Source organism: Dokdonia sp., from assembly GCF_039945015.1.
Taxonomy (GTDB): domain Bacteria; phylum Bacteroidota; class Bacteroidia; order Flavobacteriales; family Flavobacteriaceae; genus Dokdonia.
The window spans coordinates 402802-460472 of sequence record NZ_JBDUXP010000030.1; the positions used below are offsets into that span (position 1 = coordinate 402802).

Below are 57671 nucleotides of genomic sequence, written 5' to 3' on the forward strand. Positions count from 1 at the left end.
ACTCTTTAAACAGCTTACCTCTAGCATTTTCGAGGTAATTTGTCATAATAATAGCTAAAGGAATAAGAAAGAAATACCACTCTGCTCCTGTTTTATCATATGTTATTAAAACAAGACATATTGCTAGAATAGCCATAAAAAAAACAAGTAAGTACAAAGGACGTTGCGCCATAGCAACTTTTTTTGAATCTTGCAGATATCTAAAAATAGTCCACAAAAAGAGTGTAGAAAAAACAGCTATAGGAAGTAACACTTCAAAAGAAGAATACTTTGAAAAATCAAAAGAAAAATCATCTACAATATCTAATATAAATGATTGATCCCCTCCTATATAAATGACATAACACGTACTTAATATCGCTACACAGGTTACAGATAGTAATGGTATAAACCAATATCGTACCGTACTTCCTCCATAAAAGAGAAGTCCTGCAAGTAATACAATAAAAAAAGTACTTGTCCAGAAATAAGTTATTGTTGCAAGACATAACCAAAGTCCCGCATCAAATAATTTCCGTTCCATATGTAATCCAGATCTAAAACTTAAAATACGTCTCATAGCTAGCATAATAAACACTCCACTTATAAGGACTTCTGCATTTTTCAATGCTTCAGGTAATGCAGATGCAAATGCTGCAAACAGTAGTATTCTGTAGGAACTAGGCTTGGTGAGATCGTTTTTTTGAGAAATAAAATTCAGAATAAACATGGTCATAACAAACAACAACCACAATCCTATAGTTTGCATTAAAACAGACCAAGAAAACCCTTCAGAAAAACGAGAATTATTAGCTACAAAAAAGTTTATTGTCATATATCCTAACACAATAACAGTGTGTATTGGTTTTGATGTGCTAAAAAAGCTTGTGAGCATAGGTGGTTTTTTCTATTTTTGCGCTATCGTAGAATAAATATATCTACGTATAGCTAAGATACCATTATTGTAAACATACGAACTTATGAGTTTGAAAGGATTTTTTGAAGGAATACAAGCATTTGCAGAAGAAACGTTATTTGCACCGTTTAACGCACTGGCAGAAACAGAACTTACTAACTGGTGGGGAGCAAATGGCATCAACTGGATATTTATGCTTATTTGTTGTGCTGCCATTATATACTGGATGCGTCAACTTATGGATCATAATGCCGAAGGAGAAGAGCGTCGCGATGCAATTTCTCACGGTTTCTTAGGAAAAGATAGCGAGTTAGATCATAAATTATAGGTCAAAACCTATATCTGTACGATAATACATCCTATCAAAATGTAGTTTTTCTATATTTTGATAGGATTTTTTTATGGCATCTTTAAAATTATTGTCAAAAGAAGTTACTGCAATCACACGTCCTCCATTTGTAACAATATCTCCGTCTTTAGTTACTGTTCCTGCATGAAATACAATAGAATCCTCAACAGTATCTATTCCTGAAATCACTTTTCCTTTATCATATGCTTCCGGATATCCTCCAGAAACAAGCATAACTGTTGTAGCCGATCTTTCATCTATTTCTAAGGTTTCATTTGATAATGTCCCTTCCGAAGTTGCTTTAAACAACTGTACAAGATCACTCTTAATACGAGGCAAAACAACTTCTGTCTCTGGGTCGCCCATACGGACATTATACTCTATCACTTTAGGGTCATCCCCCACTTTAATCAACCCTATAAAGACAAATCCTTTATATTCTATATTTTCTTTTACAAGACCATCAATCGTTGGTTTTACAATACGCTCTTCTATTTTTTGCATAAGAACAGCATCTACAAAAGGTACTGGACTTATTGCACCCATACCTCCCGTATTTAATCCGGTATCTCCTTCACCTATACGCTTATAATCTTTTGCCGTTGGAAGGACTTTATAATTCTTACCATCTGTAAGAACAAAAACACTCAATTCTATACCGTCTAAAAACTCTTCGATGACAACTGTAGTACTCGCATCTCCAAACTTTCCATCGAGCATCTTTGCCAGTTCTTCTTTTGCTTCATTAAGATCTTGTATAATAAGTACTCCTTTTCCTGCTGCGAGTCCATCTGCTTTTAATACATACGGTGCCTGAAGTGTTTCAAGAAATGCTTGCCCTTCTGCAAGAGTCGCAGCTGTAAAGCTTTCATAAGCAGCTGTTGGAATTCCATGTGCTATCATAAACTCTTTGGCACGTTCTTTACTCCCTTCTAATTCGGCTCCTACTTTTGATGGGCCAATCACAGCTACGTTCTTTAATTGAGCATCTGCTTTAAAAAAGTCATACACTCCTTGTACTAGCGGATCTTCTGGTCCCACAACAACCATCTCAATAGCTTCTTTAATAACCAGTGTTTTAATAGCCTCAAAATCTGTGACTCCTAATGCAACATTTGTAGCTATTTGTGCAGTTCCTGCATTTCCAGGAGCTACAAATAAGGTGTCACAAAGTGGGCTTTGCGCTATCTTATATGCAAATGTATGTTCTCTTCCGCCAGATCCTAAGATTAAAATATTCATCGAGTGTTGTTTTTTATCAGAGTGCAAAAATAATTGTTTGTATTTTGGTTGACTAATATTCGGCTAGTGAATTTATTTGATTGGACATTAAAGGTTAAAGGGTTTAATATCGCTTTCGCGAAAGCGCAATTATCCCGTATCCAGTCCATCCCTGAAGATCAATACTTTGATTATATCGAAGAGAAAAAACAAGTGATTGTTTCCTATCATAAACAATACAATGCTTTTTATAAGAAATGCACAGAAAATCTTACTTCTGATCAATGGGAAGATCTACCTATACTCACAAAAGCAGATTTACAACAACCATTACAGGATCGTCTCTCCGAGGGATATTCTCGTAAAAATGTATATGTAAATAAAACCTCAGGATCGTCTGGTCATCCATTTATTTTTGCAAAAGACAAAGAATCTCATGCGTTATCCTGGGCTAGTTTTCAAGACAGGTATCAATGGTTTGATTTAGATATAAATACTTCAAAACAAGCACGATTTTATGGGATTCCGCTTGATTTTGTGGGCTATCGTAAAGAACGACTTAAAGATTGGTTAGGCAATAGGTATCGTTTTCCGATTTTTGATTTAAGCGAACCACAACTTAAAAAAATACACCATAAATTTACCACAACTGCTTTTGAATACCTCAACGGGTACACCAGTAGTATTGTACTGTTTGCCAAATATCTGAAACGGCACCAAATCCTACTTAAGGATATTTGTCCAACTCTTAAAGCTTGTATCGTTACTAGCGAAATGCTTTTTGAAAGTGATAAACAACTCATGGAAACTCAGTTTGGGATTCCAGTCATTAATGAATATGGCGCTTCAGAATTAGGACTTATAGCGTTTCAAAATACGCAAGATCAATTTCAGGTAGATAGTGAGTTATTATATGTTGAGATCCTCGATGAGGATAATAAAGCGGTGCCTCATGGGCAATCGGGTCGTGTGGTGATCACATCGCTTTACAACAAAGCACATCCTTTTATACGCTATGATATTGGGGATATGGGTACGCTTTCGCGAAAGAGTACTCCCCAAAAACCCATCCTAGAAAAACTCATAGGTCGTACCAACGATATTGCTCGTCTCCCTAGCGGAAAAGTAGTCCCTGGACTTACTTTTTATTATGTGACCAAAAGTGTCATTGAAGAAGATGGAAATGTGCAAGAATTTGTGATTGAACAAACGGCTATAGACACTTTTAAAGTCATTTATACGGCAACCCGTGAACTTACAGACTCAGAAGAGAATAAGATTAAACAAGGGACATATACCTACTTAGAAGCAGGGCTTACGGTTCTATTTGAAAAAGTAGCTATTATGGATCGAAGCAAACGTGGTAAGCTGAAGCAGTTTGTGTCTAAAATAGAGTCAACTTTATAAATTGATTTATTTTTCTTTTATCGGATTCTTAAACTCTTCTTTTAATTCAATAGGTATATCTGTAAATTCAATTGCTTTTAATTCCGTTTTTAAACTCCAAAGCGTTTCCGTCATAAATACATCTAAGTCATCTGGAATTTCCATGTTACTATCCTGAAATTGTTTTATCAAAATGGTTAGATAATCGGCAATAGATGTTTTTCCATTAGCGTCAAGAAACATTTCTTGAGGCCAATATTCCATGGTCGTTATTTTTATTGTTCCATTCTCATCTTTTTCAATTAAAGAGATTTGTTCAGAATTCAACCAACTCCATTTTTTTGATCTTGAAAAATATGTGTCTTTATGAGGATAAGATTTTATAAAATCGAATTCAGGTATTGTTTTTCTTTTATTAAATAATTTATTTAATATTCCCATTCGTTTTTATGTGTCTAAAATTATTTATATCAAATTAATAAGGCTATTTAAATTTTCTCAATCCACCGTGGTCTTACAAAAAAGTACTCGTAAAAGAATCGTAATAAATAGCATGTAGAAGTGATCCAAGAATACCCCAGATATTCTTTATAAAATCGGAAGTTATATTTTATAAGATTGATTTTATTTGAACTCATGGAATCTTCTCGTATTCTATAATATGCTAAGTCTTCTTGAAGCCCTAAGGCGGGTCTATTACCTTTTTTAATGGCTTCTAACCAAACAGCCCAGTCTTGTCGTTTGCGTATGTTAGGAGCTATTATTTTACCTATTTCGGAAGTTTTGTAGATGCCTGTAAGGTTTCCAACATAATTATTGGTGTGTTGTTTTTTATAGGTAAGCTTTGGCAATGCTTTTATACGTCTACCTATAGGCGTTCCTTCTTCGTTTATATGCACATAACTTGTATAGGAAACGGCTACCTTATTTTCTTGCATAAAGCGAAGTTGTTTTTCTAACTTTTCTGGATGCCAAAGATCATCAGAATCTAGAAAAGCAATATAATCTCCTTGAGCGAGCTCTGTTGCTTTATTGCGGGATTGTGCTGCACCGCTATTTCGCGAAAGCGTAACCACCTTTATACGGGTATCCTTTTTTGCGAGTTCTTCTACAATTTGTAATGAGGTGTCTGTAGAGCAATCGTTTACAATAATATGCTCCCAATGAAGATATGTTTGATCTTGAATACTCTTTATGGTATGGGTAATGTAGGCTTCTGCATTATACAGCGGAGTGATAATAGAGACAAGTGCTTGATTTTTAGTAAGCTTTTTCATCTCCTTTTAATGCCTTTACGACGGTTTGAATAATGATTTTTATGTCTAAAAGTAATGACCAATTTTCTACATAAAAAATATCAAACTTCACACGATTTATAATATCATTGTCTGATTCTACTTCTCCTCTATATCCACTTACTTGAGCAAGTCCTGTGATCCCTGGTTTTATAAAATGACGCACCATAAATTTATCGATACGCTCGGCATACATATGTGTGTGACTTACCATATGAGGTCTAGGTCCTACAACAGACATGTCTCCTTTAAGTACATTTATAAATTGTGGTAACTCATCTATGCTTGTATGACGTATAGCGCGACCTAAACGGGTGATACGATCATCGTTTCTACTTACTTGATGTAAGTCTGCACGAGGATTGGGCTGCATAGATCTAAATTTATAGCAGTAAAATTCTTTATAGTCAAGTCCGTTACGTTTTTGTTTAAAAAAGACGGGACCTTTTGAGTCTAATTTGATCAATATTGCCATAATAGGCGTAAGCCAAGAAAGTAACCCTACAAGAACTAAAATTGACATTACAATATCAAATGTGCGTTTTATAAATTGATTAATAGGGGTATCTATAGGAATTGTACGAAGTGATAATATGGGTGTAATTCCTAAGTATTGATAATTTAGTTTTTTTGTGAAGATCTCTTTATTATCTGGGATAAATTTGAGGATCTTAAGATTATTGTCTGCAAATTCTGAAATTTCTCGTATTTGTTCATTTGTAAATTCTGAAATAGAACAATAAATTTCATCAATACTATTCTCTACTACAAATGCAAAACAAGATTCTAATGATTGCGATCCAGATGGTTGTATATCAAATTTATTAATAAATTGATATCCATATGGTTTGTTTGATTTGAAAAAGTTTTCGAGTTGTTGTGTTTTTGAGTTTACTCCTAAAATAACAATTCTTCTAAAGTTACCTCCGAGTACCGTTCTATATTTTTTAAGAAGATAAAACACGCCTAGCTTTACAATAGTAATTCCTATAAAAACGTATATGATATAGTATATAATCCCTGAAGGATTGCTATTTATTTCGTGGAAGAATCCAAAAAAAGCAAAAACGAGTAATGTAAAAAGAATAGATTGAATTCCTAATAGCGAAAAAATTCTAATAAGAGGTGTATATCTATATACTTCATAAAAGCGAGATTTAATTGCTGTAAGCATCCAAGTAAAGGCTATAAATCCAATAAAGAGAAATAAGTGTTCGTCCATCACTAGACACACCTTGGCAAGCACTATAATGATCAAAAGATCAATGCTATATATACTAGGCCTAATAAAGCCCGAATATCTCCCTTTTTTGTAGGCCATGGGTTATTTTAATATATGCTTTGAAAAATCTTTATGTTCACTTTTTCGTAATTGTTCATCTGTAAGTCCCTTAAAATAGTCGTATGTTCTTCGCATTCCTTCACTACGAGATATTTTTGCTTCCCATCCTAAAACATTTTTGGCAAGACTAATATCGGGTTGACGTTGCATAGGGTCATCTACAGGTAATTCTTGGTATATTATTTTTTGATCTGTCCCTGTAAGTTTTATAATTTCTTCTGCAAAATCTTTTATGGTAATCTCATCTGGATTCCCAATATTAACAGGAAGTACATAATCACTCATTAGCAATTTATAAATCCCTTCTATCTGATCATCTACATAACAGAAAGAACGCGTTTGTGAACCATCGCCAAAAATAGTTAGGTCTTCTCCTCGTAATGCTTGTCCCATAAAAGCAGGAATCACTCTACCATCATTAAGTCTCATTCTCGGTCCATAAGTATTAAAAATGCGTACGATACGAGTTTCTAATCCATGAAAGCGATGATACGCCATGGTAATAGATTCTTGAAAACGTTTTGCTTCGTCATAGACTCCTCGAGGTCCTATGGTATTAACATTACCATAATACTCTTCTGTTTGAGGATGTACTAATGGATCTCCATATACTTCTGAGGTAGATGCAATAAGGATGCGTGCATTTTTTTCTTTGGCTAACCCTAAAAGATTATGGGTTCCTAAAGATCCAACTTTAAGTGTTTGAATTGGGATTTTAAGATAATCTATAGGGCTCGCTGGTGAAGCAAAATGTAATATATAGTCAAGCTTTCCCGGTACGTGTACAAATTTTGTCACGTCATGGTTATAAAACTCAAATTCTTCGAGTTTAAATAGGTGTTCGATATTTGCGAGATCTCCTGTAATTAGGTTATCAATTCCTATTACATGGAATCCTTCTTTTATAAAACGATCACATAAATGAGATCCTAAAAATCCTGCAGCACCTGTTATTAAAACTCGTTTACGCATATTAAGCTTCTTTTCTACCTATAGATATATATGTAAACCCTTCTTTCTCCATATCTTCTACATCATAAAGATTACGTCCATCAAATATCACAGATGTATTAAGGTTGTTTTTGAGTTTTACAAAATCCGGAGTTCTAAAAATACTCCATTCTGTACTTATAACCAATGCGTCTGCATTTTCGGTAGCTTCATACATGGTTGCGGCAAACTCAATTCGATCTTTATATTTTGCTTTTACATTATCCATTGCTTCTGGATCAAAAGCTTTTATTTTTGCTCCCCTTAAGAGCAATTCATTGATCATATATAAGGATGGAGCTTCTCTAATATCATCTGTTTCAGGTTTAAAAGCAAGTCCCCACATAGCTATTGTTTTACCTTTTAAATCATTATTAAAATGAGCTTCTATTTTAGGAATTAATTTTACCTTCTGATGATCATTTACATCAATAACGGCATCTAGTATCTGAAACTCATATCCAGATTCTTTTCCTGATTTATGAAGTGCTTTTACATCTTTAGGAAAACAAGAGCCCCCATATCCTATACCAGGAAATAAAAAACGTTTCCCTATACGGGAATCTGTTCCCATCCCTCGACGTACTTTATCTACATCTGCACCTACGAGTTCACAATAATTTGCAATCTCATTCATAAACGTAATCTTAGTAGCCAGAAAAGAATTTGCAGCATACTTTGTAAGCTCTGCCGATTTTTCATCCATAATGATGATAGGGTTTCCAGATCTTACAAATGGCTTATAGAGTTTTTCCATAAGTTTTGTTGCTCTTTCTGAAGAAGATCCTACAACAATACGTTCTGGTTTTAAAAAATCATCTACAGCAAAACCTTCTCTCAAAAATTCTGGATTTGAAACTACATCAAAATCAATAGTTGTTTTTGCAGCGATTGTTGCATGTACTTTTTCTGCAGTTCCTACAGGAACTGTACTTTTATCAACAATAACTTTATAACTCTTCATCTGCTCCCCTATATCCTTAGCTACGCCAAGAACATATGATAAATCTGCAGATCCGTCTTCGTCTTCTGGTGTTGGTAATGCTAAAAATATAATCTCTCCATGATCAAGTCCCTCTTGAAGTACTGTTGTAAAAGAGAGTCTTTTTGCATTAATATTACGTTCAAATAATACATCTAAATGAGGTTCATAAATAGGCACCTCACCATCTTTCATGCGTTGTACTTTTTTTTCATCTATATCTACACAAACAACTTCATTGCCTGTTTCGGCAAGACACGTTCCTGTTACTAAACCAACATAGCCTGTCCCTACTACGGTTATCTTCATATCTCAACTTAGTTAAAGCGCAAAAATAGGGAAGTATTTACAGTCTTTTATGACTATCTGGTTATAATTGCGAGAGTTGTTCTAAAAAGGTGGTTAAAATCTTGTCTTTTGCAAAATTTGAGACTACATAATCTCTTGCTTTTACACCCATTTTTTCTGCAAGATTAGAATTGTTGACCAATGTTTCTAATTGTTCCATAACAACCTCTATTCCTTTTTCAGAGCTGTAATAGCCTCCTTCAGAAATAGTCATTGCTTGTGCTACTTCAGATTGTGCGTGCCCTGTAATAATAGAAGGTTTTGCGCTTGCCATCATCCCTAGTATCTTAGAAGGCATCACTGTGTCTACTACTTCAGGTTTTTGAAAAAGAATATGTACATCTGTACTGCATAAAAGATCTGATAGGTCTTCATAAGGAACAGGCGGGTACAATGTAATCCCTGTGTATGATTTTATTTCTTGTTCAAGCCAACCTCTTTTTGCTCCATCTCCTACTATAATAATTTCAAAACGATCAAAGTCTATTGCATTTACAATCTTCATAAAAAAGTCCCAGTCCTGTTTGTCTCCTATATTTCCAGAATAGAGAATTTTATATTTTTCAGTTATTAAATATGGGTGCGCTTTCGCGAAAGCGGGATCAATTTGCTTTTCATCTATCCAATTAGGTAAAAAATACGTAGGGGCTGTCGTTTTTTTCTGCAACTTCTCAAGCATCATGTGACTTATCGTACTTACCCTATCTGCTCTTGAAAACAATGATTTTTCAAGTTGCATTAAGCATCTATAGATTAATCCTCCTTTTTGCTCACCACTTTTGGTAAGTCCTGATTGGAATGCAGCATCAAATTCAAAATCTTGTATGTGAATCCATGACTTTGCTTTAAATCTTTTTTTCTGAATATATCCTAATAATGTAGCACTAGTAAAAGGGACTATAGAAATGACAATATCACATTTTTTAATTTTCCATAAATTCCAAAAAGAACCCCAGGTAAAAGAAAGTATGTGTATAATTCTTTTTAAAAAAGTAGGATTTGCCGGCACATATTGCTTGTACCGATATAAGTTTATCGTTCCTAATTCTTCTTTAAAGTATGAAGATTTATCTTGATATTCTGGAGCAATTTTCCATTGTGGATAATATGGGAAGGCTGTAATTACATCAAGTTGTACATCATGTGCTTCTAAGTATTGCGCCAATTGGGTTGAGTATAATCCAATAGCCGTACTTTCTGGAAAAAAATTGAGTCCAACAAGTGTAATATGTGTATGCTTTTTCAAAAAAAATAATTAAGATGCAAAGTAAAGCGTTTTTTTATGAAATTATATACGATCTCGTATAGGTTTTGCAGGATTACCTATACATATTTTCTGTGAAGGTAAATTTTTAAAAACACTACTCCTTGCTCCTACAACAGTTCCTTCTCCTATAGAAACTCCAGGGGCAACATAAGTATCTGTTGCGAGCCAGCATTTTTCTCCAATTGTAATTTTTTCTGCATAAATTCTAAAATCCGGAGATTCATAATCATGTGTGCCAGTACAAATGTATCCTCTTTGAGAAATAACAGCATGGGCGCCTATTTCTATCTCTCCTAATGTATATAAAACAACATCATCGCCTACCCAACTATAATCTCCTATGGTCAATTTCCAAGGATATGTGATTTTTGCAGAAGGTCTTATAATAACATGTTTACCTATCGTTGCTCCAAAAGACCTCAACAAAAAGCGCCTCCATCCATATAAAAATTGTGGGGACCACGAGAAAAGTGTGGCTTGTACAATCCACCACAACTGTACTGTTATTTTAGATTTTCCTCTAAAATCCTTAGGTGTTTGATATTGATCTAAGTTTTGATACTTCATCTTATTTTATCCAGCCCTTTTCTTTAATCACTTTTGCAACAAATTTTCCAGTGGCTTCGTAGCCCAAGGTATTAAAATGTACGTTATCTTTTAGGAAACTTCTCGGAATACAATCTTTTTTTATGTCTTCAAGATCTTGAGGTGTTGGTGTTATATCCATATCATAAATGGCTTTATGTACCATATAGCTACGCACATCAACAAAATGTTCTCCAAATGTTTCTTCAAGTACCGTGTTTAATCTCATAATATTGGTGTGCGCATTTCCTCCTTTATATTCTCTATCTGCAATCCCATTACAAATAGATAAAATGAGGTAGTGTTTTTTTGCATTTTCTCCCAGGTGATCAACCATTGCTTGGATATTATCTCTAGTTTGAAAGACATGATCTCCTGCCTTTTTATCATTCCTTCCCGCCCAAATGATCGTCCACGTATTATTATTTTTAAGAGCATCATTAAATTTAAAAACAACAGTGTCTTGAACTTTTATATTTTCATGTATGTTTTGAGCCGTAAACCTATAGCCTGTTGTTTTCTTTTTATCTTCTTTTTTAGATAGACGCTCTATTGTTCCATTAATATCGTCTATTCTACCTTCTCTAAATTGCTTTGTTTGGAAGTTTATAGGTTCTGTATTATAATAAGTGACTTCTGAAGGTTTTGAAGCTTGAATCTCTTGATCTTTAAAAACTAATTGCATAGGAACTCCTCCTTGCAAAAGAGCAATGTTACTAGATTTGAGTCCGCCTACTCCAAAATTTTCATGAGGAATATTTAACTCATCTGTTACAACTTCTAAAATAGACTTCTTGCCGCCTGACCCTTTCATCATACTATCCCCCCAGCCTACAATTTTTGTGGTATTTTCTGATGATTCACAACTAATCAATGAGAAAACAAAAAGGAATACAATGCTATATCTTAGTAGGCTCATACGTCTGTTTTATAGAATTTCTAAAAGTCTTTCTTTAAATTGTAATCTTGTGAAATTTTCTTTAAAATACGTTTTATTAGATTGACTTATTTGAGAAACTTCATCTTTGTTCTGAGTGTAATATGATAAAGATTCATATAAATCTTGAGGATTTTTTTTCTCAAAGAATAGTCCATGTTTCTTATGGGTTATAATATCAGGAATCCCCGCATGTTTTGTGGTTAAAATCACATTTCCTGTTGCCATAGCTTCTAGAATAGAAATAGGTTGCCCTTCCATTTTATAATAGGTAGGCAAGACAAATATAGTCCCCCAATTTAAAAGGTCTCTTTTTGCATCTCCTTTGACAATACCTACATACGTTGTATGATCAAGTTTTGAAAAACGTTTTTCTATTTCTTCTCGTTGATTATAATCTATAGCTCCTGCAATCTTAGCTTCATATGGGATGTTATTCTCTTCTAATAATACAAATGCATCTAGAAGGTCAAAAATGCCTTTTTCTTCCATTAAATTACTTAAATAGATGATTTGAAGCTTTTCAAAAGACTTTTCAGTAGTTGTACTAGTCAAGTAATCTTCTGCAAAATTAGGAAGCACTTTAATTTTATCTTCAGAAATAAATGGCGTCATATTCTGTTTAAGAGATTCAGATAAAACAATACCTTTTGTTGTTTTAGATAATAAGAATCGAAACACTTTTTTCTTAATTCCTTTAAGTATCTTATATTCATTACCCAAATGATTACCATGGACATGGACAATCACTTCTCTCCGTAATACTGTACTTAACAAAATAAACGCAGTATATTTTATAACTCCAAAAAATGTCTGCCCTGGTGTTATATAAATGATTTTATGAAATAGGATTTTATACGCTTTTGGATAAAATGACAGATTAAAAAAAAGCTTATGGAACGAGAACTTTCCTATAGCTTCATCAAATCTTGAATAGGATGTGTTAATCACATCAATGGTATATTCTGATTGTTCTTTTATGATATCATACACCACCTTATTTGCTAAAGAGACTCCTGTTGTAGGTTCAGGAAGAGGACCAATAATAAGTATAGATTTAGTTTTCTTCACTTGTATATAAACTTTTAAGGCTGAAAAAATTCAAAAAGAATGCAAAAAATATGATGCCAGCTTCTCGTTCTAAAATGTTTTCTGTAAACATAACAATCGCATAAAAAACAAGGAGTAAGATTAATAATTGATTGTTAAATCGTATTGCATAAACAAGATTCATCCCTGTTGTACACAAAAATATAATAAGAGATATAACTCCTCCTATCAAAAGCAAACTAAAATATTGATTATGGGCATTGTATTTTCTTTCTGCTAAAAGTAGGTTCCCATCTTGCGTATACTTTTCTTGTAAAACGTCATTATAATCACCTATTCCATATCCTGTTAATGGTGATGCTACAATAAGTTTCTGAGCAGTATCATATATAGTATATCTAATATTTGTTGAGGTAATTTCACCTTTATCTAAATTTTCTATTTTGAGTAACTCTACAAACCTGTCTCTTGTTTTTGGAATAACAATTGTCAAGAATATCAATGTAGTAATTGCTATTAGATAAGGTTTAAGTAATTTTTGTTTTCGTTGAAAAACTACAAATAAAGAAAACACAATGATAAGCGCAATAAGTGGTCCTTTTTTAGCGTATAGTAATAGGAATAATACCAAGGTAATATCTATTCCTAAAATTGTAGCTATTTTAACTTTAGATCGTAACTCACGCAATATGTAAAAGGAAAATAGGATAGCAATACTACAATGCATTGATAAATAAATAGGGTGTATATTAAACTTCCCCATCTTTACTCTAAGTATTGTTCCAAAATGCTCCATCATTTCTGGAAAAGAATAATGCATCCCAAAAAACCACAGAAAAGAAATTACATTAAATAAAAATACGCCTATTACATAAATCCATAAATAGGTGGTCAAATTTTTAAATATCTCCTTACTTTCTGCTTTTGTAAGCATAGCAAACACAAAAGGGAATACAATAAGAGATGCCATTTGTAATAGCTTACGTTGCCCATATTCCTGATTATCACTATAAAAATAAGTAACCGCAATAGCTACATAGAGTAATCCATTTGTGATAAAAAAACGTTTATCAAAATGCCATTTTCTTTGCAAGGAATTTATAAGTACTGCAACTCCAAATAAAAGAATTGCAATCGCTTTCATATTTGATGGTAACACCACCAAAGCAAAAAGAATCCCAAGAGCAATCTTAACGATGGTTAGTCTTTTAAAGCTTTTGATTGTTTCCATATATATTGTTTATGTATAAAGAACTTTAAAAGTCCTCCTATAAGTTTAGGAATTATAACAACTCCTATAAGCGCCCCTACATAATAAGTATATCCATTTGTAAAGTCTCCTCTCAATAAAAAAATCAAGTGTATCGCTAAATAAAAAGCCATAATTTTCTTTAAATAATCATCACTTTTTAACCACGCTATCGCTCTTACCAAAACAATTGCTAGAACTACGGCTGCTATGATTACCCCAAAAAAACCAAAATTTATATACCCCTCTGAAACTAATGGATTTGATAAATTACTATAAGTAAAATCATAATTATCTATGAGATGATCTCCAACGAGTTCTCCCGTAGAAATTGGTTTGTCATTCCATAAACCTCTAGGAACAAAAAACAAAAAGGCACTTAATAACTGATTTCCTGATGAAAACCCATATTCTTTTACATAATCCATTGTTGCCATAATATTAGAAAAGGCATCATAATTTAATGTATTAAAAGCAGACGCAATCCCTCCTCCTTTCATATGATCAAAAACAATCATTGGGTTTTCTACTATTTCACCAAAAGAAGCCTCAGAGTGTGTAAGTATTGCAGATAAAGGGAAAGCAACAATCATGGTAAAGAAAAGGAAAAACAGCGTTTTTATATTGCTATAAAATAATTTAGGAATTACTAGAAATATTAAACTTATGTATAAAGGTCCTAAAGCGTTTCGTTTTTCGACAAGCGGGTTTTTAAACCAAAAAAGAATAAGTCCCAAAAACAAAAATATGGCACATATTGTAACAAGGTTTACTGCTTTTTTTTGTCCATTTTTAAAATATTGAAAACACAATATCAATCCTGCAAAAGGAACTAAAAAGAAAACCTTCTTCCATACTAAAAAGGTGATTACAGGAAAAGCAGATTTTCTCCAGGCTGGGCGACCTAACTCATCAAACACAAATGTATAACTGGCCAAAAACACAAGCAATGTAAGAATTGCAAGACTTACTATTAATACTGGTGTAAACTGTTTAGAATTTTCTTTTAACTCAGGGATTTTTCCTATCCTTTTATTTTTCTTAAAAAAAATATAGCTTAAAAAGAAGATCGTATTAAAAGTTGCAATTAAAATGTTTGTGTAAATCGCAAGATCTTTATCATAAGGAAATTTATTTACAAACAAAGGATTCGTTCCTTCAAACGAATTAATCTGAACCATCGGAGCCACTATAAAAAACAAAAGAGTAAATACAATAAACGCCGATATAAACGGAGAATATGTGCGTTCTACAAACACATGATATATAATAATTCCCGAAAGAATTAATGCATTTACTAGAAAAGAAAACCACACATCTACAGACCCGTCAAACGTCACAAATAACGTTACGGTTATAAAAGTATATACAAAAAGTAGTATAACCTTTAGTCCCATGGTGTATTCTTATTTATAGTCTTTAAAAGATCTTATTTATCTTTATTTTGAGTGTTGTTTTTACGCTTTCGCGAAAGCTTACTCTTTTAACTTACCAATAAACAAATGTCTATTGATAGCAACTTCTTCATCTAGTATATGGTCAAACTTTTCTGAAAAGGCTTCTCTAAACCAATCTAGTGTATAATACTCTGGAAACGCTGGAATGTTGTCCATATCTCCAAAATAAAGACCTAACGGCATAAACTCGACAATAATATATTTATTTGTGAGAGATGCAAGCACTTTAAAGATATGGTCCAGGCTCACATCTTGTGTAAGAATTAAATGATGTGTTACCGCTAGAGCCATTACAACATCTGCATGAATTCTTTGGTCAATTTTAAGTGTATTACTTCTATTATTTGGCCTTACAAAATCATATACTAGAGGTAGTACATTTTCTCTATTTTCATTATTCTGAAAAATACGGTCTAATGCATTTTTATCATAATCTGTAGCAATGATCTTCTCTATTTGTGTGCTTTCTAACACATAATTTGCAAACTTCCCTTGGTTAGAAGCAAGCTCTATTAAAGAAGATGCATCATTTAATTTTGTTTTAATAAGTTCTGTAATACGTAAAAAACGGGCATCACTTGATGGGTTTTTATCATTATGATAATCTTTCCAATATGAATCTATTCTGCTTTTGTTTACGCTTTTAATATTTTTGCGTGCTTTACTTGTTGTAAACTTATTTTGATACGCTTTTTTAAATTTAAGGAGCTTATTAATGTGCTTGTGTCCTCCATATTTATCTATAACCCTGCTGTATCTAGCTACCGAAAGACGCCTTGTATTATTATGCGCTTTAAAAAGTAAGTCTGAAATCTTTTTTCCAAAAAAGCTTGCATATTTATGCCTTAGCTGAAAAAGGTCTTGATCACTAAAAAACCCATTGTATAAAAAGATGCTGTTTGACAGATCAGAAAATCCTTTATTATACAAATACAAAGGCATATAAAATGAATTATAAAAGTTAAGATATCCCGACCAACTTTTGCCATTTTTAGGGTCTTTTTTCAATAAACTCCCAAAATCCACATACTTAGGTCTAGCCATATCATACACTACGTTAAATGCATGTACATCAAAAAGCTCATATCCATATTTATTTGCAATATCATTTGCATCTAGAACGACATTTGCAGCCCTATGAAGCATCGTAAATGACCACTCATATGGATAGTTCCAATACTGGATACGTTCGTGCTCTATAACGAGCTCATAACCTTCAATTTTTGTGTTAGAAATCCATGTCTTTACAAAAAGTTGTTTTTCTACAAGTTCTTGCATCATTCCGCTATCAAACATCTCCTTAACCTGAACAACATAATCACTATGGATGCCCCTTAGTACTCTATCTTCATAAAAGTATAGGGTACACACTTTATCTATAGAAAACTCAATAGTAGCTAAGTCTTTTGCTTTTAATTCTTCACTCATAATGGATGTATCCACGTGTTTAATTTAAAGATATTTAAAAACGCTCTGGTTTGTAAATAAAAATTTATTCTTGTTTTTGTAAATAATGCATTTACAAAGTATCCTGAAATAGCATATGATATTAATGTTGCATAAGCAGCACCAACAAGTCCATACCATTCTATAAAAAATATGTTCAATGATATATTAACTATCGCTCCTATAACAAGTCGTATACTAGAAAACTTTTCTAAATTTTCGTTTAAATAAAATCCCCAAGAAGCATTACTTAAGAACACAAAAACGATAGACCAGATATATAGTACTAATATATGACTACTCTCTGTATATTCTTCTCCAAATAAAAGAGGAACGAAATAGCTTGCAAAAATCGTATAAAGAATAGAAACAACCACGGCTATTTTGATTAAAACATCATACAATTGCTGTAATCTTTTCAAAAAAAGAGATCTATCTTTTTTTCTAGTACTCACTAATGATGGAAAAACAGATTGTGTGATAGCCACCGTAACAAAAATCCATATACTAGTTAATTTTACAGCCACACTATACAAACCCACAGAACGTTCATCAAGTATCTCATCAATCATCACTTGATCGATCTTCATATATAAAGCAGCAGCTACTGATCCAATAATTAAAAACCAACTTTTTTTCAGTAAGCTTTTAGCAACAGACCATTTAAAACGCCATTTTAAAAATGATTGTTTATGGTGTATATAAGAAATAATATACCCCAATGATATTATTATCCATTCTAACACTAGAGCATATGCAAAATATATAAGTGGCGCTTCAGAAAGAATGAGAATCACTTTTACAATACTTAAGACACCAACTGCAATGACATTGCTTATTACCGTATACTTACTAAGAACCTTACTCTGGAAGTAAAAATCAACGCCTCGTATACTCTGAAAAAATATAGTTAGCGCAATCACCATCACCATGGTGTTTTTAATCTCTGTATTATCCAAAAGGCGGGTTACAAAGACAATTCCTGCAAACATAACAACAAACCCTATAAGTCTTAATACAAATGTTGTTCCTAGAAGTACGTCTCTTTTTGATGAGTCTTTTACTAGTTCTCTAACTACAATTTGATCTAGACCTAAGGCTGCAAAAGCAGCAAATAGATACACAAAAGACTCTGCATAACTAAAGACACCAAAATCGTCAGGCCCTAAATAACGAGCAATCCATATTCCTATAAAAAAAGCATCAATAATACGCAATCCTTTTTCTGCAAGAAGCCATACTGTATTTGTAAAGTATCTACCTACACCTTGATTAGAAAAAAGTTGTTTGCTTTTGAACATCTATTGTTTTTCTAGATACCAAGCATAGAGTTTTCCTATACCTTCTTCTAATTGAACTTTATGTTTCCACCCCAAGCTATGTAACTTAGATACATTGGTGAGTTTGCGTAACGTACCATCAGGTTTTGAAGTATTAAATGTAAGCTCTCCTGTAAAGCCCACAATCTTCTGGATCATTTGTGCCAGTTCTTTAATAGAAATATCTTCTCCTGTTCCTATATTAATATGTGTATTTCTAACATCTCCTTCAGGTTTTACGTCACCAAAGTTTGTGTTTTCCATAATAAAGACGCACGCATTTGCCATGTCTTTACTCCATAAAAATTCCCTACGAGGAGCTCCTGTTCCCCAGATCTCTACAGATGTTCCAGATACTCCATATTTCTCTAATGTTTCTTCCGCTTTCGCGAAAGCGGAAACACCAAGATTTTTTATCACCTCATCTTGATTCCCTTCAGAAAGTAGTTTTGCAAGATGCATTTTACGAATTAATGCAGGTAAAACATGTGACTTTTCTAGATCAAAATTGTCATTATATCCATACAGATTTGTAGGCATTACCGACAAAAAGTTTGTCCCATATTGAAGATTATAGCTCTCACACATTTTGATCCCTGCTATTTTTGCAATAGCATACGGTTCATTTGTATATTCAAGAGATCCAGTAAGAAGACTATTTTCTGGCATAGGTTGCGGTGCTTCTTTAGGATAAATACACGTACTTCCTAAAAAAAGCAATTTCTTAATACCGCTTTTATAACTCTGATGAATCACATTATTCTGAATCATCAAATTTGTATGTATAAAATCAGCCCTATAGGTATTATTTGCAATAATCCCTCCTACTTTTGCTGCTGCTAGGAAAACATACTCTGGTTGTTCTGTTTCAAAAAAAGCAGTAACTGCTAGTGTATCGGTTAAATCAAGTTCTTTATGAGTACGGTATACAAGATTTGTATATCCTTTGTTTTCTAAATCTTCCCTAATGGCACTACCTACTAATCCTCGATGTCCAGCAATATATATTTTTGCGTCTTTATTCATACGCGAATTATTCAAAGTAGTTTAAGGTTGTATATCCTCCCTCTTTAAGGTAGCTATCTTTCTTCATAAGATTAATATCACTTTTCATCATATCATCTACAAGGTCCTGTAATGTGTGTTCTGGTTTCCAGCCTAATTTATTGTATGCTTTTGTTGCATCTCCTATCAACAAATCTACTTCTGTAGGCCTAAAATACTTCTCATCTACAGCAATAACTTCCTGTCCAACTTTTACAGTATAATCAGGGTTTTCTGATGCGACAACAATTCCTTTTTCATCAACTCCCTCTCCTTTAAACTCAAGAGTAACCCCAATATGTTTAAACGCCATTTTTATAAAATCTCTAACGGTCGTTGTAGTTCCCGTTGCAATCACCCAATCTTCTGCTTCTTCTGCCTGAAGGATTAACCACATCATCTTAACATAATCTTTTGCATGTCCCCAATCACGTTTTGCATCTAGATTCCCTAAATACATTTTTTCTTGAAGACCCAACCCTATACGTGAAGTTGCTCGAGTAATCTTACGTGTTACAAACGTTTCTCCTCGTATGGGAGATTCATGATTAAAAAGAATCCCATTACACGCAAAAATATCATAGGCTTCACGGTAATTTACTGTAGCCCAATAGGCATACATTTTTGCTACTGCGTATGGACTTCTAGGGTAAAAAGGAGTGTTTTCTGTTTGCGGAACTTCTTGTACTTTCCCATACAATTCTGAAGTAGATGCTTGATATATTTTTGTCTTTTTTTCTAGTCCTAATGCTCGTATAGATTCTAAAAGTCTTAAAGCTCCTAAACCATCTACATTTGCAGTATACTCAGGCATTTCAAAAGAAACTTGAACATGACTCATCGCTCCAAGATTATATATCTCATCAGGTTGTACTTCTTGGATAATCCGTAATAAATTTGAGCTATCTGTAAGATCTCCGTAGTGTAAAAAGAAATTACGATGATCTACATGTGGGTCTTGGTATAAGTGATCTATACGATCTGTATTAAACAAAGATGATCTTCTTTTTATACCGTGTACAATGTATCCTTTTTTTAATAAAAACTCACTTAGGTATGCACCGTCTTGTCCTGTAACACCTGTTATTAATGCTATTTTAGTCATATTGTTTTTTTGACAAAGTATCTTTAATTAATCCAATAAATTTTGCGCTTCCACTTCCTTTCTTAAAGACAAGTATGTAAAACGAATTCCTGCTAGAAATAAGAATACAAATACAAATACGACGGGATATATAATTTCTTTTCTCTGTTTAAATGATTCCATTTTTGCAGTCTGCAAATCGCTTATTACAACAACAGCATCCAATGATTCTGCGAGGTCATTTTTAAGCGTTTCTGTTTCAATTGCAAGATCATTCTTAAATGTTAGAATCCCATTTACATTAAGGTTATTTGAGTTATTGAAAAAAGATAATTTTTCATTTGTAATTTGATTAGAAAGATCTGCATTTTTAGTATAATTTTCTATTAGTGCATCTGACTGTTGTATTAATAACTCATTTTGATCAATACGCTCTTGAATGTTTTTTGTGCGTTCTTCTTTTATTTTCTGTATAAATGGTTTTTTATTTATATAATCAGTAATCTTAACAATGTCCTTTTTTGCCTCTTCGTTTCTAAGATCAATAATAAGTCTGTGGTATTTATAGTTTGTATAAAAACGATCTGAAGCAAATAGTTCTGTATCATCATCTACTTCTAATTCTTTAATAATAGTTGTAAGATTTCTATCTGATACTTTTAACTCTCCTATAAGCCCCATAACGTCTACCACAGGCCCTATTTTTACTCCTTTAATAGATGTCCCTTCCGTTGTTAATCCAACAGAATTTATAAAGACACTATCTTTTTCAGAAAGATTATCATCAAATTGTTTAATAGCATTGTATAAATATGCTTGACTATCAAAATTAGACTGTACAACAACGATAGATCTATAAGAGGGGTCGCTTTTTGTAAGATACCCTATAGTTGCTCCTCCAATAATAAGTAATAGGATAATCCACCAGAATTTAAAGACAAAGTCTACAGCCTTAAAGCAAAGCGCTAAAAATTTATAGAATAGGCGCTGAAAAAGCGCAAAAATATCTGTGAGATCCATTTCCTGATCAGCACTAGGCGCTGGTTGTGATGCACTCATGTATTTTTTGTTTTTGGTTTGTTATATCTTAAAAATATGATACAGGATTTTTTCTGTAATCAAATATGTGGGTTTTACTCCTGTTGTTCCTAATCCTCCAGAAGCAAGTGTGCTTCCTGTTTCCAGTGGATTATCAGATGCGTAATATGCATAAAGCACTTCAACATCTTCTTGTATATTTCCTCTTAATTTAGAGGCTGCTTGTATGGCTTTTTGATAATGAGCTCCTTCCATTTCTAAACCAATTACATTCCAAGTACTGTCATGGAAAAATTTTAAAATATCTCGGTTTTGTAATGAAGTTCCTAGTACAGAGACCATAGCTCCTTCAAATACTCTTAATCCTTCACCTTCTAAGTCTTCTTTCTTAAGTGCATTTTTAAATGGGTAATTATCTGCAGTACCCTCAAAAAGGTGTGCAGAAGGAATCATAATATCACCTTTACCTCCATCTAGGATACCTGCTTTTCCCATTATTGAAACAGAACATACATTAAGATATGTTGTACTTTCCTTTTCTTTAAAGGGTTTTAACAACTCTTCCATAGTTTCATAGGCTTGTTCCCCAAAAGCATAGTCCATAACTAAGATGACAGGATCGTCCTTTGGTTGCGTCTTTTGATCACAAAATTCATTTTCTTCTATAGAAAGTTTACACATATCAAAGATTTGCACATTGATATTTGTTCCGCTTTCGTCTGCTAGATAGATCATACCATTTTGTAGTGCAGTTTTCTCAACTTTGGCTCTCAATTTACTGCTACTAGAATCACTTAGGAGTTCATATACATCTAGCTTAGAACTCTTTTTGAGTTCATTTTTTAAAGCTACTGGAGCATACATCGTATTCATCACGCTATGCATATTTGCACTTATGATATGAATAGGGCGATGTATTAGGTCATTTTCTTTAAGTGTTCTCTTGATATTTTGCGCCCAGATTTCTCCGTGTATGTGATGTCCCAATCGTTCTCTTAATACTGGACTAAAGGTCACTGTGCGTTTCTCATCCTGAGTCATTTCTGCAATGGCAAGTTTTCCTAACCAATAAATGATTTCTAGAAAGCGACGTGTATTATTCTTTGTGTTAAATAGTGGTGCGACCTCATTTACTTCTTCAAAAGTTCTTCCTAGAATATTAGCCGTATGTGTGATAGCGACTTCTCTTTCTTTTTGTGTAAACTCCTCTTCCGAAAGGACTGCCTTTTCTAATTTTTCCCAATCTCGAGTAAGATCTCCTCTATCATTAATCAATACGCGATTCATGATCTTGTGGGATTCTATAAAAAGAAAAGTAAGATGTGTAAGAATGTCATAAATTTCAGAACGTCCACGAGTGACCTCTATGTTCATCTGTTCTTCGTCTATTCGATAGCAATTACGTCTACGTTTACGAGGAATGATAGGTTCAAAAAGACTATTCTTATATCCTTCATCACTTGTTAAGTTAATAAAACGACATTCTTCTATTCTTTCTGGAAGCCTATCTATTACATACAATAAGCCATCTAGCTCTACCTTTTCTTCTGCGATAGAACCATAAATTTCAGGTCTTAAAATAAGTAATGCTTCTCGTAGTGTTTCTCCAGAAACTCCCATAGGTTTATAGAAGCCTCGATTAAAGAGATGGCGCATGGTTATGTACATGCGTTCTATGGCGCTGCTACTTTCTTGTGCTCTTGTACGCCCTTGTTTTTTTAATATACTCATATTAAAGCCCAAAGATACTCAAATAATTGGTAATTTGTCTGCAATTTGTCTGTCATTAGAAAGTCTAGGGATTTTATTTTGACCTCCTAGTTTTCCTATAGACTTCATATAGTCATTAAAACCTCCTGAGGTTACTTTAGAAATTTTTAAAGGTTGTAGCACCTTTCCTTCTATAAGGTCAAGGTAATAGCTGTTTTGAGATTGTAAAGAGGCGTCTATTGCTTTCGCGAAAGCGGCCATATCCTCACTCTCATTTTCAAATTCTATAAACCATTCGTGATAAGGCAATCCTTCTTTTGGTGTAATTTGAGGTGCTACTGTAAATTCATTAATGCGTATCTCTGTTCCTTGGATAGCTTCTTGTAGCGCTTGCTCTACTTCCTTACCTATTACGTGTTCTCCAAAGGCAGATATAAAATGCTTGATACGTCCCGAAACCAAAATTCGATAAGGTTTTGTCGAAGTAAATATAACAGTATCTCCTATATTATATCCCCATAATCCAGCGCTTGTAGAAATAATCATCACATAATTTACACCTACCTCAACCTCCTTTATGGTGATGCGTTTAGGGTTGTCATCAAAAAAAGAATCAGCTTTTACAAATTCATAAAAGATACCGCTGTTAAGTTGAAGTAACATTCCTTTTTCATCTTGTTTATCCTGAAATGCAAAAAATCCTTCACTTGCAGGATATAGTTCAATACTATCTACACGACGGCCTATAAGGTTTTCAAACTTGGCGCGATACGGTTCATAGTTTACACCTCCGTAAATGAAAAGGTTAAAATTCTTAAAGAGTTCTCCTACGGGTTTATTTGATTTTTTAATTAGTTTTTCAAAATACATTTGAACCCAAGAAGGTATACCACTTATAATCGTCATGTCCTTGTCTATTGTTTCTTCGACAATAGCATCTACTTTTGTCTCCCAATCATCAATACAGTTGGTTTCCAAACTAGGTAAGCGATTTTTTTGTAGATAATTAGGGACATAGTGTGCTACAATTCCTGAAAGTCTCCCTATTTTAATTCCATTTTTTTCCTCTACTTCAGGGCTTCCTTGTAAAAAGATCATCTTTCCATCTACAAAAGCTGTTTTCCCTGTCTCTGCAATATAGCATAGGATAGCGTTACGAGCTGTATCTGGATGCGTTCGCATGCTATCTTTTGTAAGCGGAATGTATTTTGCACCAGAAGTCGTCCCTGAGGTTTTTGCAAAATAAAGAGGCTTTCCTGGCCATACAATATTTGATTCTCCAGCAACAACACGATCTATATAAGGTCGTAATGCTTCATAATCTCTAATAGGAACTTCCCTAACAAAGTCTTCATAAGAATGAATCGTATCGAAGTGATGATCATTTCCAAAATCAGTATACTGAGCAGCATCTATAAGATACTTAAAGACTTTTTCTTGTGTAACAATAGGGTTTGATGCCCACGCATCTATTTTACGTTTAATACGAGAAGCAAATATTTTTGCAGCAAAGGATTTAATAGACATCTTATTTAAAATCTATATAATTAATTGGATTAATGGGATACCCATTGTTCCATAATTCAAAATGTAAGTGTGGACCTGTTGTTAATTCTCCTGTATTACCCACAGTCGCTATTACTTCACCTGCTTTTACAAGGTCTCCTTGTTCTTTTGATAATGAAGCATTATGCTTATAGACGGTAATTAGGTTGTTCGCATGCTCTATGATAAGCACATGTCCTGTGTCTGCAGTCCAAGAGGCAAAAATAATAGTGCCATCTGCCGCAGCCTTTACGGGTTCATCTTTTTCTGTAACTACATCTACCGCATAGTGTTTTAACTCGCTATCATATCCAGAAGAAATAATACCTTTTACAGGAGGAAACAATGCAAAATCTACAGGTGTACTTGCGCTTTCAAAAAGATTATATTTATCTTGTTGTTCGACGGTTGCGCGAAGTAACGAATCCTCCTTTGAGGGTTGAATCGTAATCTCATTGGGAACACCAGAAGTGTTTTCAATAGAATCTTTATCAAATTCTATTGTTTTTAAGTCTCCTGTTAGCACTTTACGTATAGAAGCATATTGTTGTTCGTTCACATCTATAACGGTCTTTAAAGAGTCTGTTTTCACTAGTAATTGTTGTGCCTGTAATTTTAGTTTTGCACTAGAATATCCCGGTATATATTCTCTTAAGGGTGTAAAGGCAATAAGTAGTGTGGTTAAGGCAATAAGTATAATAGCAGAAATACCTACAAGAATAAATACATTAAGTCTCGTTAGCTTAAATGACAGACGTTCTTCAAAAGTGTCTTCATTTAAGATCACTAGCCTGTATTTATGCAGGAGTTTTTTTGTAATCGCTTTTTTCTCGCCTTTTTTACGTGACATATGCTTGCAAATATACTATCTAAAGTCTTAAACCCATATACTGTATTGGAAAACCTAGAATACTTTATAGTTCCTTGTAAAATAAGTATAAGACGACTTCAAGATATAGCGTTATAATCCCTTTTTTAGTATACACATAACGCGATTCTAATATAGAATACGCGTTAAAAGTTCCTTCATACTACCCCCTCATCATATTTCTTTAGTATCTTTGCTATTCTAAAATTAAAGACATGAATTTTTTAGGAATATTTTTAGGTATGATTGGACCTTGGCAAATAGGTCTTATTGTTTTGGTTGTATTATTACTTTTTGGAGGTAAAAAGATACCAGAAATGATGCGTGGCCTTGGAGGAGGAATTAAGGAATTTAAAAAAGCCTCAAAGGATGAAGATGGTGACTCTAAAATAGAAGAGAAAAACTAATTTTTTAAAACATAACAAAAAACCCGATACAGTTTGTATCGGGTTTTTTGTTTTTAGAATGTATAGCCTATTTAGTAAATCTTAGCTGATTTTAATATTGCTTCAAGTTCAAACATATTATCTCTTTGATCTAATGATGGAGAGAATATAAAGCCTTCCAAAACAATGTATCTATTATTTTTTTCATCTTTAATGGCATAATTTAAGAAGGGTCCTACCATATGTCTACCATCTCTTATATCCCAAGTACCTTTCATTTCCCAAGCAAAATGACCATCAATCTCTGTTTCAAATAAGTATGGAGAATACGATCGTTCCGTTTGAAAACGACCTTTTCCTAATGTAATGTTAGTTCCAGAAACAGAATCTCTCACACGCACAATACGTGCTACAGAAAAAGTGTCTTTATCTATCATATTAAGAGGTACTTCATATACTGTTATATTCATATTGCCTCCTCTTTTTAAGTCTTTACGCATCCAGAAAAAATTCTTTTCTTGCTTTGTATATCGATACGCTGTAGGAAATTGAATCTTAACACCGAAGGTAGATTTAAGAGAATCTGTTTTTTTTAATGCTTTACGAATACGCTTTTGAACAGAAGCAAGTTCCTCGTTTTTAAAAGCTTTGACGATTCTCTCTTCATTCTCTTTTATCACTTTTATAATCGCATCTTCATCTTCACCAGAAATCGTAATGCCTGTTTGCGGTCTTGCCGTTACATTTTTATCTATAGAAATGCCAGAAGGTTCTCCTAATTTAACACTAAGGAATATTCTGTTTTTTGCAATATGCCCTTTAAAAGCATCTACAGGGATTTGATCAATTGTAAATAAAGGTTCTTCCCTAGGTAGTCCATCAACAGGTGCTGCTAGAAATCTACGCAATGTATCTCCTACTCTTCCTTGCCACTGATCTTTATCTATAATAACTTTAATCGTATTTAGATTTCCTAAAGAGCCCTCTAAAGAAGGTTTCTTTTGTGTCTTATCACAAGAGATAAGCATTCCTAAAAAGAAAACTGCTATGAGTAATTTTTTCATGATGTACGTGCTTTTTTAGGAATGTTATTATTTAGAAACAACAAGTTTCATTCCCGGTTTTACATTATCTCCGCTAATATCGTTCCAAACTTTGATATTTTTTACACTTACACCAGGAAATTTACTTGCAATCTTCCATAATGAATCTCCATCTTTTACGGTATATACTTTCTTACCGTTTGTAACTACTGTTTTTGAACTACTTGACGAGCTAGAAGAGGTCACTGGTTTACGAGGATAAACCGTGAGGCGTTGCCCTATTTTTAAATTGTTAGATCGTAGGTTATTCCATTTCTTAATCTGGCTTACTCTCACTCCATATTTATTTGCTATTTTACCTAAATAATCCCCACTTCTTACTCTATATCGTACTTGGGTGCTTGCTGTCGTAAACTTAGGTAATGGCTTTTCTTTCTTGTCTATTTCTGCTTTCGCGAAAGCGTATATCGAATCTTCATTTTGCACAAACTTTCCTATTTTTTCTATAGGAAGTCGTACATAGTATTTTTCGTCTTTTATAACAGGAATAATATCGAGTTTATAAGAAGGGTTTAAGAACTGTACTACTTCTAGAGGTTCTCCAGTAAGTTTGGCTACTTGTTCAAGGGTAATAAGTTCTTTTACATGAATGGTATCTGTTGCAAAATAATTGACAGGTGCTTTCTTAGGTTGATATCCGTGTTCTTCGGCATATTCAAAAAGATACATCGTTGCTATAAAAGCGGGAACATATCCTGCAGTTTCTCTTGGTAAATTTGCTCTTATATTCCAATAGTTTTTATACCCTCCACTACGTCGTATCGCTTTTGACACATTACCAGGTCCAGAATTATAAGAAGCAAGTGCAAGGTCCCAATCTCCAAAAAGCTCATAGAGTTTTGCTAGATATTGACATGCTGCTTCTGTTGCCATAATAGGGTCCATACGTTCATCGACATAAGAATTTACATCAAGCCCATACATTTTTCCTGTACTAAACATAAATTGCCATAGTCCTGTAGCTCCTACTCTAGACTTTGCTCGAGGTCGTAATGCAGACTCTACAATAGCTAGATATTTCATCTCAAGAGGGATATCGTATTTATCAAGTGTTTCTTCAAACATTGGGAAGTAAAACTGACTCACTTCCATAAGACGCTCCATTGTCGGTTTATGGCGTTTTAAATAGCGTTTTATGACACTTTCAAGGGACGTGTTATATTCAACATTAAATGGTGTTCTAGCATTTATAAGTGCGAGTCTCTTTTTTAAAGTATCTGTAGGCAGATCTTTATATAGTACTTCTTTTTTATAATCCTGCCCTTGCACCATATTTGTGATAGAATCAAATAGGTCCATTCGTGCTAACTCATTGCGCCATAGGGAATCCAGTCGTGCAGCAAAAGGCTCATCCTCCAAGTTAAAAACCACAGAATCTTTTATAACAGTTTTAAGTTCTACTTTATCAATCTCGTTTATAAAAGAGGTGGTCGTAATAGAGTCTATAATCGTAACGGTATCTCTTTGTATCGCGACACGTTCTTTATTTTCTTTTTTATAGGATTCATAGGATAGGGTGTCTTGCGCTTTTGCGAAAGCAGAAATAAACAAAAATCCAATAATACTATATATCTGAAGTATTCTCATAGCTTTTACAACGAGGGGATTACAAAATTCGTATGAATTATGTGCTCTTCAAATATAGGCGTTTATTCATAAGTCATGTATATTTTATACTGTAAAGACTGAAAAAAGCCACTCGTTAAAGTAGCTTTTTATTATGTTTTAATATACATTTTGCCTGTATGTATTATAGATATTTAGTTCTTAATTGCAGCAATACCAGGTAATGTTTTTCCTTCTAACATTTCTAGCATCGCTCCTCCTCCTGTAGAGACATAGCTTACTTTATTTTCAAAACCAAATTGCTTAACTGCAGCAACACTATCGCCTCCTCCTACAAGAGAAAAGGCTCCTTTTTTTGTGGCTTCGGCAATACTATTTCCTAAAGCAATGGTTGCTCCAGCAAATGGCTCCATTTCAAAAACACCTAAAGGGCCATTCCATAAAATTGTTTTGACTCTTTGGACAACACCGTCAAAAACAGATTGAGATCCAGGACCTGCGTCCAGACCAGACCATCCTTCAGGAATTGCATCTATAGCAACAATTTGTGTGTTAGCTGTTTCAGAAAAGGCATCGGCAGCAAGCACATCTACAGGAAGGTGTATTTGTACATTTTTCTCCTTGGCTGCTTTTAAAATATCAAGAGCTAGTTGCATTTTATCATCCTCACATATAGAATCTCCTATATTTCCTCCTTGAGCTTTAATAAAAGTATATGCCATTCCTCCACCTATGATCATCTCGTCTACTTTGTCCAGAATATTCTCGATCACTGTAATCTTAGAAGATACTTTGGCACCTCCTAAAATAGCCAAGACTGGTTTCTCACTATTATTTAAGACACGATCTAAACTTTCTATTTCTTTAGAAAGCAGCTTCCCATAACATTTATTTTCTGGAAAAAACTGAGCTACAATAGTTGTAGAGGCATGTGCTCTATGAGCCGTACCAAAGGCATCATTTACATAGATATCTCCTAATTCTGATAACGCTTTCGCGAAAGCGACATCACCTTCTTTCTCCTCATTATGATAGCGTAGGTTTTCTAACAATAAAAGCTGCCCCATTTGAAGGGATTCTGCTGCTTGAATAGCTTCTTCTCCTACACAATTTGCAACATACGTTACCTCTACTCCTATAATCTCAGAAACTTTACGGCAAATATGCTTCATAGAGAATTGATCTTCTTGTCCTTTAGGTCTTCCTAAGTGAGACATAAGAATCGCTGCACCTCCATCTTCTAATATTTTTAAAATGGTTGGCTTTGCAGCTTCAATTCTTGTCGTATCTGTTATTTGAAGTGATTCATCTAACGGGACATTAAAGTCTACGCGAATTAATGCTTTTTTATTTTCAAAATTGAAGTGGTCTACGGTCTTCATTGCTTCGTTATTTTGCAGGCAAATATAGCAGATAGACGCATTATATACGTTACATTTCTTTTATATTTGGCATACTATGCTTTTCGAAAACGTTATCGGTCAAGATTTTATTAAAAAACACCTCACTACAAGTGTAGATGCAGGTCGTATTGCACACGCACAACTCTTTGTAGGTAAAACTGGTGTAGGCACTTTACCTATGGCAATTGCTTATGCACAGTATATTTTATGCGGCAATAGTCAAGGAGAAAACACACAAGGAAATGCTTCTTGTAATCTCAAATTTGAACAACTTGCACATCCAGATCTACATTTTGCCTATCCAGTAGCAACAACAAGTTCTATAAAAAGTCATCCTGTATCTAAACATTTTGCAACAGAATGGCGGTCGTTTATAAAAGAAAATCCATATCAAAATCTTTTTGAATGGCACAAACATCTGGATATAGAAAAAAAGCAAGGGCAAATAGGAGTTGATGAAGCAATTGATATTAATAAATCACTGGCTTTAAAAGCGTATGAAGGCGGTTATAAGGTGATGATTATTTGGATGTCGGAAAAAATGAATACGGCAGCTGCAAATAAACTCTTAAAGCTTATTGAAGAGCCACCTGCAAAAACATTATTTATCCTTATTACAGAAAATGAGGATAAAATCATAGATACCATCAAATCTCGATGTCAAGTATTGCATTTTCCAGCAATAAGTGAAGCACATCTTGCAGATGCATTAATTAAAAGACAACAATGTGACCCTAAAGAAGCTCAAAAAATAGCGCATCAAGCGCAAGGAAATTATAATACAGCTTTACACATTTTACATCAAAATGGAGATGATGTACAATTTGAAAAATGGTTTATTACATGGGTGCGTACTGCCTTCATGGCAAAGGGTAGAAAAGAGTCGGTTATTGAGTTGTTAAATTGGAGTGAAACTATTGCAAAAACGGGTCGCGAAACCCAGAAAAGTTTCTTACAATATTGTGTCCAATTTTTCCGTCAAGCGATGCTTTTAAATTACCAAACAGACGAGCTTGTTTATCTGGAGCCAAAGACCGGTTTTGACCTTCAAAAATTTGCTCCTTTTGTACACGGAAATAACATTACAGACATCGTTTCTGAACTTCAAGATGCCGCATATCATATAGAACGTAATGGGAATGCTCGTATTATTCTATCTGACCTTTCTATAAAACTAACACGATTGCTACATCGCAAATAGACAATAAAATCAATATGTAAGCTTTTATTTTTGATACGTCTAAAAATTAATTAAGAATTACAAAAACACGTTTTATGGACTTTTTACTTACTAATATTACTGAAATCTTAATTTTACTCTTTATACTAATTACTTTTTTACAATCTGGACTAGATAAAGTCTTTGATTGGAAGGGTCAAATTGGGTGGCTAAATGGTCATTTTAAAGACACTTTTTTAGGAAGCATGGTACCTCTCTTAGTGGGTGTTTTAGTGGTCCTAGATTTACTTACATCTGTGTTGGCTATCATAGGCATATATCAGCTTGCAATGCATAACGAATTTACGCTTGCATTATATGCAGCAATTGCTGCTGCAGTTGGCTTATTAATGCTCCTTTTTGGACAGCGCATTGCAAAAGATTATGCTGGAGCTTTTACCATTGTAGGTTATTTTATTGTTGTCATTTTTGGTGTTTGGTTATTGTCTAATCATTAAATGTAATTACTTCTTTTAAAGCTGTATTTAATTATCAATTATGTTACTTAACAATATCATTTAAAGTAAAGAATATAACGACACTTAGTGATCAGTATGTCGTTAACTAAAAACAAAGAACAGCAATGACTTTATGTTAAATATCTAATAATCAGACAATTGACGTAAAATAATTTTTGTTTTAGGAATAAAAAATGCGATGATTTCTCATCGCATTTTTTATCTTTTCTATGTATATAGAAATTATTCTTTTGATCCTTTATATCCAGTATTAAGATCTGTTAAGATTGCTTGTGTGATATCTAATTCATCTTTACCATACAATACACTTCCTGCATCATTACTACCGTAGATGTAGCTATAACCATTTGCCTTACCGTATTCTTTTACCTTATCTTTTACCTTCTTAATTAAACTATCTATTACTACTTGGCTTTCTGCTTGTAATTTTCCTAATCTAGTTTGGCGTTCCTGTTGTAATTGTTGAGCTTCGGCTGCCAGTTCATTATACTTCTCTTCTTGTTTATTTCGAGCCATGGAAGGTCCATTTTTTCTAAATAGATTTTCTTTTATTTGATAGGCTTGGATTTTAATTTCAAGATCGTCAAGAATAGCATCGTTCTCTTTTGTAAAATGTTCTTTTGAGTCTTTAAGCTCATTATATTCTGTCAACAACTTTTCTGTATCTACATAAGCAGTTTTGTCTGCTTGACACGCAACACCTAAAATCGCAACGATTATTAAAATTCCTATTTTCTTCATGAGTTATTATGTTTTGCGGCAAAAATAGAAAGTTTGCTTCGCTTCTTGCAAAAAATTCTAAAAATCTTACTCTATAAAATTTTTTTATAGTAATGGTTGTGAATAATAAATATTTATTATTGAGATTAACTTTACTAGCAGTTTTCTAATAAAGAAATAAAAAACAGGAAGGCATACACCTGTCTTTTACAAGAAAAGTGGCTTAAAACAGCTTATTTTGAGTTTGTAGGCGGTTATTTATGTTTTATTACATAAATCAAAGAGGAATAGGCTCCAGATCGTCTAGCAGATTGATTTGATTTATATCCAGACCAAAATGCTTTAAAATAATTCATGCGACCAGATTTATATTTTTCAGAAAGAAGACTCACATAATAGGCATCAAATTTCATAGGAAGTATCTTAACGACATGCATTTCGTGTTTCTCAAAAAGCTGTTGTATTGATTTTTTAGAAAAATGATATAAATGTCTAGGAACATCATATGCTGCCCAATCCGTTTTATAATGAATGGCATCAAAAGATTCAAAATTTGGAACAGCGATAAAAAGCACTCCTTCTTTGCTTAATTTCTTTTTAAGCCAATGCAATTGGTCATCTAGATCATAAACGTGTTCTAAAACATGCCACATGGTAATAGCATCATAAGAAGTTGTATTCTCTGGCAAATGCTCTGTAAGAGCTATGCTTTTTTGCTGCGCAAGTGTTCTTGCCTTCTCATTAGGTTCTACTCCAGAAATTGTCCATCCCTTTTGAGACGTGTATTCTAAAAAATCTCCTGTTCCAGCTCCAATATCTAAAAGGTGTCCTTTTTGAGGTAGGTAAGCAGTAAGTAGTTTTTGCTTTCGCGAAAGCGTAATTCCTTTTATTACCTGGTACATTTTTTCAAACAAAGAACGTTTGCTATCTGTATGCGAGATATAATCTTCACTTGCATAATAAGATGGTAATTTTTCTTTTGAAGGTTTTGGCGTTGTAAAATACATATGAAGTTGTTCATCATATTCTAAACGAAATGATTCTCCAGAGATAGAGTGATCTTTTACTTCAAATGTGTTTTTCATTGATTTTTACCTAGGTTTTTAACGATCTGTAATGAGATCGTTTTATAAATATTAAGATCAAAAGATTTTAATTAAAATGTTCCACGTGAAACAAAATTTAAATTATCGTCCCATATATACTAACATGACACTTATGTCTGACGGAGAGACACCACTTATACGAGATGCTTGAGATATAGTCACTGGACGTATATCCTCTAATTTTTCTCTCGCCTCATAAGACAATGATTTTAATTTTCTATAATCAAAGTTTTCAGGAATCTTTATATTTTCAAGGCGGCTAAGTTTATCAGCATTTGCTTTTTCCTTTTCTATATAGCCTGCATACTTTACTTTAATCTCAGCTTGTTCTAACACATCTTTTTCAAGATTGTTATCTTCAATATAAGCGGCTACTTTCTTGAATTTTTTAATGTCCTCAAGATTAATCTGAGGACGAGAAAACACCTTAAACATCTTATCAGATTGTTTCATTGGAGATGATCCTCGTTCTTCTAAAATATTATTTACTTCTTCTGGAAGGATGCTTGTGTCTTTAAAAAAGTTAACGAGTTTTTCTGATTCCTCACGCTTTTTTTCCATCACTTGTAATCGTTCATCAGAAGCAAGTCCTAATGTATTTGATAATGGAGTAAGACGTTCGTCTGCATTATCTTGACGCAATAGTGTTCTATATTCGGCACGTGAAGTAAACATACGATATGGTTCTTCTGTTCCTTTTGTAATTAAATCATCTATTAATACCCCAATGTATGCTTCATTACGTTTAAGCATAAAAGGATCTTTTTCCTGCACTTTTAAATGAGCATTCATCCCAGCCATTAATCCTTGAGATGCGGCTTCTTCATATCCTGTAGTTCCATTAATCTGACCAGCAAAATACAAACCACTTACTAATTTTGTTTCTAGTGTATGGGTTAATTGTGTAGGCGGAAAATAATCATATTCTATAGCATATCCTGGTCTAAAAAACTTTACGTTTTCAAATCCAGCAACAGAGCGCAATGCTTTAAATTGAACATCTTCTGGAAGTGAGGTTGAAAATCCATTTACATAGATTTCACATGTATCCCATCCTTCTGGTTCTACAAACAATTGATGTCTGTCTTTATCTGCAAAGCGATTAATTTTATCTTCTATAGATGGACAATATCTAGGTCCTATGGATTGGATTCTTCCATTAAACATAGGAGACCGATCAAAACCTTCTCGTAATAAATCATGCACCTCTGGAGATGTATAACTCATATGACAAGGTCTTTGATGTGTTAATGGGTTTGTTTCTTTAGAGTAACTAAATTTCTCCGGGACATCATCTCCTGGCTGGATAATCATTTTAGAAAAATCTAATGATCTTCCATCTACACGGGGAGGTGTTCCTGTCTTCATTCTTCCTGTATCAAATCCTAACTCGACAAGTTGTTCAGTGATTCCAGTTGCTGCTCTTTCTCCTGCTCTTCCTCCACCAAAATTTTTATCTCCTATATGGATTAATCCATTTAAAAAAGTACCATTTGTAAGCACTACAGATTTCCCTTTTATTTCTATTCCTAAAGAAGTTCTAACACCCATTACGGTGTTTTTTTCTACTATTAAACTACTAACCATTTCTTGATAAAAATCAAGATTCTCTGTTCGCTCCAAACGCAACCTCCACTCTTCTGCAAAACGCATACGATCACTTTGAACTCTTGGACTCCACATAGCGGGTCCTTTAGATTTGTTAAGCATCTTAAACTGAATAGCTGTCTTATCAGAGATAATACCGCTATACCCACCAAGAGCATCTATCTCTCTTACTATTTGTCCTTTTGCTATACCGCCCATGGCAGGATTACAAGACATCTGGGCAATGGTTTGAAGATTCATTGTTACAAGCAACGTTTTGCTTCCCATATTTGCAGCAGCAGCAGCAGCTTCACAACCAGCATGGCCAGCACCAACTACAATTACATCATATACATCTTGAAATAGGCTCATTGTTTCACGTGGAACATTAGTATTTGTTTTAAAAATCGAACATCGATTGTAAAGCAAAAAATTAGCCTGCAAATATACACCCTTTTAAAAGATTGTTTTTGCAAGCTTATCTATAGTTACTCTACTAAGTATTTATTTAAATTGTTTCACGTGGAACATCGATCTCGTAAAAATAAAATCATGCTAGTCTTTAGCGTTGTTGCAAGTAGTGATTTTCTTTACCTCTCATCACCTTGACATCATCATCTGTCTTATCTTTATAACCACAATAATGTAATAACCCGTGTACCATAACGCGATGTAATTCATCAACAAAAGACACATTAAAATCTACTGCATTATCTGCTACTCTCTCTCTAGAAATATATACATCTCCACTTATAATTTCACCTTCGGTGTAATCAAAACTAATAACATCTGTTAGTGTGTCATGATCCAAAAACTCAACATTCATTTTATGAAGATATGCATCATCACAAAAAATATAACTCACCTCACCTAATGTTTTATTTTCATCCTCTATTACTTGAGATAACCACGAAATCACTTGAACCTTATTTTCAATTTCAAAGTCATCTATACTGTTAAATTCAATCATTGTCTTTCTGGAAATAGTCTTGTACTTTCTTCTTATATTCTTCTTTGAGTGGAAGTGTTTTTCTGTTTAAGATCTCTGTAGTATTAAAATATTTTTTTGCTTTTTCTACTGCAGAATTTATAGGGTTTGCATACTCTTTAAGATTTGTATTTGATTCCCTTTTTTCTTCTTCACCTTGTTGGAAAGTAGCTTCTTTAAGTTTTAATAATTCATGCTTTAATTCTGTCATACGCTGAAGCGTTTCATTATTAAATCCTTTGTCTAATAATTGTTGCTCAACATCTTTCATGTCTTTCACAAGTTGATCAGCATTCCCTCCTAATCCACTTTTTCTTATTTCATCTTCTAACTGTTGACGTAATTTTTGTTGTTCTTTATAAATCTCATAGAGTAACCCTTGTTCATATTCATCTCCTTCTCCATTTGGTTCTCCTTCTCCACGTCCATCTTTTCCATTTTTACCTCCTTTACCATCGCCTTCACCTTGACCCTCACCTTGACCTTCTCCTTCTCCTTCTCCTTCACCTTGACCCTCTCCCTCTCCTTTTTCTCCATTCTCACCTTTTCCTTCTTCACCTTCTTTTCCTTTTTCTCCTTCACCTGGTTTACTGCCTTCTTCCATCTTTTTATTAAGTTCTTCTTGGCTCTGAATGATATCTGGCAATTGTTGGCCTCTTCCTTGTCCCTGCCCTTGGCCTTGACCCTGTCCTTGTCCTTGACCCTGTCCTTGACCACTCATTTGATTATTCATTTGGTCTAAAGAAGTACTTAAAAAATCTGCCAATTCATTTGCGCCAGTAACTACATATTGTTGATTACTGACACCTTGTATTATTTGATTGTCCGCAAGGCGCTCTAATGCTTTATTAATATTAAAATCAATATCAGTTAAAGATTCATTAATCGTCTCATCTAATTCTGGTCTGCGCAATGCTAATGCGTACAAACTATCATCTATATGCGTGAAGTTTTGTTTTAATACATTTTGGTGACGTAATTTGGCGGCAAAATTAGGATTCTTATCATCCATCTTTCTAAAGTCCTTCATCACTTCTTCTTCTTCAAAAGAAAACACAAGGAGATTATCAAGAATTTGCCTAAGCATTGCAGCGTCTTCTTCCAAGCCTTGCTCTCCAGATTGTTGCATTCCGGCCTGCATGGCTTGACTCATTTGCTTCATCTTTTCTGCAGCTTTCTTTTGCTTTTTTTGCGCTCCTGATTTGCTTTGTGATTCTCCGCTTTGTTGTTCTTGTTCTTCTTGTTTTTCTAATTCTTCACTTGCCCCTTGTTGCTCTTCTTTGATTTCCTCTTGTTTCTTTTCATCAGAAGGAATATCCATAGGCTTCTTTAATCCTTCATTTTCTTTTTCTAAATCTTTAAGATCTTGATCAAGCTTCTTGAATTCTTCATTTAACTTATCTTGTGCTTCCTTGGTGTTTTCATCTCCTTCTTTCTTACTTAACTCTTCTTGTTTCTTAGCAAGTTTTTCTAAGTCGCGAGCTATCTTTTCTGCTTTTTTCTGAACGTAATAACGCTTGGTAAGCTCTACCATTTGTTCAAGGTTACGCTTATTATTCTTATTTTGTTTTTGAAGTTTTTCAAGCTTTTCAGACAACTCTTCTTTACTTATCTTCTCACGTAATTTTTCTAATTCATCAAGAAGTTTCTCATTTTCCTTAGCCTTCTTCTCTTGGCGTTCTAAACGTTCTTTTAATTTTTCCTTCTCTTCGTCTGTAAGTTCTTCGTCTTTTTGAAATTCATCTAAGTTCTCTTTAAGTTGCTTAGAGAAGTCTTTCATAAGTTCTTCTTGTTGCTTTTGTCTTTGTAAGAAATTTTCAAGTTTCTTTTGATCATTAAAGTTGAGTTCTTTCTTCTCTTTTTGATTACGAGAAATTTCTTCAAGCTCTTTCTCTCTTTGTTTTAATTTACTTAGAGATTTATCAAGTTCACTTATCGCTTTATTTTGTTGTTCTAATTGCTGTTGTTCAAGTTCGCTCTCTGTAAATTTTACAAAACTAAAGACTGTGCTTTTTGTACTTTTATAACTATGGATTGCATCATTGTCAAACACTTCAAAGTAATACTCATAATTTACTCCTTCTTGCAGCTGAAGTGTATCAGGAAAGGCATAAATAAATTGATCTACATTCCCCTTTGAAATACTAATGTTTTTATACTTCTTATCTTCAGATTGTGATGGATAATAGACTAACTGTAGTTTAGTCAATCCATAATCATCACTTACTTTGCCATAGAAATAATTTTGCTGATTGCTTATAGAATCTGTTTTAACTTCAAGATCCATTTGAGGAAACTCATCCTTAATGGTTTGTAAATTATAGGCAAGGTTTTCAAAGTTTTTTAGATTACTATTACTCGTGCTTACTTCATAAGGCGTGTTTATATAAATACGTTTTGTAAGACTGTATTCGTTATCTATAGAGGTTGTTTTATTAGCTTTCGCGAAAGCGTATACAGTATCCTTTAAAACCAATGCAACAGCTTCTGTCTGGCGAGTATCTAACAGCCATGTTACTTTTGTGCCTTCTGGTACGATGGCGTTTCCTGTATTTTTAACCCGTTCTGTTTTCTTATTTGTATGTGATGGGTAATCTAACTCCATCTCAAAATTTACAAGTACTGGGACTTTGAGAACTTCTAACGTATATGGCTGTGAGGTTACTTTATTTGCTTCTAAATGAAAAGTGATGTCACTTACTGGTTGTTCAAAAGTATATCCATACTCACCAGGAGCTATTTGTTGTAAAAAATAAACTTCGTTATTAAAATGTATCGAAGCTTCATCAGGAACGACATCGCCTACGGTTCGAACTTCTAATGTATAGTTCTTATTTTCGACAGCTTTTAAATCTTCATTTACAACAAAAAAACTAAAAGGAGCAGGCGGCTCATAAGCTTCATTGTAATTTACCACACGCTCATAACTCGAAGAAAACACTTCGCTCTTTCCTGTATAGTTTGCAATCAAAAAAACGACAATGGGTATAGCCGCATATTTGAGATATTTGACATTCTTTTTAAAATTAATGGCTAGACGGAAAGGAACGGGTTCTAATGCAGCGCTTTTTTGCTCTATACTAGCGAGCATTAATTCAGAATCTTGAGAAACACTATGTAGCTGTAGTGTATTAATTAATTTATCACTTACTTCTGGAAAGTAATTTCCTATAATTTGAGCCGCTTCTTTGTAATCTATTCCCTTTGATAATTTAAAAAGCCTAGCAAGCGGTAGTGCGATAAGTTTTGCCAAGAGTGCTACTTCAACACCAATAAAAAGCCAAAATAGGACTGTTCTTCCTGATGAACTTAGCCAGAAAAAATACTCTATCAAAAGAGTAAGTAAAAAATACAATACTCCAAATGCAAAAAAGAGAATCACTCCTTTCAACAATTCATTTGTATAGTATTTACGTATAAAGCCTTCGAGCTTTTGTTCTATGTTCTTAAATCTTTCCATCTTTCTATACCAACCCCTAAAACTACAATTTTATTATGTTTTCTAAATAGTATACTTTTATAACACCTTGTTAAAATTTACCTACTATGAAGGATTTAAAATATCTATCTGCATATCTCGTGCCAATATGTGCCTTTATTGGCATCTACTTTCAAGGTCCTTGGTCTTTCTTAGCTCCTGTATATGCCTTTATACTTGTACCCATATTAGAGTCTGTCTTTCCAGTAAACGATACTAATATTTCTAACGAAGAAAAGAAAGCAAAATCAACATTACATTGGACTGATTTTCTATTATACTTTAATGTAGTAGTCGTATTTGGTTTGCTATACTTTACGGTTGTTACGATGACTAGTTATGAGTTTGCGGTTTATGAACGCATAGGTATGATTTTTACCTGTGGTATTGTGATAGGTTCTAATGGAATTAATGTAGCTCATGAGTTAGGACATCGTAACAGTAAAGTAGAACAACTACTAGGTAAATTATTATTACTTCCGGCATTATATATGCATTTCTTTATTGAACATAATTTTGGACATCACCTTCATGCAGCAACTCCCGAAGATCCAGCAACAGCAACCTATAATCAACCTTTATATCATTTTTGGATTACTTCAATAACAAGACAATATGTTGGTTCTTGGAAGATTCAAAAAGGTTTATTAAAACGCGAGAACCGTTCTTTCTTTTCTTACAAAAATGATATGTTTTGGTATACCATTATACAAGTAAGTTACTTATACTCAGGATATTACTTTTTTGGAAGTCTTGGTTTTCAAATTTTAGTATCAGCTGCTATTTCTGGTTTTCTTTTATTAGAAACGATTAATTATATCGAGCATTATGGATTGCTTCGTAAAAAGAAAGAGAATGGTCGTTATGAACGTGTACGCGAAGTTCATTCTTGGAATAGCAATCATGTCTTTGGGCGTATTATGCTTTTTGAATTAACACGTCATAGTGATCATCATTATCGTGCAAACAAGAAGTATCAATTATTAGATTATCACGAGATCAGTCCGCAATTGCCGTATGGATATCCTACAAGTATGGTGCTTTCTCTCTTCCCTCCTATTTGGTTTAAAATCATGAATAAGAGGATTCCAGAGGATCAGAAGCCTATAACTTAAAGGTGTAGATAATAAATTAAAGCATTTTAACCTTCTTCTTTTAATTATTTACTTTTTCAAACATTTATCTTTGCACCCTCAAAAGATAAATTTATGTCTCAACATGTCAGAGTGCGTTTTGCACCTAGCCCAACTGGACCTTTACATATAGGAGGTGTGCGCACAGCACTCTTTAATTACCTTTTTGCCAAAAAGCACAACGGAACATTTGTACTTCGTATAGAAGATACAGATCAAAACAGATATGTTCCAGGTGCCGAAGATTATATAAAAGAGAGTTTAGATTGGTGTGGTATTCCTTATGACGAAGGACCGGGTCGTGAAGGAGATTTTGGACCCTACAGACAGAGCGAGCGTAAAGAAACGTATTCCGCTTTCGCGAAAGCGTTATTAGCATCAGGAAATGCCTATTATGCATTTGATACTGCAGAGCAATTATCTGCATTGAGAAGTCAGTTAGAAACAGAAGGGAAAACTTTTATATACAACTGGCATAATCGTATGCAACTTGATAATTCATTAGTACTTTCTGAAGAAGAAGTGCAAAAACGTATCGATGCAGGACAAGAATATGTCATTCGTTTTAAGGCACCTCAAGATGAGATCTTGCATTTACAAGATGAGATCCGTGGAGATATTAAAATAGATACCAATGTACTGGATGATAAAGTACTTTTTAAATCGGATGGAATGCCGACCTATCATCTTGCAAATATTGTAGATGATCACCTTATGGAAATCACACATGTGATCCGTGGAGAAGAGTGGTTACCATCACTAGCATTACACGTATTATTATATCGTGCTTTGGGATGGGACGCTCCTAAGTTTGCGCACCTTCCTTTAATTTTGAAGCCGGTAGGTAAAGGAAAATTAAATAAGCGTGATGGGGATAAGTTAGGTTTTCCAGTATTTCCATTACAATGGGGAGATCCTAAGACAAATGAGGTTTCTTCTGGGTATAGAGAAGATGGTTATTTTCCAGAAGCTGTTATCAATATGCTTGCTTTCTTAGGATGGAATCCAGGAACAGAGCAAGAAATTTTTTCTTTAGAGCAACTTGTAGAAGCTTTTGATCTTATGCGAGTAAATAAAGCAGGTGCTAAATTTGATCCAGAAAAAACAAAATGGTTTCAGCAACATTATATGCAGCAAACAGATAATGGCGTGATCTCGGCACATTTTAAGCAGCTTCTCGTAGATAAAGGTGTTGATACGTCTTTAGATTATGTAACCACTGTTACGGGACTTATAAAAGAACGTGCGACATTTGTTTCTGATCTTTGGAGTCTAGGTTCTTATTTCTTTGAGGCACCTACGTCTTATGATGAAAAAGCATCTAGAAAAGGGTGGAAAGAAGATACTGGAGAACTTATGGAAAAAATAGTTGCCGTTATTGATGGTGTTACAATCTTTGATACTCCGACACTTCAGGGTGCTGTAAAAGGATGGATTACTGATAACGAACTTGGTTTTGGAAAAATAATGCAACCCTTACGATTAAGTCTGGTAGGTGCAATGCAAGGTCCTGATGTATTTGCCATTGCTGCAACCATAGGAAAAGAAGAAACTATTACACGTATAAAAAATGCAATAACAACTTTATAACATCAAATAGATCTATAAAAAACCTCCACTATTCTCATTTGAGTAGTGGAGGTTTTTTTATGTAATTTCTCTTTTTATAAGTAAAACACAACCCCTGCAGAAATAAAGGAAGCCGTTCCTTTAAAGTTTCTTGCTGCTGGGTCTATAAGCTCTAAATCTTGATCATTAAGTCCATTAAGAATATTAGTCACACCATATTGGTATTGTACCGAAAGACGTACATTCTCAAAACCTCCTGTCAACCCTATTACTACAAACGGATTAATTTTTGAAATTTCTTCTATATCACTCCCTGTTAAACTTGAAAATCCAGCGATTGTCGTATCACCTTGCCCACTATCTTTAAGTTTCATTTTTCCATTTACAAGTAATGCAGGCCCAAAATCTATGGCTAAATTTTGTCCTATAATATTATAACTTAAGAAAAAATTAAGCTGTGCTCCTATAAAATTGTAATCTATCTGATTGTCTATTGCCTGTCCTGCTCCTGTACCTTGTACAGAGACATTAGCACTTAAAAAATCAATACCATATACAATCCCCCAATTGTTATATACACGCCCTCTCGTTGTAAATCCACCTTGAAAACCTTCTTTTCCATCTATCTCAAGATCAGAACTTTCTATAGATGTAAGCATAATTTTTCCTTGTAAACCTATTCTATTATAACTTCCTGTGTTACGGTGAGATTGTGCAAAAACACTGGCAGTACCAGCAATGAAGATGAAAATGAAAATGTATAGTTTCATAAAGATTTGGGAAATAAGGATTGAAGTTCTAGTTAGTTTGTTAAGCGCGTAAAAGTACTAAATAGTATAAGACTTGTTACATTTTGATAATAACGACGACATATCTCTAGTTATTTTAATAACTTCATCACTTTAATTCACTAACTAAAAAAAAGATTTATGAGCTACTTAGTATATGTCGCCTTGTTTTTGGGAGTTATAATTATTCTCTCGGGAATATTTATGGTCAAGCAACAAACAGCTGCTATTGTTGAACGATTTGGAAAATTTATAGGGACACGTCATTCGGGACTACAATTTAAAATTCCTGTTTTTGATAGAATTGCAGGTCGTGTTAATTTACGTATCCAACAGCTAGATGTTGTTGTAGAAACAAAAACAAAAGATGATGTATTTGTGCGTCTTAAAATTTCTGTACAGTTCCAAGTACGTAAAGATGCTGTATATGATGCTTTCTATAAATTAGAAAATCCACATGATCAGATTACATCATATGTATTTGATGTGGTACGTGCTGAGGTTCCAAAAATGAAACTTGATGACGTTTTTGAGCGTAAAGATGATATTGCAATTGCAGTAAAAAGCGAGCTTAATGAGGCGATGTCTAATTATGGTTTTGATATTATAAAAACCTTAGTAACAGATATTGATCCTGATATGCAAGTAAAAGAAGCGATGAACCGTATTAATGCGGCAGAGCGTGAGAAAGTAGCTGCTGAGTTTGAAGCAGAAGCAGAGCGTATTAAAATCGTTGCAAAAGCACGCGCCGAAGCAGAATCTAAGCGTCTTCAAGGACAAGGTATTGCAGATCAACGTCGTGAGATTGCTCGTGGTCTTGAGGAGTCTGTAGATGTATTAAATAATGTAGGGATTAATTCTCAAGAAGCCTCAGCGCTTATTGTAGTGACTCAGCATTATGATACATTACAATCTATGGGTGAGCAAACCAATTCTAATTTAATTTTAATGCCTAACTCGCCTCAAGCAGGAAGTAACATGCTTAATGATATGATCACTTCTTTTGTAGCTTCTAATCAAATAGGAGAACAAATGAAAAAAGACAATGAAGCAAAAGGTATTGTAAATAAAAAGAAATCTAGAGGAGAAGATTAGATTTTCTTCTAGAATCAATTACTAAAAAACGCCAAAGAAGTTTCTTTGGCGTTTTTGTTTTTACAAGTTTATCAAAAGAAATCTTAAAAAAATCGACACTCCTAAAATTTCCATTTGTGTTCAAATAAAAAGCGAATACCACTAAAAATTAAAAAAGGAATAGCGTATTGCTTTTAATAACAAAAAAAGCATTTTAAAGCTCATATAACAGCTTTATTTTAAAAACAATCATATTGGGTTTCTATAAAAAAGAAACAAATGAGAACATCTCTAATAAAGTCGTTTTTAATAAATTTAATTTATCGTTTTGTTTATAGTATTGGTTTTATTTATCTTTTGTTTTTTTAACAAAAAATGTCATCCAATAGATAATTCGGTTTAAAACTTACTAGCGGCTTCGCTTAACAGCTCATTACTATCTTCTTTGGCTTTCTGAACAAAATCCTCAGCTCCTGGAATGCTTGAAATTTCTTTTGAGTTCGCTTTCGCGAAAGCGTATAAACTTTCAATACCCGCCATACGAGTTCCCACTTTTTTTGCAGCAGTATTAAAGAATCCTATTACTTCTTCTTCGGTTAAATCAACAGCTAGTTTATGAATAGCCTCTATCGTTATCAAGCGTTTTCCTTCAGGAAGATTAGCAAGCTTCTTTCCTAGTTTATTGATTTGACTTAACGCCGAAGCCTTTTGCTGAGGTTGTGCTTTTTGTTGTGGTTTGTTTTGCTGTTTAGGTTTTTGTTTTGCCCAAGAATCACGCAATCCTACCGTACGATTAAAAACTAATTTTTCTGGAATACTATCTGTATCTACATTAAAATAACCCATACGTTGGAACTGGAATCGATCTCCTACTTTAGCATCTGCTAAATAAGGTTCTACATATCCTGTAATCACTTTTAAAGAGTCTGGGTTGACATATTCCATAAAACTGACCTCTTTATCTCCATCTGGTGCTTCATGGTTAAATAAGCGATCGTATAAGCGTATCTCTGCAGGAACGGCATGAGTTACAGATACCCAGTGTAATGTTCCTTTTACATGACGTTTTGATGCTTCAGTACCACTTCCCGATCTTGTATTTTCATCATACGTACAATGTATTTCTGTGATATTTCCATCTGCATCTTTTACAACGCTTTCACCCTTAATGATATAAGCATTTTTAAGACGAACTTCTTTCCCAAGTGTCAATCGGAAAAACTTGTTTCCTGCTTCTTCTTTAAAATCTTCTCTTTCGATATATAATTCTCTACCAAAAGGAACTTGATGTTCTCCTGCATTAGGGTCTTCTGGATTATTCTCTGCGGTAAGAAGTTCTTCTTTTCCTTCTGGATAGTTTGTAATGATCAATTTTACAGGATCAAGTACACCCATCACACGAGTTGCTGTTTTATTAAGATCTTCTCTAATATTAAATTCTAATAAAGAAACATCTATCACATTTTCTCTCTTAGAAACACCTACTGTATCTATAAATTTACGAATGGCAACTGCTGTATATCCTCTTCTACGCAACCCAGAAATGGTAGGCATACGAGGATCATCCCATCCAGAAACTATTTTATCTTCAACAAGTTTTTTTAACTTTCGCTTACTCATAATCGTATAGCTTAAGTTTAAACGGGCAAATTCACGTTGCTTTGTACGTACATCTTCTCCTGTATATACTTGATCCAAAAACCAATCATAGAGTTTTCTATGAGGTTTAAATTCTAACGAACATAAACTGTGCGAGATTTGCTCTATATAATCACTTTCTCCATGTGTCCAGTCATACATTGGATAAATACACCAATCATTATCTGTACGATGGTGTTTTGCATACATAATACGATACATCATAGGGTCTCGCATCAACATATTTGGATCTTCCATGTCAATCTTTGCGCGTAATATATGAGTCCCTGCTTCAAATTCTCCATCTTTCATACGTGTAAAAAGATCTAGATTTTCTGCTACAGAACGATCACGATAGGGACCTGCAACACCAGGTTGTGTTGGAGTTCCTTTTTGAGCAGCTATTTCTTCACTTGTCTGGCTATCTACATAAGCTTTTCCATCTTTTATCATTTGGATGGCCCAATCATATAGTTCTTGAAAATAATCACTAGAAAAACATACTTTATCCCATTGATATCCCAACCAAGCCACATCCTCCTTGATCACATCTACAAATTTTTGTTCTTCTGCTTCAGGATTGGTATCATCAAAACGTAGGTTTACAGGAGCATTATACTTCTCCCCTAGTCCAAAACTAATACAAATCGCCTTGCAATGCCCAATGTGTAAATACCCATTAGGTTCTGGTGGAAATCGAAATCGCAACTGGTCTTTTGTATATCCATTTGCCAGATCGTCTTCTACGATTTGTTCTAAAAAATTAAGTGATTTTTGTGGTTCATTCATCTCCCTAAAAATTGAAGGCGTAAAATTACGGAAAAATCCCTCTCTACAAGACAAAAAGAAAGGTAGTCTTATTGTAACAATAGCTATATATATACTACTGATAAGGAAACAACAAACTATGAAGCATTTAAATTATAGCTGTCCCAAGTGTAATCATCGTGAATATACGGTGGGTCAAATGAGAGCTACTGGTGGGACATTATCTAAAATATTTGATGTACAAACAGAAAAATATACTTCTGTTACGTGTCAAAATTGCACCTATACAGAATTTTATAAAGCAAAAACAAGTGCAATAAGTAATGTCTTTGACTTATTTACAGGCTAAACCCTGATTATGCATTAGAAAATCTATTACAGCTTTGAACTACTGCAAAATAAGCCGCATCGCTACACTTTTAAGCTTAATCATAGCGATGCGATGCTGAAACTGATAAAATGTCATATTTTATTGTATTTCACTGCTTCATTACAAAGTTCTAATGCATAATCTGGGTTAAATAGTATATGATTATTCATCCCTTTTAAAGTAACTTTGTAACAAACAAATAAGACGCTCGCTTTTGCGGGAAAGAAATATGGGTAAAATTAAAGTCACAAACATTAGAGTATATGCTTATCACGGCTGTCTAACTGAAGAAAAAAAGATAGGGTCTGATTATCGTGTTGACGTTGAGATAGATGCTGATTTATCAAAGAGTGCACAAACAGATCAACTAGGAGATACTGTAGATTATGTACTTCTCAATCATATTGTAAAAGAAGAAATGTCTATGTCTTCTCACCTGTTAGAAACGGTATGTGAGCGTATTTTAAAACGATTTATAGATCAGGAGCCTTTAATTAGACATGCTACGGTACAAGTTTCTAAATTGAATCCGCCTATAGGTGGAGATGTAGAAATGGTAACAGTAGAGCGTAGTAAAAGTCGAGAATAGATGCTTTTTTTTATTCTATACTCTTAAAAAAAATATTACATTTGCAATCACCTTAAAAAGGTATCGTGGCCGAGTGGCTAGGCAGTGGTCTGCAACACCATCTACAGCGGTTCGAATCCGCTCGATACCTCAACAAAAAAGCAACTTCAAATGAAGTTGCTTTTTTGGTTTTATTACATTTCACGAAAGTGTTAAAAACAATATCACTACGCAACGCTTTTATAATAATAACATCTAGTAATAAACTACCTTATCATGTCTAAATATTTTATCCTACTAGTTTGTGCTTCTTTTCTTTTTTCTGGATGTTCAATGCCAGATGATGTAATCCTAAATCAACAAGAAGATTTAGAAATGCTTGAAGAAATGCTTGCTGAAATTGTTGCTTTAGCAAATGAGCCATGTACAGATGCAGATGTCTGGGATTATACAGCATATGGATCTAAAGCCTGTGGTGGGCCTCAAGGGTATATTGCATATCCCACTACAATTGATGTAGATGCTTTTTTGATTTTAGTTGAGAGTTATACAACTGAAGAAGCTGTTTATAATGCTAATTATGGTATTGTTTCTACGTGTGATGTTCCTGCAGAACCTATAGATATAATCTGTGAAAACGAAGAGCCTGTTCTCATATATGAGTAGTTTATTGCCTACTGTCTCTTATATTTTCTAGCCCTTTCTTTATATCCATTTTATCTTTTGGTAAAAAGCCTTTTACGGTAAGTACGAGCCCACAGATAATTAAAATAAAGCCTAGCAGTTTTTTAACTTTAAAAATACGTCTTGGGGTTAGGTATCCTTTTAACTGTTTTGCAAGTACAATCTTTCCTAAATCGATTACAAAATAGGTAATAAGCATGGTTCCTAAAAAAGTAAAGAGTCTCACGGGATCATTATCTACAGTAGGTCCTACTACGATAATGACACCTAACCAGATAACCAATACGCCTATATTTATAAAATTGAGTAAAAATCCTTTTATAAAGAGTTGTAGGTATCCGTTTTTTCCACTTTTTACTCTAGATGGGTCTAGCATTTCTCGAGTGGGTCTCTTTAAATACATCATCAATCCATATACAATAAGTATTACGCCTCCAAAAACATATAATCCTGGGGCATTACTAAGGTTTTCTAATAACTGATAACTACTTAAATAGGCAATTCCGATAAAGAAAATATCGGCTATAAAGACTCCTAAATTAAAGGATATTGCGGCTCTAAATCCCTTGGTTGCAGCTGTTTCAAGAAGTACAAAAAATACAGGACCTATCATAAACGCTAGCACGAGACCAGAAGTAAACGCAGCAGGAAGATCTTGAAACATAAATATATATCCTTTTACACAAAGTTAGGGAATGCGTGTTAACATCCAAAGTGGTATATATAAAAATAGAGGTAATACATTATTTAGAATAACATACACCTCTATTTTTTGTTGATTTATACGCTTTCGCGAAAGCAAAAGCAAATAGCTTCCATTTATAAAATCCTGATTCGTCCTCCGAAAGTTCTTCTTTTCTTTACTTCTTCAGGGTGTCCATGTACATCTACATTTCCTCCCGCTCGTATAGTAACATCTACTTTTTTTGATGCATATACCTCTACTTCTCCACCAGCTTGTACAAAAACTTTTGTGTTTTCTGTCTCTAAGTCTCTTCCTTCATACACTCCTCCAGTATTTACGGTAACGTCTTGTGATTCTGCTAGGCCTGTCGCTTCTATAATACCTCCAGTAACAGCGCGCATATTTGCATCTTGTACTTTTAAACCTACTCTAATACGTGCACCTTCTTGCATTTTGATCTCGATCCGGTCTTGTTCTATGAGTTCATTAGAAGTAATTCTTGCACCTTCATTTCCATCGATTACTTTTAAGTTATTATAGTGTACGTTTACAAAGGTTTTATCACCGTCAAATACCAAATCAAATTCCATGCGGATTTTTAATTTACCGTCTTTATTAATCACCTCTACTTGACTGGCATCTTCTCCGGAAATAACTACCTTGTTTTCATCTGATTTTACCAGATTTACCACAATACGATCGTATACTTTTACTTCTGTAAAATCACCTACATTTTTTGTGATTGGGTTTTGTCCAAATGTAATTGCTGTGATACATACAGCGATTACGGTCATTATTATCTTCTTCATTTTTATGCTTGTTTGATATATAGACCCGTTATGGTCTCTAATGTTACAGTTGGATTTTAAAATAATTATCTCTTTACTTGTCTTCTGTTTAGGTTGTCGGTAGCTTGTAATAATTTCCTCATTAAGTTTGCATCAAGCTCTGGATGAGAAGCGATATAATCCTTTACCATTGTATGGGCTTCTTTTGAAGTATATCTCCCTATGGTACTATTTAACCAGCCTAACGGGAAAAAGATATCTCCTGTTTCCTGAATTTCTTCGAGTAGTTCTAAACTCATGGCTACATTCTTAATTCCATCTTCTTGTCGCAACGGATGATGTATATATGAACAAGCTGTTTGTGTCCAATTTTCTTTTTCTCTGTTCTTAGCTTCTTTAAATGATTCAAAATAAGCTGTTCGTACTGCTGGGTTTGCATTTAGTGCTGGGGCTAGAAATTCAAATCGCTGAATTTTATCAGGGTTGGTAAGTTTTGATTTGGCTTTCGCCAAAATAGCCACTGCATCCGGATGATCATACAATGCTAGCAATTGTGCTAAACTTGTATAGTTATCTTTATTTAAAATAAGGTTATCAATCGTTTCTTCGGTATTCCAAATACGATACAATGTTCCTACTCCTTTCTCAGAATGCGCTATTGATCTATAAGTGTTAAACAATGTTTTTTTAATATTCTTAGATTCCGATTGTTTTAGCCTTGTATATATTGTTTTTTCTAAATCAGATTGATAGGTTTCACGTTGTTGTTCTGTAAACGAATTCCAATACAAATTAGAAGCTTGTCCTGCAATCATACGAAGGATCAATTCGTTAGATTCTGTTGCAATTCCTTTTTGTAGGTTTTCAAAAGCAAGTGTATTTGCTATGGAACCATGAAGTGTATTTTCATAATTATTAAGATAGGCATGCGCTCTAGAAACTTCTTCTTTTATAGCGCTTATTTGCGTTGCGGCTTGCTCATTTACAGGAAACACACCATACCCATATCCATTGCTGTTATATAAAATATACAATGGCTGAGAGGCTCCTATTGCTTGAGATACTTCTATACGTTGCGCATTACTCACTACAGGAATTGTTCTGATACTATCCTTATATACCAAACTGATATCAAAGGATTGTGGCCAGTACTTTTCTGATCCATCTTCGGCTGTTTGAGTAAGGGTAAATTGTTTGATCTTCTTTTCTTCATCATATTGGATATCTCCAGAAAATATTGGTCTTCCAGTAGAGTTTACCCATACATCACTCCAAGTTTTCAAATCCAACTCTGTTTTTGCGTCTAGTATCGTGACCAGTCCATTCCAATCTGCATTACTATTTGCATATGCTTTGATATATTCTCTAATACCTTCTTTAAATTTTGTTTCTCCAAGTGCGAGCTCTAACTGGCGCATCATAATGGGTGCTTTGTTATAAATGATGCTTCCGTACAATGATCCTGCGTTTTTAAGGTTATCCAAATCTTGTCTAATAGGGTTGGTTCCTTGGGTACGATCTACACCATACGCTCTTGGATAATGCGAGGTTAAAAACTGTAAGTCGTGGTTGATGTCGGTAAAGACAGGGTTTACAATCTTATCTGCCATAAAATTGGCAAATACTTCTTTCATCCACACATCATTAAACCACTCCATCGTCACTAGGTTTCCAAACCACATATGAGCAGTTTCGTGAGCAATGAGTTTGGCTCTCGATAATTCTTGAGAACGGGTAGCACTATTATCTAAAAACAAACTAGATTCTCTATACTGTATAGCTCCCGTATGTTCCATCCCTCCATATTGAAAACCAGGAATGGTCGCAAAATCAAATTTCTGAAATGGGAAATCAACCTGCGTATAATCTTCTAGAAAATCCAACGAGGATTGGTGTAACTCAAAAATAGAACGTGTGCTTGCTGTTATTTTTTCTTCATTGGTTTCTCTATACAGCATATTCATAACACGCTTCGTGTCTTGTGAAGCAACTGTTTCAAACTTTCCTGCTACAAACGAAAACAAATATGTACTCATTTTGTCTGAAGGTTTAAACTGATACGTGGTTATCTCTCCTTCTGTTTTTTGAGATGCTAATGGTGCCCCACAAATCACTTCCCAATCTTTTGGAGCGATGATCTTTACCACATAGGTTGCCTTGATATTGGGTTGATCAAAGCATGGAAAAACGGTTCTTGCACGATCTGGAACCAACAGTGTGTATAGATAATCCTCATTACGATTAAGTGACAACTCCCCTGCTGTAAAAGCAATGTCAATTGTATTCTTACCCAGTTGTAATGCCTCTATAGGAATAATGAGATGTTCTTTGTCATGAACAATGATCGTTTCTGTACTATTGACCATAACACCTTCTAACGCACTTGCTTCTTCTTTAAAGTCTAGATACAATGGGTATGATAGATCGTTTATCGTTACTTCTAGTGTTAATCGTGAGGCAATAGGTGTTTCCTTTCCTTCTGGAATAGCAAATGATAGTTTATACACTACGTCTTGTACTTGTGTACTTCGATATTGTGCCATATCCAGTGGTACACCTGTATCATTTATGAGTATTGTTTTTTCTAGGGTTTGAGTACAAGAAAAACAGAAGAGAATACAGAAAACGAAATAAGAAAATTGCTTTATCATAGGGTATTTCTAAAAGAACAAGCAAGATAGGAAAATCCTGAATCAGGATCGCTATACGACAAAAGGTTGGAATCAAGATGCTTCGTTAATCTGTAAAGAAGGATTTGGAAACCTTAATAATTTAATTTCCTTAGTAAAATAGAGTTTTGTCTTTGAATTTCAACTTTACCTAAAGAGTGTTTAAGGTTTATAATATTGGGGCCATAAGCAGGTTTATGGACATCTATACGCTTATTATAAATTAAAGTATCTAGATTATGTGTTTTTAGATAATTTTTATAATTTGAAAACACATAAATTCGAACCCTCTCTCCTGGTACAATTTTATCACACTTATAAAATAAATTACCAGCTAATCCTTCTTTATTTTCTCCTTTTACATGATTAAATATATCAGGAACAAACATTATTTTATCATCTTTTAAAATTCTTATATGCAATTCTACGTTTTCTGCAGTATTATTTCCTGTATTCATTATAAAAAATGAAGATTCAATAAAATCTTCAGACTCAGATTTAGCAATGCCTAATTCTACTGCTTGTAATTCAACTTTATCAAACTATCTAAGAACAAATGGAAGTGTAAAGACTAATTGCCCAAGGCTTACTAGAATAGCAATAATCGAAAGTAATAAAGGTATATTTACTCCTTTCTTACTCTTCTTCTTTTTATGTTTTTTTTTCTTTTTCACTTATAAATATTATGTTATCTAGACTCATATAACAGTTTGAACATAATCCATTCATGCTTTTTGTACATGGTCTGACTCCAGTTTTTAATATCAAATTTTCCCTCTAAACCAACTCCTAAAACTCCTATTAGTGGAGTTGCTAATTTTAGTTTTACACCTATATTATCTGTTTTACTAAGTTCCTGATAAATCTCTTTAAAGGTATCTTCTATTTCTTCTTGTTGAAGTTCAAGTGCACTTCCAATATAAAGCATCAAATCTTCTGCAATCGCTTTTGTTTGAGTCACACTTAGTTCTTGGATAGAAGATTCTAGAGTCTCTTTCAAATCTTTATTGGTAGGGAGCTGAATAAGATATTGATAATGCTGTTCTTGAATATCAAGAATCTTTTTAGTACGATGTAAAAGAACATCTAGTTTTTTATGTACTTCATCCTCATTAGCAATACCTTCTAATAATATACCTATGTTATAGGTTACTTCTTCATCTTTTTTAGTGTCATAATGGTAATATGATTTTTCATTTCTTTTTTCACGACCTAATAATAATTTATAAGGAACATACTCTTCATTATTAGGTAACGGGATTAACATTTTAGGGGGATTACTTAATTTTTTATTAATCTCATTGATACAACTTCGTATAATGGCTAAAAACTCTCTTTTACTTCTATGTTCACCAACAACAATAATAGATAATTTGTTATCATATTGAGAGATAAACCCCTGACATTTTTCATACTCTAATACACAACCTGTACGCCATCTTGCTTTATGAAATTGATATGTTTCTACTAGGATTATAGGCATAATCGTTCTAGGAAGAAAATCGTATTCATATACAAAACGAATACAATCTTGATCATCTCTAATAGGTTTTGTTATTTCTGAAGGTTCATTGGTACTTAATAAGTCAGGAATAATAAATGATTCTTGACTTGGTAATATAAAACACAATTTAAATTGATGTAATACTTGTACTAAGAACTTACGTTGACTAGGCGTATATGTAATTCTTTTAAAATCATCAGATTCATATGCCTTCTCCTTATCTTCTTCTTCGTTAATAATATATTCCAGTTCTGAAAACGGAATTTCCCCTTTTAGTTCTCCTGCTTTTTTAGAAGTTAATATTTGGTATACACCATAGGTAATCCAATAGGGATTTAGCACATAATATTCTTGGCCTTTAATCTCTTTAAAGTGTAAGACTAATCCTAGGTCGTGTAAAAACTCTAAGGCATTATGTTGAGATGATTCTTTAGTCAGTTTAAATTCATTACAGATTTCTATAAAGCGATCTGCATCTAGAAAGTTTTCTTCAGGTAACTCTTCTCGAAATTGTTCTTTGATGGAAATCCATTTTTCATCAATTTCTGTATTTAGCAATTCTGCACTAAGAATGAGTTCTTCTAACTTTTCTTTTAATGCTTCTACTTTTTCTCCTGTTTTACAAGAGGTTTTTAGAAAATATTTGATTTGTGGAAATTCTTCTTGGAGTTCATATTCATTTTCAAAACCAAAACCTGCATTGATATCGATTTGATTTGCCACTATAATAATGGGAGAGTTTCCTCCTGTAGCTTTGATACGTTTGACTTCTTTACGAATGGTAGAAGACACTTGTTTGTCTTTACGAGCATCTAATACTAAAACATAAACAGAACGATTGGTTAAAAAGAAATTATGGGTCGCACTCATAATTTCCTGCCCACCAAAATCCCAAAAATGCCCTGTAAGGTGATGTATTGATTTCTGTTTTGTGAAAGTGTATGACTTTCCAAAATGAATATCTTCTATATTCACTCCATCTGTTTGTACTTCATCTTCTTTAAAATCACCTTCTTTTAATTGACGTAATAAGGAAGTTTTTCCTGCTTTAGGATCTCCAATTAAGATTACTTTAATTTCATTTAGATGCTTTTTAGTAGCGGCATACCAATCTAACATGGATTGTTTACCTTGAATTACAATTTCAATAGGAGGAGATAGGAGGGGATTATTATTTACAGTTGGTAAGCAATTTAAATATAAAATATCTTTAGGAATTTTTTCTATTTCATTATAACTTAATTGTAATTCTATTAATTTTTTTAATTCTTTTAAAAAAGTTATATCCTTTATAGTATTATTCTCTAGATATAAATATTTTAATTGCTTTAAATTAGATAAAGCACTAATGTTATATATTTTATTAAAACTTAAATCTAAAATTTCTAAACTTCTTAAATTAGATATAACATCAATATTACTAATATTGTTATTAAATAAATTTAATCTATTTAAACTTTGAAGATTATATAAAAAACTAATATCTGTAATTTGACTAGAGCGTATATCTAGCCTATTTAAATATTTTAGTTTCTTTAAAGAATTAATATCTTGTATTATACTATTTATTATAAATACTTCTCTTAAATTTTTTAAATTTTCAAGTATTGAAATGTTTTGAATTTTATTGTGTTTAAAATTTATTGTTTTTAGATGTGTACATTTAAAAATAGAAGTAAGATTACTAAAATCTATTAATCCACAATTCCTTAGATCTAAAAATACTTTTTGTTGATCTATACATTCTTGAATTCGTTTTCTAGCGACTGCTAGTCCTTCTTTATTATTTTCTGACATTATAAATCCCCCCTTAGTTAATGTCTTAAAAATAAGTAATTTACTTTTGGTATTCTATCTTTTAAAGCCCTCATTTCTGTTTCTCCCAAAGGGAGAAATGATTTGATCTTCTGTTATATGTGTATTTTAAGGTATACTAATTATCCTTCATTTCGACATGCTGAGTACATCGACTTTTTACATAGGAATTTCTTGTGTACAAAATAGAGTATTGCTCCATTTTAGAGTACTACTCTATTTTTAAACAGTCATAGTAGCTATTCCCTTTTTCGTATCTTCCAAACCATCATTGATACTATTCTTATGCGCATCACCACTTTTCTTTTTTGTCTTTCCTTTTTTATACTTCCTCTTACCATCTTCTCACAAGAAGATACAACGCCAGAAGAAGACGTTCCAGAAATCTATTTTATGAAAGGTCCTAAGGGACATCATTATATCAATAATGAAATTTTCTATACCATGATGTTTCCTGGGAAAGAAGTTCAATACATGGATAATGGCGCTTTTAAAACCAATGATTATATCATCAATATTATCAATGCAGATTATGATCCTTCTATGTATCATAATGGTAAAAGTGTTGAAGATGAAAAAGCGTTATTAACTACTTTTAAATTAAGAGAAGTAAACAATATGAAAAAAGCGATGGAAGCAGATATTGTTTCGACGGAAGAATTTTTCACCAATAAAGAAGGAAAGCTTTTTTATTTATTTAATTATGAAATTCCAGCATCCAAAATAAATAAAGAAGAAGACTATTTAGTCAAAATTTACATCCTATGCTTTATTATAAATAACAAAGTAGCTACCATTAGTTTTCCATTATTCTCCTCAGAAAATGAAGAAGATAAACTCGCCTATATCAAAACCGCTTCTGAAACGGTAGATATTCTTCCAGCAAAAATATCAATGTCTTTTCTAGAACAACGTGTCACGCATACTTCTGAAGATCCTATTTCTATGAATTATGAAGGAGCCAACTTTAAATTTATAGTTCCTGATTATCTTAATGTCATAGAGTCTCAAAGTACAACACAATGGTATGCCAGTTTTCCAGATGTAAATAATATCAAAAATGCTGTGGTGATTAACATTACCAATAAGACTAATTATGATTCTTTTAAAGCTTTTAACGATGAGGTGATGCCTAGAGGAAAAATAGGCGAATCTGATGGGCAATCTACTCTTTTATTAAGAGAAGAACTTCCCAATGTTGGTGCATTTAACGGAGAGAGTTATAGGATGCAGTATATGCTTAGTAATTCACGTATATACCATTCTAAAAAAGTCTCTTTTCAAACCAAGAATTACTATGGAATTATTTTATTTAACGCAACTACAGAGACCTATGCAGGAAATATAGATCGTTTTGATGCTTTCTTAAAAGGGTTTGAAATTACAGAATAATTTAGTTTCAGTTACTTAAAAATCAAGTATTTATACCTAGTTATGTGTGTTTATTTTCTTCTAATTTTGAAGACTACATACTAAAACACACTCAATTATGGATTCAAATTCAATCTCAAGATTAGGTCTTTCTAATGAAGAAATGGCTATTAAATATGGTCCTCTTTCTGGACTCATAGGAACCTGGACAGGAAACAAAGGGGTTAACCTTATCGCTGTACCAGACCAAAAAGGAGAATTTACATTACTTGTTGCTCCGTATTACGAAACCATCGAGGTTACTGCATTAAGTAGTACTACTCCAAATAGAGGTTTAAAAACCATCGAGAACATACCAACATTAATGTACAGTTTACGAATACATAATGCAAATGACAATAGTTTAATGCATGCTGAGAATGGTATTTGGGAGCTTCTAGACGGCTCAAAAGATAATGATGGTTACAATCTTGCTCGTATTTCTACAGTGCCACACGGAGACGCTATAATGGCTTTAGGGAACTCTTCTGTGACTCCTGGAAGACCTCCTATAGACAAAACAGCTAGTGCAATTCCTACAGGTGGCTTACCTCCTGTTTTAGGATATACAGATGTATACGATTCAAAAATTGTACCCGGATTTAACAATGCAACGCCTAATACGTATCTTACAAATTACCTAGATGCACAGGAAAAAACAGGAAGAGTAATTACAAGTAGTACAAATCTTGTGGTAAGTACTGCCAATAATGGAGGAATAAATAATATCCCATCTATAGATAAAAATGCAGATGCAGCTTCATTT

At 33.5% G+C, this 57671-nt stretch carries 50 protein-coding genes and 1 tRNA gene (2 of these 51 only partly in view); 14 read left to right on the forward strand and 37 right to left on the reverse strand.

The genetic code is table 11. The features are described 5' to 3' along the window. A protein-coding gene (locus ABJD27_RS21665; RefSeq protein WP_348164540.1) for a DUF6427 family protein crosses the window boundary here: on the reverse strand, positions 1 to 874 show its 5' portion. Its footprint begins 53 nt before the window's first position; the window shows 874 of its 927 coding nt (coding positions 1-874); its start codon is at positions 872 to 874; its stop codon lies beyond the left edge, outside the window. An 85-nt stretch (positions 875 to 959) separates the two neighbouring features. Between ABJD27_RS21665 and ABJD27_RS21670 the strand changes: the two genes are divergently transcribed. Beyond that, positions 960 to 1223 (forward strand): uracil phosphoribosyltransferase, encoded by a 264-nt coding sequence (locus tag ABJD27_RS21670; protein WP_348164543.1) that lies wholly within the window; start codon positions 960 to 962, stop codon positions 1221 to 1223. Here ABJD27_RS21670 and purD read toward each other — a convergent pair. Then, a complete protein-coding gene (gene purD / locus ABJD27_RS21675) occupies positions 1218 to 2486 on the reverse strand; it encodes a phosphoribosylamine--glycine ligase (protein WP_348164545.1) in 1269 nt (422 codons plus the stop codon). The genes ABJD27_RS21670 and purD overlap by 6 nt on opposite strands. Positions 2487 to 2552: 66 nt before the next feature. On the opposite strand from purD, the gene ABJD27_RS21680 reads away from it, so the two are divergent. Then, positions 2553 to 3872, forward strand: a complete 1320-nt coding sequence (locus tag ABJD27_RS21680; RefSeq protein ID WP_348164548.1) for a phenylacetate--CoA ligase family protein — start codon at positions 2553 to 2555, stop codon at positions 3870 to 3872. A gap of 6 nt (positions 3873 to 3878) precedes the next feature. Here ABJD27_RS21680 and ABJD27_RS21685 read toward each other — a convergent pair whose 3' ends face one another. The 19 genes from ABJD27_RS21685 to ABJD27_RS21775 all read right to left on the reverse strand — a co-directional run bounded on the left by ABJD27_RS21685 (position 3879) and on the right by ABJD27_RS21775 (position 25389). After that, the gene (locus ABJD27_RS21685; protein WP_348164551.1) at positions 3879 to 4178 is read right to left on the reverse strand and encodes a hypothetical protein; all 300 of its coding nucleotides are present in this window, start codon (positions 4176 to 4178) and stop codon (positions 3879 to 3881) included. Between the two features lie 161 nt (positions 4179 to 4339). Further along, entirely contained in the window at positions 4340 to 5128 is a 789-nt protein-coding gene (locus tag ABJD27_RS21690) for a glycosyltransferase family 2 protein (RefSeq protein WP_348164553.1), read from the reverse strand. Beyond that, entirely contained in the window at positions 5112 to 6467 is a 1356-nt protein-coding gene (locus ABJD27_RS21695) for an undecaprenyl-phosphate glucose phosphotransferase (RefSeq protein ID WP_348164556.1), read from the reverse strand. Before ABJD27_RS21695 ends, ABJD27_RS21690 begins: the two co-directional genes overlap by 17 nt. Before the next feature lie 3 nt (positions 6468 to 6470). Further along, a complete protein-coding gene (locus ABJD27_RS21700) occupies positions 6471 to 7460 on the reverse strand; it encodes a UDP-glucuronic acid decarboxylase family protein (RefSeq protein WP_348164559.1) in 990 nt (329 codons plus the stop codon). A gap of 1 nt (position 7461) precedes the next feature. Then, positions 7462 to 8769, reverse strand: coding sequence for a UDP-glucose/GDP-mannose dehydrogenase family protein (locus tag ABJD27_RS21705; protein WP_348164562.1), 1308 nt, complete (start codon positions 8767 to 8769; stop codon positions 7462 to 7464). Positions 8770 to 8830: 61 nt separating this feature from the next. Further along, positions 8831 to 10054: a WcaI family glycosyltransferase gene (locus ABJD27_RS21710; RefSeq protein WP_348164565.1), complete on the reverse strand. Its 1224-nt coding sequence runs from the start codon at positions 10052 to 10054 to the stop codon at positions 8831 to 8833. 42 nt (positions 10055 to 10096) lie between these two features. Beyond that, on the reverse strand, positions 10097 to 10642 hold the full coding sequence (locus ABJD27_RS21715; protein ID WP_348164567.1) for a putative colanic acid biosynthesis acetyltransferase: 546 nt from the start codon (positions 10640 to 10642) through the stop codon (positions 10097 to 10099). A gap of 1 nt (position 10643) precedes the next feature. Then, positions 10644 to 11579, reverse strand: coding sequence for an SGNH/GDSL hydrolase family protein (locus tag ABJD27_RS21720; protein WP_348164570.1), 936 nt, complete (start codon positions 11577 to 11579; stop codon positions 10644 to 10646). Positions 11580 to 11588: 9 nt separating this feature from the next. Beyond that, on the reverse strand, positions 11589 to 12668 hold the full coding sequence (locus ABJD27_RS21725; RefSeq protein ID WP_348164573.1) for a glycosyltransferase family 4 protein: 1080 nt from the start codon (positions 12666 to 12668) through the stop codon (positions 11589 to 11591). Then, positions 12655 to 13878 (reverse strand): O-antigen ligase family protein, encoded by a 1224-nt coding sequence (locus ABJD27_RS21730; RefSeq protein ID WP_348164576.1) that lies wholly within the window; start codon positions 13876 to 13878, stop codon positions 12655 to 12657. The genes ABJD27_RS21725 and ABJD27_RS21730 overlap by 14 nt, the downstream gene beginning before the upstream one ends. After that, positions 13848 to 15293 (reverse strand): O-antigen polymerase, encoded by a 1446-nt coding sequence (locus ABJD27_RS21735; RefSeq protein WP_348164579.1) that lies wholly within the window; start codon positions 15291 to 15293, stop codon positions 13848 to 13850. Before ABJD27_RS21735 ends, ABJD27_RS21730 begins: the two co-directional genes overlap by 31 nt. 78 nt (positions 15294 to 15371) lie before the next feature. Beyond that, positions 15372 to 16796 (reverse strand): hypothetical protein, encoded by a 1425-nt coding sequence (locus tag ABJD27_RS21740; RefSeq protein WP_348164582.1) that lies wholly within the window; start codon positions 16794 to 16796, stop codon positions 15372 to 15374. Then, the gene (locus tag ABJD27_RS21745; RefSeq protein ID WP_348164585.1) at positions 16778 to 18100 is read right to left on the reverse strand and encodes a flippase; all 1323 of its coding nucleotides are present in this window, start codon (positions 18098 to 18100) and stop codon (positions 16778 to 16780) included. The genes ABJD27_RS21740 and ABJD27_RS21745 overlap by 19 nt, the downstream gene beginning before the upstream one ends. Then, positions 18101 to 19144 carry a GDP-L-fucose synthase gene (locus ABJD27_RS21750; protein WP_348164588.1) on the reverse strand — a complete coding sequence of 348 codons (1044 nt, stop codon included), beginning with the start codon at positions 19142 to 19144 and terminating at the stop codon, positions 18101 to 18103. It lies immediately after the preceding gene. A 7-nt stretch (positions 19145 to 19151) separates the two neighbouring features. Further along, the gene (gene gmd / locus ABJD27_RS21755; protein WP_348164590.1) at positions 19152 to 20267 is read right to left on the reverse strand and encodes a GDP-mannose 4,6-dehydratase; all 1116 of its coding nucleotides are present in this window, start codon (positions 20265 to 20267) and stop codon (positions 19152 to 19154) included. Between the two features lie 27 nt (positions 20268 to 20294). Beyond that, positions 20295 to 21305, reverse strand: coding sequence for a hypothetical protein (locus tag ABJD27_RS21760; protein ID WP_348164593.1), 1011 nt, complete (start codon positions 21303 to 21305; stop codon positions 20295 to 20297). Between the two features lie 21 nt (positions 21306 to 21326). Next, complete coding sequence (locus ABJD27_RS21765) at positions 21327 to 23015, reverse strand: hypothetical protein (protein WP_348164595.1); 1689 nt, start codon at positions 23013 to 23015, stop codon at positions 21327 to 21329. A gap of 18 nt (positions 23016 to 23033) precedes the next feature. Further along, positions 23034 to 24521, reverse strand: coding sequence for a GH3 auxin-responsive promoter family protein (locus tag ABJD27_RS21770; protein WP_348164597.1), 1488 nt, complete (start codon positions 24519 to 24521; stop codon positions 23034 to 23036). A 1-nt stretch (position 24522) separates the two neighbouring features. Next, entirely contained in the window at positions 24523 to 25389 is an 867-nt protein-coding gene (locus ABJD27_RS21775; protein WP_348164599.1) for a M23 family metallopeptidase, read from the reverse strand. Positions 25390 to 25622: 233 nt separating this feature from the next. Here ABJD27_RS21775 and tatA point away from each other — a divergent pair, with 233 nt between their 5' ends. Beyond that, positions 25623 to 25814 carry a twin-arginine translocase TatA/TatE family subunit gene (tatA, locus tag ABJD27_RS21780; RefSeq protein ID WP_348164602.1) on the forward strand — a complete coding sequence of 64 codons (192 nt, stop codon included), beginning with the start codon at positions 25623 to 25625 and terminating at the stop codon, positions 25812 to 25814. 71 nt (positions 25815 to 25885) lie between these two features. Here the strand turns inward: tatA and ABJD27_RS21785 are convergent, their stop codons facing one another. From ABJD27_RS21785 to ABJD27_RS21795, 3 genes are all read right to left on the reverse strand, one after another. After that, the gene (locus tag ABJD27_RS21785) at positions 25886 to 26857 is read right to left on the reverse strand and encodes a DUF4837 family protein (RefSeq protein ID WP_348164604.1); all 972 of its coding nucleotides are present in this window, start codon (positions 26855 to 26857) and stop codon (positions 25886 to 25888) included. Positions 26858 to 26884: 27 nt separating this feature from the next. Further along, a complete protein-coding gene (locus tag ABJD27_RS21790; protein WP_348164607.1) occupies positions 26885 to 28483 on the reverse strand; it encodes a LysM peptidoglycan-binding domain-containing protein in 1599 nt (532 codons plus the stop codon). A 173-nt stretch (positions 28484 to 28656) separates the two neighbouring features. Beyond that, entirely contained in the window at positions 28657 to 29844 is a 1188-nt protein-coding gene (locus ABJD27_RS21795; protein ID WP_348164610.1) for a phosphoglycerate kinase, read from the reverse strand. A gap of 76 nt (positions 29845 to 29920) precedes the next feature. On the opposite strand from ABJD27_RS21795, the gene ABJD27_RS21800 reads away from it, so the two are divergent. Together ABJD27_RS21800 and ABJD27_RS21805 are read left to right on the forward strand one after the other, a co-directional pair. Continuing rightward, positions 29921 to 31066, forward strand: coding sequence for a DNA polymerase III subunit delta' (locus ABJD27_RS21800; protein ID WP_348164613.1), 1146 nt, complete (start codon positions 29921 to 29923; stop codon positions 31064 to 31066). 74 nt (positions 31067 to 31140) lie between these two features. Continuing rightward, positions 31141 to 31542, forward strand: a complete 402-nt coding sequence (locus tag ABJD27_RS21805; protein ID WP_348164616.1) for a DoxX family protein — start codon at positions 31141 to 31143, stop codon at positions 31540 to 31542. Positions 31543 to 31785: 243 nt separating this feature from the next. Here the strand turns inward: ABJD27_RS21805 and ABJD27_RS21810 are convergent, their stop codons facing one another. The 5 genes from ABJD27_RS21810 to ABJD27_RS21830 all read right to left on the reverse strand — a co-directional run bounded on the left by ABJD27_RS21810 (position 31786) and on the right by ABJD27_RS21830 (position 39424). Next, a complete protein-coding gene (locus tag ABJD27_RS21810) occupies positions 31786 to 32304 on the reverse strand; it encodes an OmpH family outer membrane protein (protein ID WP_348164619.1) in 519 nt (172 codons plus the stop codon). Positions 32305 to 32537: 233 nt separating this feature from the next. Further along, positions 32538 to 33368 carry a class I SAM-dependent methyltransferase gene (locus ABJD27_RS21815; protein ID WP_348164622.1) on the reverse strand — a complete coding sequence of 277 codons (831 nt, stop codon included), beginning with the start codon at positions 33366 to 33368 and terminating at the stop codon, positions 32538 to 32540. A gap of 102 nt (positions 33369 to 33470) precedes the next feature. After that, positions 33471 to 35348: a tRNA uridine-5-carboxymethylaminomethyl(34) synthesis enzyme MnmG gene (gene mnmG / locus ABJD27_RS21820; protein WP_348164625.1), complete on the reverse strand. Its 1878-nt coding sequence runs from the start codon at positions 35346 to 35348 to the stop codon at positions 33471 to 33473. 190 nt (positions 35349 to 35538) lie between these two features. Beyond that, positions 35539 to 35946 carry an rRNA maturation RNase YbeY gene (gene ybeY / locus ABJD27_RS21825; RefSeq protein ID WP_348164628.1) on the reverse strand — a complete coding sequence of 136 codons (408 nt, stop codon included), beginning with the start codon at positions 35944 to 35946 and terminating at the stop codon, positions 35539 to 35541. After that, a complete protein-coding gene (locus tag ABJD27_RS21830) occupies positions 35939 to 39424 on the reverse strand; it encodes a hypothetical protein (protein WP_348164631.1) in 3486 nt (1161 codons plus the stop codon). The genes ybeY and ABJD27_RS21830 overlap by 8 nt, the downstream gene beginning before the upstream one ends. An 86-nt stretch (positions 39425 to 39510) precedes the next feature. On the opposite strand from ABJD27_RS21830, the gene ABJD27_RS21835 reads away from it, so the two are divergent. Together ABJD27_RS21835 and gltX are read left to right on the forward strand one after the other, a co-directional pair. After that, the gene (locus ABJD27_RS21835) at positions 39511 to 40557 is read left to right on the forward strand and encodes an alkane 1-monooxygenase (RefSeq protein WP_348164634.1); all 1047 of its coding nucleotides are present in this window, start codon (positions 39511 to 39513) and stop codon (positions 40555 to 40557) included. A 93-nt stretch (positions 40558 to 40650) separates the two neighbouring features. Next, positions 40651 to 42165, forward strand: coding sequence for a glutamate--tRNA ligase (gene gltX / locus ABJD27_RS21840; RefSeq protein ID WP_348164637.1), 1515 nt, complete (start codon positions 40651 to 40653; stop codon positions 42163 to 42165). A 74-nt stretch (positions 42166 to 42239) separates the two neighbouring features. Here gltX and ABJD27_RS21845 read toward each other — a convergent pair whose 3' ends face one another. Then, positions 42240 to 42914 (reverse strand): hypothetical protein, encoded by a 675-nt coding sequence (locus tag ABJD27_RS21845; RefSeq protein ID WP_348164640.1) that lies wholly within the window; start codon positions 42912 to 42914, stop codon positions 42240 to 42242. 159 nt (positions 42915 to 43073) lie between these two features. On the opposite strand from ABJD27_RS21845, the gene ABJD27_RS21850 reads away from it, so the two are divergent. Then, the gene (locus ABJD27_RS21850) at positions 43074 to 44027 is read left to right on the forward strand and encodes an SPFH domain-containing protein (RefSeq protein ID WP_348164643.1); all 954 of its coding nucleotides are present in this window, start codon (positions 43074 to 43076) and stop codon (positions 44025 to 44027) included. Between the two features lie 378 nt (positions 44028 to 44405). On the opposite strand, the gene ABJD27_RS21855 is transcribed toward ABJD27_RS21850, so the two are convergent. Then, the gene (locus ABJD27_RS21855) at positions 44406 to 46433 is read right to left on the reverse strand and encodes a glutamine--tRNA ligase/YqeY domain fusion protein (protein WP_348164646.1); all 2028 of its coding nucleotides are present in this window, start codon (positions 46431 to 46433) and stop codon (positions 44406 to 44408) included. 118 nt (positions 46434 to 46551) lie between these two features. Between ABJD27_RS21855 and ABJD27_RS21860 the strand changes: the two genes are divergently transcribed. From ABJD27_RS21860 to ABJD27_RS21875, 4 genes are all read left to right on the forward strand, one after another. Next, positions 46552 to 46761 carry a zinc ribbon domain-containing protein gene (locus ABJD27_RS21860; RefSeq protein WP_348164649.1) on the forward strand — a complete coding sequence of 70 codons (210 nt, stop codon included), beginning with the start codon at positions 46552 to 46554 and terminating at the stop codon, positions 46759 to 46761. A 250-nt stretch (positions 46762 to 47011) separates the two neighbouring features. Then, on the forward strand, positions 47012 to 47371 hold the full coding sequence (gene folB, locus ABJD27_RS21865) for a dihydroneopterin aldolase (RefSeq protein WP_348164651.1): 360 nt from the start codon (positions 47012 to 47014) through the stop codon (positions 47369 to 47371). Positions 47372 to 47430: 59 nt separating this feature from the next. Further along, positions 47431 to 47501, forward strand: a tRNA-Cys gene (locus ABJD27_RS21870). Between the two features lie 125 nt (positions 47502 to 47626). Next, positions 47627 to 48016 (forward strand): hypothetical protein, encoded by a 390-nt coding sequence (locus ABJD27_RS21875; RefSeq protein WP_348164654.1) that lies wholly within the window; start codon positions 47627 to 47629, stop codon positions 48014 to 48016. Between the two features lies 1 nt (position 48017). Here the strand turns inward: ABJD27_RS21875 and ABJD27_RS21880 are convergent, their stop codons facing one another. From ABJD27_RS21880 to ABJD27_RS21905, 6 genes are all read right to left on the reverse strand, one after another. Beyond that, entirely contained in the window at positions 48018 to 48698 is a 681-nt protein-coding gene (locus ABJD27_RS21880; protein ID WP_348164657.1) for a LysE family transporter, read from the reverse strand. Positions 48699 to 48853: 155 nt separating this feature from the next. Further along, positions 48854 to 49528 carry a head GIN domain-containing protein gene (locus ABJD27_RS21885; protein ID WP_348164660.1) on the reverse strand — a complete coding sequence of 225 codons (675 nt, stop codon included), beginning with the start codon at positions 49526 to 49528 and terminating at the stop codon, positions 48854 to 48856. 65 nt (positions 49529 to 49593) lie between these two features. Then, positions 49594 to 52050 carry a M1 family aminopeptidase gene (locus ABJD27_RS21890; RefSeq protein ID WP_348202093.1) on the reverse strand — a complete coding sequence of 819 codons (2457 nt, stop codon included), beginning with the start codon at positions 52048 to 52050 and terminating at the stop codon, positions 49594 to 49596. Between the two features lie 221 nt (positions 52051 to 52271). Continuing rightward, entirely contained in the window at positions 52272 to 52634 is a 363-nt protein-coding gene (locus ABJD27_RS21895; RefSeq protein WP_348164666.1) for a hypothetical protein, read from the reverse strand. A gap of 84 nt (positions 52635 to 52718) precedes the next feature. Beyond that, positions 52719 to 52850, reverse strand: coding sequence for a hypothetical protein (locus tag ABJD27_RS21900; protein WP_348202094.1), 132 nt, complete (start codon positions 52848 to 52850; stop codon positions 52719 to 52721). 14 nt (positions 52851 to 52864) lie between these two features. Further along, positions 52865 to 55477 (reverse strand): COR domain-containing protein, encoded by a 2613-nt coding sequence (locus ABJD27_RS21905; protein WP_348164669.1) that lies wholly within the window; start codon positions 55475 to 55477, stop codon positions 52865 to 52867. A gap of 303 nt (positions 55478 to 55780) precedes the next feature. Between ABJD27_RS21905 and ABJD27_RS21910 the strand changes: the two genes are divergently transcribed. Both ABJD27_RS21910 and ABJD27_RS21915 read left to right on the forward strand, forming a co-directional pair. Continuing rightward, on the forward strand, positions 55781 to 56887 hold the full coding sequence (locus ABJD27_RS21910; RefSeq protein ID WP_348164672.1) for a hypothetical protein: 1107 nt from the start codon (positions 55781 to 55783) through the stop codon (positions 56885 to 56887). Positions 56888 to 56984: 97 nt separating this feature from the next. Beyond that, positions 56985 to 57671, forward strand: partial view of a heme-binding protein gene (locus ABJD27_RS21915; protein WP_348164674.1) — the 5' portion only. Its footprint extends 168 nt past the window's final position; 687 of the gene's 855 nt are visible here — the first part of the coding sequence; it begins with the start codon at positions 56985 to 56987; its stop codon lies beyond the right edge, outside the window.

Coding starts and splice junctions, on each gene's coding strand:
- ABJD27_RS21890 (WP_348202093.1), bottom strand. CDS start 52,050: ATGGCACAATATCGAAGTACACAAGTACAAGACGTAGTGTATAAACTA.
- ABJD27_RS21720 (WP_348164570.1), bottom strand. CDS start 11,579: ATGAGCCTACTAAGATATAGCATTGTATTCCTTTTTGTTTTCTCATTG.
- ABJD27_RS21695 (WP_348164556.1), bottom strand. CDS start 6,467: ATGGCCTACAAAAAAGGGAGATATTCGGGCTTTATTAGGCCTAGTATA.
- ABJD27_RS21910 (WP_348164672.1), top strand. CDS start 55,781: ATGCGCATCACCACTTTTCTTTTTTGTCTTTCCTTTTTTATACTTCCT.
- ABJD27_RS21860 (WP_348164649.1), top strand. CDS start 46,552: ATGAAGCATTTAAATTATAGCTGTCCCAAGTGTAATCATCGTGAATAT.
- ABJD27_RS21775 (WP_348164599.1), bottom strand. CDS start 25,389: ATGTCACGTAAAAAAGGCGAGAAAAAAGCGATTACAAAAAAACTCCTG.
- ABJD27_RS21905 (WP_348164669.1), bottom strand. CDS start 55,477: ATGTCAGAAAATAATAAAGAAGGACTAGCAGTCGCTAGAAAACGAATT.
- ABJD27_RS21700 (WP_348164559.1), bottom strand. CDS start 7,460: ATGCGTAAACGAGTTTTAATAACAGGTGCTGCAGGATTTTTAGGATCT.
- folB (WP_348164651.1), top strand. CDS start 47,012: ATGGGTAAAATTAAAGTCACAAACATTAGAGTATATGCTTATCACGGC.
- ABJD27_RS21760 (WP_348164593.1), bottom strand. CDS start 21,305: ATGAGTGCATCACAACCAGCGCCTAGTGCTGATCAGGAAATGGATCTC.
- ABJD27_RS21745 (WP_348164585.1), bottom strand. CDS start 18,100: ATGTTCAAAAGCAAACAACTTTTTTCTAATCAAGGTGTAGGTAGATAC.
- mnmG (WP_348164625.1), bottom strand. CDS start 35,348: ATGAGCCTATTTCAAGATGTATATGATGTAATTGTAGTTGGTGCTGGC.
- ABJD27_RS21795 (WP_348164610.1), bottom strand. CDS start 29,844: ATGAAGACCGTAGACCACTTCAATTTTGAAAATAAAAAAGCATTAATT.
- ABJD27_RS21690 (WP_348164553.1), bottom strand. CDS start 5,128: ATGAAAAAGCTTACTAAAAATCAAGCACTTGTCTCTATTATCACTCCG.
- ABJD27_RS21730 (WP_348164576.1), bottom strand. CDS start 13,878: ATGGAAACAATCAAAAGCTTTAAAAGACTAACCATCGTTAAGATTGCT.
- ABJD27_RS21785 (WP_348164604.1), bottom strand. CDS start 26,857: ATGAAAAAATTACTCATAGCAGTTTTCTTTTTAGGAATGCTTATCTCT.
- ABJD27_RS21750 (WP_348164588.1), bottom strand. CDS start 19,144: ATGAATAAAGACGCAAAAATATATATTGCTGGACATCGAGGATTAGTA.
- purD (WP_348164545.1), bottom strand. CDS start 2,486: ATGAATATTTTAATCTTAGGATCTGGCGGAAGAGAACATACATTTGCA.
- ABJD27_RS21715 (WP_348164567.1), bottom strand. CDS start 10,642: ATGAAGTATCAAAACTTAGATCAATATCAAACACCTAAGGATTTTAGA.
- ABJD27_RS21830 (WP_348164631.1), bottom strand. CDS start 39,424: ATGGAAAGATTTAAGAACATAGAACAAAAGCTCGAAGGCTTTATACGT.
- ABJD27_RS21810 (WP_348164619.1), bottom strand. CDS start 32,304: ATGAAGAAAATAGGAATTTTAATAATCGTTGCGATTTTAGGTGTTGCG.
- ABJD27_RS21790 (WP_348164607.1), bottom strand. CDS start 28,483: ATGAGAATACTTCAGATATATAGTATTATTGGATTTTTGTTTATTTCT.
- ABJD27_RS21855 (WP_348164646.1), bottom strand. CDS start 46,433: ATGAATGAACCACAAAAATCACTTAATTTTTTAGAACAAATCGTAGAA.
- ABJD27_RS21835 (WP_348164634.1), top strand. CDS start 39,511: ATGAAGGATTTAAAATATCTATCTGCATATCTCGTGCCAATATGTGCC.
- gltX (WP_348164637.1), top strand. CDS start 40,651: ATGTCTCAACATGTCAGAGTGCGTTTTGCACCTAGCCCAACTGGACCT.
- ABJD27_RS21705 (WP_348164562.1), bottom strand. CDS start 8,769: ATGAAGATAACCGTAGTAGGGACAGGCTATGTTGGTTTAGTAACAGGA.
- ABJD27_RS21735 (WP_348164579.1), bottom strand. CDS start 15,293: ATGGGACTAAAGGTTATACTACTTTTTGTATATACTTTTATAACCGTA.
- ybeY (WP_348164628.1), bottom strand. CDS start 35,946: ATGATTGAATTTAACAGTATAGATGACTTTGAAATTGAAAATAAGGTT.
- ABJD27_RS21845 (WP_348164640.1), bottom strand. CDS start 42,914: ATGAAACTATACATTTTCATTTTCATCTTCATTGCTGGTACTGCCAGT.
- ABJD27_RS21895 (WP_348164666.1), bottom strand. CDS start 52,634: ATGAATACAGGAAATAATACTGCAGAAAACGTAGAATTGCATATAAGA.
- ABJD27_RS21670 (WP_348164543.1), top strand. CDS start 960: ATGAGTTTGAAAGGATTTTTTGAAGGAATACAAGCATTTGCAGAAGAA.
- ABJD27_RS21815 (WP_348164622.1), bottom strand. CDS start 33,368: ATGAAAAACACATTTGAAGTAAAAGATCACTCTATCTCTGGAGAATCA.
- ABJD27_RS21885 (WP_348164660.1), bottom strand. CDS start 49,528: ATGAAGAAGATAATAATGACCGTAATCGCTGTATGTATCACAGCAATT.
- gmd (WP_348164590.1), bottom strand. CDS start 20,267: ATGACTAAAATAGCATTAATAACAGGTGTTACAGGACAAGACGGTGCA.
- tatA (WP_348164602.1), top strand. CDS start 25,623: ATGAATTTTTTAGGAATATTTTTAGGTATGATTGGACCTTGGCAAATA.
- ABJD27_RS21875 (WP_348164654.1), top strand. CDS start 47,627: ATGTCTAAATATTTTATCCTACTAGTTTGTGCTTCTTTTCTTTTTTCT.
- ABJD27_RS21880 (WP_348164657.1), bottom strand. CDS start 48,698: ATGTTTCAAGATCTTCCTGCTGCGTTTACTTCTGGTCTCGTGCTAGCG.
- ABJD27_RS21800 (WP_348164613.1), top strand. CDS start 29,921: ATGCTTTTCGAAAACGTTATCGGTCAAGATTTTATTAAAAAACACCTC.
- ABJD27_RS21850 (WP_348164643.1), top strand. CDS start 43,074: ATGAGCTACTTAGTATATGTCGCCTTGTTTTTGGGAGTTATAATTATT.
- ABJD27_RS21805 (WP_348164616.1), top strand. CDS start 31,141: ATGGACTTTTTACTTACTAATATTACTGAAATCTTAATTTTACTCTTT.
- ABJD27_RS21770 (WP_348164597.1), bottom strand. CDS start 24,521: ATGTCTATTAAATCCTTTGCTGCAAAAATATTTGCTTCTCGTATTAAA.
- ABJD27_RS21765 (WP_348164595.1), bottom strand. CDS start 23,015: ATGAGTATATTAAAAAAACAAGGGCGTACAAGAGCACAAGAAAGTAGC.